At 72.5% G+C, this 54,255-nt stretch carries 37 protein-coding genes and 1 pseudogene; 17 read left to right on the plus strand and 21 right to left on the minus strand.

Features of this window, described 5'->3' with window-relative positions:
- A pseudogene (locus tag ABZZ38_RS25660) lies at positions 1 to 686 on the plus strand (hypothetical protein); the annotation flags it as partial.
- A gap of 350 nt (positions 687 to 1,036) precedes the next feature.
- On the opposite strand, the gene prfB reads toward ABZZ38_RS25660, so the two are convergent.
- The 3 genes from prfB to ABZZ38_RS25675 form a co-directional block, all read right to left on the minus strand.
- Positions 1,037 to 2,143, minus strand: a complete 1,107-nt coding sequence (gene prfB / locus ABZZ38_RS25665) for a peptide chain release factor 2 (protein ID WP_356744060.1) — start codon at positions 2,141 to 2,143, stop codon at positions 1,037 to 1,039.
- Between the two features lie 59 nt (positions 2,144 to 2,202).
- Positions 2,203 to 3,471: a serine/threonine-protein kinase gene (locus tag ABZZ38_RS25670; protein WP_356744062.1), complete on the minus strand. Its 1,269-nt coding sequence runs from the start codon at positions 3,469 to 3,471 to the stop codon at positions 2,203 to 2,205.
- A 107-nt stretch (positions 3,472 to 3,578) separates the two neighbouring features.
- Positions 3,579 to 5,306, minus strand: a complete 1,728-nt coding sequence (locus ABZZ38_RS25675; protein ID WP_356744130.1) for a serine/threonine-protein kinase — start codon at positions 5,304 to 5,306, stop codon at positions 3,579 to 3,581.
- Positions 5,307 to 5,681: 375 nt separating this feature from the next.
- Here ABZZ38_RS25675 and ABZZ38_RS25680 point away from each other — a divergent pair, with 375 nt between their 5' ends.
- The 5 genes from ABZZ38_RS25680 (at position 5,682) to ABZZ38_RS25700 (ending at position 14,983) form a co-directional block, all read left to right on the plus strand.
- Positions 5,682 to 8,840: an FHA domain-containing protein gene (locus ABZZ38_RS25680; RefSeq protein ID WP_356744064.1), complete on the plus strand. Its 3,159-nt coding sequence runs from the start codon at positions 5,682 to 5,684 to the stop codon at positions 8,838 to 8,840.
- A 135-nt stretch (positions 8,841 to 8,975) separates the two neighbouring features.
- A complete protein-coding gene (locus ABZZ38_RS25685; RefSeq protein WP_356744066.1) occupies positions 8,976 to 10,349 on the plus strand; it encodes an ABC transporter substrate-binding protein in 1,374 nt (457 codons plus the stop codon).
- A gap of 4 nt (positions 10,350 to 10,353) precedes the next feature.
- Positions 10,354 to 11,781 carry a sugar ABC transporter permease gene (locus tag ABZZ38_RS25690; RefSeq protein ID WP_356744068.1) on the plus strand — a complete coding sequence of 476 codons (1,428 nt, stop codon included), beginning with the start codon at positions 10,354 to 10,356 and terminating at the stop codon, positions 11,779 to 11,781.
- On the plus strand, positions 11,778 to 12,665 hold the full coding sequence (locus ABZZ38_RS25695) for a carbohydrate ABC transporter permease (RefSeq protein WP_356744070.1): 888 nt from the start codon (positions 11,778 to 11,780) through the stop codon (positions 12,663 to 12,665). Before ABZZ38_RS25690 ends, ABZZ38_RS25695 begins: the two co-directional genes overlap by 4 nt.
- An 86-nt stretch (positions 12,666 to 12,751) precedes the next feature.
- Positions 12,752 to 14,983 (plus strand): bifunctional glycosyltransferase family 2 protein/CDP-glycerol:glycerophosphate glycerophosphotransferase, encoded by a 2,232-nt coding sequence (locus ABZZ38_RS25700; RefSeq protein ID WP_356744072.1) that lies wholly within the window; start codon positions 12,752 to 12,754, stop codon positions 14,981 to 14,983.
- 36 nt (positions 14,984 to 15,019) lie between these two features.
- On the opposite strand, the gene ABZZ38_RS25705 is transcribed toward ABZZ38_RS25700, so the two are convergent.
- The 5 genes from ABZZ38_RS25705 to ABZZ38_RS25725 are packed head-to-tail and all read right to left on the minus strand — an operon-like array spanning position 15,020 to position 22,118.
- The gene (locus ABZZ38_RS25705; RefSeq protein WP_356744074.1) at positions 15,020 to 16,663 is read right to left on the minus strand and encodes a glycosyltransferase family 2 protein; all 1,644 of its coding nucleotides are present in this window, start codon (positions 16,661 to 16,663) and stop codon (positions 15,020 to 15,022) included.
- On the minus strand, positions 16,660 to 18,861 hold the full coding sequence (locus ABZZ38_RS25710; RefSeq protein WP_356744076.1) for a CDP-glycerol glycerophosphotransferase family protein: 2,202 nt from the start codon (positions 18,859 to 18,861) through the stop codon (positions 16,660 to 16,662). The genes ABZZ38_RS25705 and ABZZ38_RS25710 overlap by 4 nt, the downstream gene beginning before the upstream one ends.
- 21 nt (positions 18,862 to 18,882) lie before the next feature.
- A complete protein-coding gene (locus tag ABZZ38_RS25715) occupies positions 18,883 to 19,260 on the minus strand; it encodes a hypothetical protein (protein ID WP_356744078.1) in 378 nt (125 codons plus the stop codon).
- A gap of 10 nt (positions 19,261 to 19,270) precedes the next feature.
- A complete protein-coding gene (locus ABZZ38_RS25720; RefSeq protein WP_356744132.1) occupies positions 19,271 to 20,800 on the minus strand; it encodes a bifunctional glycosyltransferase/class I SAM-dependent methyltransferase in 1,530 nt (509 codons plus the stop codon).
- 46 nt (positions 20,801 to 20,846) lie between these two features.
- Positions 20,847 to 22,118, minus strand: coding sequence for a glycosyltransferase family 39 protein (locus ABZZ38_RS25725; protein ID WP_356744080.1), 1,272 nt, complete (start codon positions 22,116 to 22,118; stop codon positions 20,847 to 20,849).
- Positions 22,119 to 22,330: 212 nt separating this feature from the next.
- Between ABZZ38_RS25725 and ABZZ38_RS25730 the strand changes: the two genes are divergently transcribed.
- The 4 genes from ABZZ38_RS25730 to ABZZ38_RS25745 all read left to right on the plus strand — a co-directional run bounded on the left by ABZZ38_RS25730 (position 22,331) and on the right by ABZZ38_RS25745 (position 26,285).
- Complete coding sequence (locus ABZZ38_RS25730) at positions 22,331 to 23,398, plus strand: glucose-1-phosphate thymidylyltransferase (protein WP_356744082.1); 1,068 nt, start codon at positions 22,331 to 22,333, stop codon at positions 23,396 to 23,398.
- On the plus strand, positions 23,395 to 24,387 hold the full coding sequence (gene rfbB / locus ABZZ38_RS25735; RefSeq protein WP_356744084.1) for a dTDP-glucose 4,6-dehydratase: 993 nt from the start codon (positions 23,395 to 23,397) through the stop codon (positions 24,385 to 24,387). The genes ABZZ38_RS25730 and rfbB overlap by 4 nt, the downstream gene beginning before the upstream one ends.
- Positions 24,384 to 25,241 (plus strand): dTDP-4-dehydrorhamnose reductase, encoded by an 858-nt coding sequence (gene rfbD, locus ABZZ38_RS25740; protein ID WP_356744086.1) that lies wholly within the window; start codon positions 24,384 to 24,386, stop codon positions 25,239 to 25,241. Before rfbB ends, rfbD begins: the two co-directional genes overlap by 4 nt.
- 111 nt (positions 25,242 to 25,352) lie before the next feature.
- On the plus strand, positions 25,353 to 26,285 hold the full coding sequence (locus tag ABZZ38_RS25745; RefSeq protein ID WP_356744088.1) for a serine hydrolase: 933 nt from the start codon (positions 25,353 to 25,355) through the stop codon (positions 26,283 to 26,285).
- Positions 26,286 to 26,367: 82 nt separating this feature from the next.
- Here the strand turns inward: ABZZ38_RS25745 and rfbC are convergent, their stop codons facing one another.
- Complete coding sequence (rfbC, locus tag ABZZ38_RS25750; protein WP_356744090.1) at positions 26,368 to 26,997, minus strand: dTDP-4-dehydrorhamnose 3,5-epimerase; 630 nt, start codon at positions 26,995 to 26,997, stop codon at positions 26,368 to 26,370.
- 107 nt (positions 26,998 to 27,104) lie between these two features.
- The gene (locus tag ABZZ38_RS25755; protein ID WP_356744092.1) at positions 27,105 to 27,719 is read right to left on the minus strand and encodes a TetR/AcrR family transcriptional regulator; all 615 of its coding nucleotides are present in this window, start codon (positions 27,717 to 27,719) and stop codon (positions 27,105 to 27,107) included.
- Positions 27,720 to 27,882: 163 nt separating this feature from the next.
- Here ABZZ38_RS25755 and ABZZ38_RS25760 point away from each other — a divergent pair, with 163 nt between their 5' ends.
- From ABZZ38_RS25760 to ABZZ38_RS25770, 3 genes are read left to right on the plus strand one after another with little or no spacing between them, the layout of a single operon-like run.
- Positions 27,883 to 28,770, plus strand: a complete 888-nt coding sequence (locus tag ABZZ38_RS25760) for an ABC transporter permease (RefSeq protein ID WP_356744094.1) — start codon at positions 27,883 to 27,885, stop codon at positions 28,768 to 28,770.
- Between the two features lie 58 nt (positions 28,771 to 28,828).
- On the plus strand, positions 28,829 to 29,641 hold the full coding sequence (locus ABZZ38_RS25765; protein ID WP_356744096.1) for an ATP-binding cassette domain-containing protein: 813 nt from the start codon (positions 28,829 to 28,831) through the stop codon (positions 29,639 to 29,641).
- A gap of 37 nt (positions 29,642 to 29,678) precedes the next feature.
- Complete coding sequence (locus tag ABZZ38_RS25770) at positions 29,679 to 30,896, plus strand: glycosyltransferase 87 family protein (RefSeq protein ID WP_356744098.1); 1,218 nt, start codon at positions 29,679 to 29,681, stop codon at positions 30,894 to 30,896.
- A gap of 174 nt (positions 30,897 to 31,070) precedes the next feature.
- Here ABZZ38_RS25770 and ABZZ38_RS25775 read toward each other — a convergent pair whose 3' ends face one another.
- From ABZZ38_RS25775 to ABZZ38_RS25785, 3 genes are all read right to left on the minus strand, one after another.
- Positions 31,071 to 36,029, minus strand: coding sequence for an NAD-glutamate dehydrogenase (locus tag ABZZ38_RS25775; RefSeq protein WP_356744100.1), 4,959 nt, complete (start codon positions 36,027 to 36,029; stop codon positions 31,071 to 31,073).
- Positions 36,030 to 36,829: 800 nt separating this feature from the next.
- A complete protein-coding gene (locus tag ABZZ38_RS25780) occupies positions 36,830 to 37,501 on the minus strand; it encodes an HAD family hydrolase (protein WP_356744102.1) in 672 nt (223 codons plus the stop codon).
- Between the two features lie 87 nt (positions 37,502 to 37,588).
- A complete protein-coding gene (locus ABZZ38_RS25785; protein ID WP_356744104.1) occupies positions 37,589 to 38,095 on the minus strand; it encodes a hypothetical protein in 507 nt (168 codons plus the stop codon).
- A gap of 275 nt (positions 38,096 to 38,370) precedes the next feature.
- Here ABZZ38_RS25785 and ABZZ38_RS25790 point away from each other — a divergent pair, with 275 nt between their 5' ends.
- Positions 38,371 to 38,823, plus strand: a complete 453-nt coding sequence (locus ABZZ38_RS25790) for an Rv3235 family protein (protein ID WP_356744106.1) — start codon at positions 38,371 to 38,373, stop codon at positions 38,821 to 38,823.
- An 88-nt stretch (positions 38,824 to 38,911) separates the two neighbouring features.
- Here ABZZ38_RS25790 and secA read toward each other — a convergent pair whose 3' ends face one another.
- Positions 38,912 to 41,731 (minus strand): preprotein translocase subunit SecA, encoded by a 2,820-nt coding sequence (gene secA / locus ABZZ38_RS25795; protein ID WP_356744108.1) that lies wholly within the window; start codon positions 41,729 to 41,731, stop codon positions 38,912 to 38,914.
- A gap of 253 nt (positions 41,732 to 41,984) precedes the next feature.
- Between secA and ABZZ38_RS25800 the strand changes: the two genes are divergently transcribed.
- Positions 41,985 to 42,575: a GNAT family N-acetyltransferase gene (locus ABZZ38_RS25800; protein ID WP_356744110.1), complete on the plus strand. Its 591-nt coding sequence runs from the start codon at positions 41,985 to 41,987 to the stop codon at positions 42,573 to 42,575.
- 41 nt (positions 42,576 to 42,616) lie between these two features.
- Complete coding sequence (locus tag ABZZ38_RS25805; RefSeq protein WP_356744112.1) at positions 42,617 to 43,804, plus strand: crosslink repair DNA glycosylase YcaQ family protein; 1,188 nt, start codon at positions 42,617 to 42,619, stop codon at positions 43,802 to 43,804.
- Positions 43,805 to 44,232: 428 nt separating this feature from the next.
- Here ABZZ38_RS25805 and ABZZ38_RS25810 read toward each other — a convergent pair whose 3' ends face one another.
- From ABZZ38_RS25810 to mtnA, 7 genes are all read right to left on the minus strand, one after another.
- Positions 44,233 to 45,012 (minus strand): response regulator transcription factor, encoded by a 780-nt coding sequence (locus tag ABZZ38_RS25810; protein WP_356744114.1) that lies wholly within the window; start codon positions 45,010 to 45,012, stop codon positions 44,233 to 44,235.
- Between the two features lie 196 nt (positions 45,013 to 45,208).
- Positions 45,209 to 45,898, minus strand: a complete 690-nt coding sequence (raiA, locus tag ABZZ38_RS25815) for a ribosome-associated translation inhibitor RaiA (RefSeq protein WP_356744116.1) — start codon at positions 45,896 to 45,898, stop codon at positions 45,209 to 45,211.
- Between the two features lie 344 nt (positions 45,899 to 46,242).
- Positions 46,243 to 46,929: a ComF family protein gene (locus ABZZ38_RS25820; RefSeq protein WP_356744118.1), complete on the minus strand. Its 687-nt coding sequence runs from the start codon at positions 46,927 to 46,929 to the stop codon at positions 46,243 to 46,245.
- 99 nt (positions 46,930 to 47,028) lie between these two features.
- Positions 47,029 to 48,882 carry an LpqB family beta-propeller domain-containing protein gene (locus tag ABZZ38_RS25825; RefSeq protein WP_356744120.1) on the minus strand — a complete coding sequence of 618 codons (1,854 nt, stop codon included), beginning with the start codon at positions 48,880 to 48,882 and terminating at the stop codon, positions 47,029 to 47,031.
- Positions 48,872 to 50,869, minus strand: coding sequence for an MtrAB system histidine kinase MtrB (gene mtrB, locus ABZZ38_RS25830; RefSeq protein WP_356744122.1), 1,998 nt, complete (start codon positions 50,867 to 50,869; stop codon positions 48,872 to 48,874). Before mtrB ends, ABZZ38_RS25825 begins: the two co-directional genes overlap by 11 nt.
- 1 nt (position 50,870) lies before the next feature.
- A complete protein-coding gene (gene mtrA, locus ABZZ38_RS25835) occupies positions 50,871 to 51,560 on the minus strand; it encodes a two-component system response regulator MtrA (protein ID WP_356744124.1) in 690 nt (229 codons plus the stop codon).
- A 4-nt stretch (positions 51,561 to 51,564) separates the two neighbouring features.
- Positions 51,565 to 52,716 (minus strand): S-methyl-5-thioribose-1-phosphate isomerase, encoded by a 1,152-nt coding sequence (gene mtnA / locus ABZZ38_RS25840; RefSeq protein WP_356744126.1) that lies wholly within the window; start codon positions 52,714 to 52,716, stop codon positions 51,565 to 51,567.
- 182 nt (positions 52,717 to 52,898) lie between these two features.
- On the opposite strand from mtnA, the gene ABZZ38_RS25845 reads away from it, so the two are divergent.
- Positions 52,899 to 54,128: a glycerophosphoryl diester phosphodiesterase membrane domain-containing protein gene (locus tag ABZZ38_RS25845; protein ID WP_356744128.1), complete on the plus strand. Its 1,230-nt coding sequence runs from the start codon at positions 52,899 to 52,901 to the stop codon at positions 54,126 to 54,128.
- Positions 54,129 to 54,255 lie beyond the last annotated feature (127 nt).

Consider the following 54,255-nt stretch of genomic DNA (forward strand, 5'->3'; position numbering starts at 1 on the left):
TGGACGCCACCCTGGGCACCACCCTGGTCGCCGCCACCCTGGACACCGCCCTGGACGCCACCCTGGGCACCACCCTGGTCGCCGCCACCCTGGACACCGCCCTGGACGCCACCCTGGGCACCACCCTGGTCGCCGCCACCCTGGACGCCACCCTGAGCGCCACCCTGGGCACCACCCTGGGCACCGCCCTGGTCGCCGCCACCCTGGACACCACCCTGGTCGCCGCCACCCTGAGCGCCACCCTGGGCACCGCCCTGGACGCCACCCTGGTCGCCGCCACCCTGAGCGCCACCCTGGGCACCGCCCTGGACGCCACCCTGGACGCCACCACCCTGGTCGCCACCACCCTGGTCGCCACCACCCTGGGCACCGCCCTGGTCGCCACCACCCTGGGCACCGCCCTGGTCGCCACCACCCTGGTCGCCACCACCCTGCACACCGCCGGCGATCTGGCCGACGGAATCGCTGCCGCCGTCGTCCCCGCCGATACCGAGACCGGCTTCCACGCCGCTCTCGTTCACCCCGGCCTGGACGCCGATACCGGCGACGTTGACGTCTATGCCGACCGCCGAAGCGGCGCCCGCTGCGGTCAGGGACGCACCGGCGGCGATCACCGCACCGGCTGCGATTCGCGCAACGCGGACCCGCGTCTTCTTGGTCATCTGCGTGCTACCCCCAGTAGCTGATTCGTCAGTGGAGCAGCGCTCGGGGCAGCGGACACTGGGGGCCGTACTCGTGATTCCCCCGATACACGCGCCCCGGACATGCGCATGCCGCGCGTCAGCTTTCCCACTTTTCATATAAGCGTCAAGGCGGTTGCGCGTGCGATGCCCCAAATGATCACACTTGCCCGGCGTGCAACGATGCAACTGTGACGTAATCCCCGAACAACGGCCTCACTGCGGCCGGTTCCCTTGTCGACAAAGCGCTGAAACAGTCTACTCGCCGCTTGCGTCAGCGAATTGGCCCGGCATACGCAAGCGGCGCCGGCCCCCGAGGGGAATCCGGCGCCGAACGGTCCGCTGTCCGCGGGACGTTACTTCTCCTGCTGCTTCCGCCAGCGGATGCCCGCCTCCAGGAATCCGTCGATCTCGCCGTCCAGCACGGCCTGCGGGTTGCCGACCTCGTGCTCCGTACGGAGGTCCTTGACCATCTGGTACGGGTGCAGGACGTACGACCGCATCTGGTTGCCCCAGGAGTTGCCGCCGTCGCCCTTGAGGGCGTCCATCTTGGCCTGCTCCTCCTGACGGCGGCGCTCGAGGAGCTTCGCCTGGAGGACGTTCATCGCGCTCGCCTTGTTCTGGATCTGGGAGCGCTCGTTCTGGCAGGAGACGACGATGCCGGTCGGGATGTGGGTGATCCGGACCGCCGAGTCGGTGGTGTTGACGCCCTGGCCACCCGGGCCCGAGGCGCGGTACACGTCGATGCGCAGCTCGGACTCGTCGATCTCGACGTGGTCGGACGACTCGACGACCGGGAGCACCTCGACGCCCGCGAAGGACGTCTGGCGGCGGCCCTGGTTGTCGAACGGGGAGATGCGGACCAGACGGTGCGTGCCCTGCTCCACGGAGAGCGTGCCGTAGGCGTACGGCGCCTTGACGACGAAGGTGGTCGACTTGATGCCGGCCTCTTCCGCGTACGACGTCTCGTAGATCTCCGTCGAGTGACCGTGGCGCTCGGCCCAGCGCAGGTACATGCGCTGGAGTCGCTCGGCGAAGTCGGAGGCGTCGACGCCGCCGGCCTCGGCGCGGATGTTGACCAGCGCCTCGCGCTCGTCGTACTCGCCGGACAGGAGCGTACGGACCTCCATCTCGTCGAGGGCCTTGCGGACGGAGACGAGCTCCGCCTCGGCCTCGGCGAGGGTGTCGGCGTCGTCCATCTCCTCGGCCAGCTCGAAGAGGACGGCGAGGTCGTCGATGCGACCGCGCAGCGCCTCGGTCTTGCGCACCTCGGCCTGGAGGTGCGAGAGCTTGCTCGTGATCTTCTGCGCCGCGTCCGGGTCGTCCCACAGGGATGGGGCCGCGGCCTGCTCCTCGAGCACGGCGATGTCTGCCCTCAGCTTGTCGAGGTCCAGGACGGCCTCGATCGACCCCATGGTCGAGGAGAGGGACTTCAGCTCTTCGGATACATCGACGACTGCCACGACACCAGCGTAACGGCTGCCCGGGACAGCCCGGCCCGTCAGGCTGTCCCGGGGCTCGGCTAGGGCTGCGAGGGGGCCGATTGCCGGGAGTCCCGGGGCGGGGCGGTTTCCTCGTCGCCGCTGGTCACCACGTATCCGCCGACCCCGGCGGCCGCGAGCAGCGCGGCGGCGGCGATACCGAGCGCGATGCGGCGTTTGCGTACCGCTTCGGACTTGTGGCGCGCGGACCCGGGGCGGCGCCCGCCGGCCGGGCGGGGCGCGCGGGCGGTGCCCAGGGGGCCGCCGGAGAGCTCGTCGGGGGCCGGGACGCGCATGGAGGTGTGGGTGTCCCGGTTGGAGTCGGGGGCCGAGCCGTGGACCAGGGGGACGGCGGCGCGTCGCGGCGCGTTCGGGAGGGTCGGGTAGGGGTCGTCCTCGTACGGCTCCCGGGGCGCCTCGGCGTCCGGCTCGTCCACGTCCAGCGGCGGCATGCCCGCGACGAGCGGCTGCAGCTCGCGCAGCCGGGCTGCCAGCTCCGAGGCGCGCAGGCGGGACGCGGGGGCCTTGGCCAGGCACTGGACGATCAGCTGCCACAGCTCGTCCGGGATGCCGGGGAGCGGGACCACCGTCTCGGTGACGTGGCGGCGCAGTACGGCGCCGGGGTGTCCGCCGCCGAAGGGCGTGAAGCCCGCCAGGAGCTCGTACAGGACCGTGGCCAGGGCGTAGATGTCGACGGCCGCGCGGGGCGGCAGCCCTTCGACGATCTCCGGTGCCAGGTAGTCCGGCGTGCCGAGGATCCTCGGCGGGTTCGGGGAGTGCCCGCCCGCCGCCCGCAGCGCCTTGGTGCGGCCGGGGGTGTCGATGAGCTTGGCGACGCCGAAGTCGGTCAGCAGGGCGGGGTGGGCGCCACCGGGGCCGAGTGGGCCCTGCATGTCCAGCAGGATGTTCTCCGGCTTGACGTCGCGGTGGACGACCCCGACGGCGTGCGCGGCGGCCAGGCCCTCGGCGACGTCCGCGACGATCGCGACGGCGGCCTCGGGGGCGAGCCGGCGCTCGCGGTCCAGGCGGGTGCGCAGGTCGGTGCCGCGCACCAGGTCCATGACGAGCGCGAGGTCGTTGCCGTCGACGACGAGGTCGCGGACGGCCACCACGCGCGCGTGGTCCAGCCCGAGCAGGGCGGTGCGCTCCTGGACGAAGCGTCCGACCAGCTCCTGGTCGGACGCCAGGTCCTCGCGCAACAGCTTGATGGCGACGGGGCCCTCCGGGCCCTCGCCGAGCCATACCGTGCCGGCGCTGCCCCGCCCCAGGATCTGATGGGCCGTGTACCGGCTGCCGATTTTCCGTGCCAAGACTGCTCCCTCAGCGGCTGGCGTTCCCGACAAAGTTACGCGGCCACAGGCGCCGGCATTCACCTCCGAGGGGAAATCACCCCTCGGAAGTCGACAAATCGGCAGGGTTACCCGGCAGGGGTGCTGGGCGTGTCGCCGCTCCCGCCGAGTTCCGAGATCCAGTTGCTCACCGTCGACACGGCGTCGCCGATGGCCTGCCAGTAGCTCTTGCCCTGCGCGACCCAGTCCTGAAGGGGGGTCAGCTCCCAGATCAACCAGCCCGCCACGATGAACAGCACGATCGTGAACAGGCAGCCCTTGAGGCAGCCGAGGCCCGGGATCCGCATCGGGTTCGCGCTGCGCTGCCGGGGGGCGCGCGGTTCGCGCGGCGGACGCGGGGTCGGCTGCGCGGGCTGCCGCGGCTGCGGGTGAGGCGGCTGGTGGTGCCGGGGCTGCGGGTGCCGGGGCTGGTGCTGAGGGGCGTACTGCTGCGGCGGCGGGGGCGGCGGCGCGTACTGCGGCGGTCGCTGCTGCTGCGGCTGGGGCTGGGGCTGGGGCCGACGCTGCTGCGACTGCGGCGGCTGCGGCGGGTACTGCTGGGGCTGGGGCGGCTGGGGGCGGCGCTGCGGGCGGCGGCGCAGGGGGTCCTCGTTCGGGTCGAGGTACTGGACCTGCGTCTGCTCGTTGCGGTCGCGGACGGCCCGCAGCTGGGTCTGCCAGGGGTGCGGGTCCGCGGGCTGCGGCGGCCCGTCGGGACGCGGCGGCACGGGGGGCATGACCGCGGTCGGGTCGGCCGCGCCGGGGCCGCCGGGGCCGCTGGTGGGCATGACGCTGGTCGCGGCGTTGGGGTCGTACTGGCCCGCGTTGCCGGGCAGCACCTGGGTCGCGTCGCTCTCCGGGCTGGGGAGACCCCATGCGCCGGGGGTCTCCGGGACGGGCGCCGGGGCCGGGTCGGGGGCGAGCAGCGCGCCGACTCCCTCGGCCGCCTCGATCTGCGCGGGCGTGGCGTGCACGCCGATGCCGGCGGCGACGGTACGCAGGCCCCGGGCGAGGTTCTCGGCGCTGGGGCGGCGCTCCGGGTCCTTGCTCAGGCAGCGCTCGATGACGGTCCACAGCGGACCGGGGACGGTCGAGGGGCGGCGCGGCTCCTCGCTGAGGTGGCGGTGGAGGACTTCGAGCGCGCTGCCGCCGGCGAACGGGGGGCGGCCCGTGACGAGCTCGTAGAGCAGGATTCCGGCGCCGTAGACGTCCACGGCGGAGGTCTGCGGGCGGCCCTCGGCGGACTCGGGCGCGACGTACGCGGGCGTGCCGACGAATTCGTGCGTACGGGTGAGGCCCGGGGAGTCCGCGAGGCGCGCGATGCCGAAGTCGGTGAGCATCGGGTGCATCCGCCCGTCCCGCTCGGAGAGCAGCACGTTGGCGGGCTTCAGGTCGCGGTGGACGATGCCGTCGGCGTGGCTGGCGGCGAGCGCGTCGGCGATCTGGGCGGTGAGGAGGGCGGCGGCGACCGGGGTGAGCGGGCCGTTCTCGCGGATGTAGCGGTGCAGGTCCGGGCCGTCGACCAGGTCCATGACGAGGGCGAGCAGGTCGCCCTCGACGACCAGGTCGCGGGTGCGGACGATGTTGGGGTGGGTGAGGCGGAGGAGGACGGAGCGCTCCCGCAGGAAGCGCATCACCACGTCCGCGTCGTTCGCGAGCTCCTCCTTGAGGACCTTGATCGCGACTGTCTCGCCGGGCTGGCCCGGCACGGCCGCCTCGGCGCCCGCGGTTTCCCGCTGGCGGGCTCGCCAGACGGTGCCCGTGGCGCCGCGTCCGAGCGGCTCCTCGAGCAGGTACTTGCTGCCGACTGGCCGCACGGTCATGCGCTCCCTGCGATCGTGGTCCTTGCCTGGCCCGCGCCTGCCTCTCGGGCCCGCCCGGGTGTCCGACCACTGTAGTGCCGCGGCGCGGCACACCGGCCGGTCATCTTCCGGTCCCGTTCTGAGCCGAAGACGCACTCTTTCCGTACATGGTTGCCATGGGTGATCCCAACCTGGGCACATGCAGGCGTTTTGTTGATCGGGGCCGAGCATTCAAGATCATTCAATGGCGGGTGCCGGGCGTGTTGTCAGTCGCAGGTGCGAGGATGCCTCCAGCACTCAACCGGACGACGCGTCCGCGGTGGCGGGGGGATCGCCGGGCTGTTCCCCTCCCCTGTCGGGCGCGCCGCGCAGAAGGGACCGCTGACGGCGATGCAGATCCGGCTGACCGTCCTCGCGGCGCCGCTCGGCGGCCAGACCGCGGGGCGCGCGTGTGACGTGCTCGTCACCGCCCCCGCGGGCACCGCGCTGGCCGCCGTGGCCTCCGGGCTGGCCTCCGTCGTGGCGGGCCCCGACACCTCGGGCGCGGTCGTGCTGTACGCGGGCGGGGAGCGGCTCGACGCGCAGCGCAGCGTGCTGGGCGAGCCGCCGCTGGTGGACGGCGCGGTGCTCTCCCTCCAGGTCCCGGGCGAGGACCACGCACCCCTGGACGGCGTCTCGGCGCGCCTCCACGTGGTCGCGGGTCCCGACGCGGGCGGTGTCCACCTGCTGCACGGCGGGCAGATCCGGATCGGCCGCTCCGCCGACGCGGACGTCCCGCTGGACGACCCGGACGTATCGCGCCTGCACTGCGCGGTGACGGTGGCCGAGAGCGGCCGGGTCACCGTCGCCGACCTGGGCTCCACCAACGGCACGACGCTGGACGGCGCGGAGGTGGGACCGCGCTCGGTTCCCCTGCCGCCGGGTGCCCTCCTGCGCCTGGGCGAGTCCGTCCTGCGCCTGAGCACCGGCTCCCCGGCCCTGGACGGCGCCCCGCTGCCGACCACCCCGGACGGCGAGGGCCATCTGCGCGTCCCGCTCCCGAGCGGCGCGGCGGCCCCGGACTCCTCCTTCCCTGCCCCGGCGGGCCCCCACACCCCGGCGGGCGGCGCCCCCGGCCAGGCCCCGGCCGACGGCGCCCGGCGGGACGGCTCCGTCCCCGGCGCCGACGCCCGCGCGACCGGCGCCCACGCACGCGTGCCCGGTGCGCGCCCGGCCGGCGGCCCCGCGCCGACGACGGCGACCGCGGCCCCGCCGTACGGCACGGCGCCCCCCGGCGGCGCCGTGCCCGCGCCCGGCCGGTCCTCCGCGCCCTCCGCCGGTCCCGTACCCCCGCACGGCACGCCCGCCCGAGGCACTCCCGTACCCGGCCCCGTCCCCGCGGCGGAACCCGCGTCCGGGCAGGCGCCCCGGGGCGCGACGCGCAAGCGGGGCATAGGCGCCTGGGCGCGGCGGCTCGCGGGCGGGCGCGGCGAGGAGGGCGCGGGCACCGCGCCGCCGGAGGCGCCGGGCTCCGGCACGCGCCCTCCCGGAGGCGAGACCTGGCCCGACCCGGCCGCCGTGCTGCTCACCGCGCTCGGCCCCGGCCCCCGGCTCTGGGAGCGCGGCCCGGGCCACCCCGAGACGCTCGTCGTACGGCTGGGGACGACCGACCGGGCCGACCTGCCCGCCGTACCGGTCACCGTCGGGCTGCGCGAGGCCGGATCGCTCGGGCTCGCCGGGCCGCGCCCCCGGCTCCTTGGCCTGACCCGCTCCGTCGTGGCGCAGCTCGCCGCGCTGCACCCGCCGGCCGAGCTGGAGATCGTGCTGATCGGCGGCGCCGCCCGGAAGCGGGAGTGGGCGTGGCTCGGCTGGCTGCCGCACCTGCGGCCGGGCCACGGCCAGGACTGCCGGCTGCTCCTGGCGTACGACCGGGAGCAGGCCGCCGCGCGGGCGGCGGAGCTGACGCGGCGGCTGGACGACGGACCGCTCGGCCCCGGCTGGGCGAGCGCGGACCGCAAGGCCGTCACGGATGCGGCCGAGCGGTACGACGGGCCCCGCACGGTCGTGGTCGTCGACGGCGACCCGGGCTCGGCCGCGCTGCGCGAGACGACGGCCCGGCTCGCCGGGGCGGGCGCGGCGGCGGGCATCCACCTGATCTGTCTGGCCGAGACCCCGGCGGCCTCACCGCTCTCCCCGGTCGCGGCGACGTACGAGAGCGCGTGCGCGGTGTCGCTGCCGTTCCGCGAGTGCGGGGCGGTCGCGCTGCTGTCGGGTGACGTGGCGACGGCGCTGCGCCTGATGCGCACGGCCGGGGGGCAGCCCGTGGGCCACGGCACCGTCGGCACCGTGGACGCCGTCTCCCCCGCCTGGGCGGAGCGCTTCGCGCGCGCCCTGGCCCCGCTGCGTACCGAGGGCGCCGCCCCGCCGGGCCGGATGGCGGCCATGGCGCTGCCCCCGTCCGCGCGGCTCCTCGACGAGCTGGGGCTCGCCCGCGCCACGCCCGCGTCCCTGATGGCGCGCTGGGCCTCGGCCCCGGACGGCACGGCCGTGCTGGGCACCGGGCCGCGCGGCCCGCTCGCCGTCGACCTCACGACGGAGGGCCCCCACCTGCTGATCGAGGGGCCGGCGGGCAGCGGTCGCACGGAGTTGCTGCGGTCGGTGGCGGCGTCGCTGGCCGCCGCGTCCCGCCCGGACCGGCTGGGCCTGCTGCTCGTCGACGGCGCGGGTGGGGAGCGCGGCGAGGGTCTCGCGCCCTGTACGGAGCTGCCGCACGCGACCGAGCACCTGGTCGCCTCGGACCCGGTGCGGATGCGCGCGTTCGCGCAGGCGCTCGGGGCGGAGCTGAAGCGGCGCGCCGAGTTGCTGGGCCGCCAGGACTTCGCCGAGTGGCACACCCGGCGTGAGGTGGCGGACCGCATGGTGGGCCCGCGGCGGCCCGCCGACCCGTCGGACGTGGACTCCCCGTCCACCGGCACGCTGCGCCTGCGCCCCGCCGGCGGACAGGGCGCCGTCCGCGCCAAGGCGGAGGTGCCGCCCCCGCTGCCCCGCCTGGTGGTCCTGGTCGACGACTACGACGCGCTGGTGGCGCCCGCGCTCGGCAGCCCGGGCCGCCCCGCCGCCGGGTCGGTCGTCCGCGCGCTGGAGGCCGTGGCGCGGGACGGTCACCGTCTGGGCGTCCACCTCGTGGCGACGTCCGCCCGCCCGGACCGTACGGCCGACACGGACCTGGCCCACGGTGCGCGGCTGCGTGTCGTGCTGGACGCCCCGCCGGTGTCGCCCGGCCCCGAGGACCCCGCGCCGGGGCGCGGCAGGCTCGGGCACCCGGACGGCCGGGTGACGCCGTTCCAGGCCGGCCGGGTGACCGGCCGCATTCCTCGTACGGCGACACAGCGGCCCACCGTCGTGCCCCTGGAGTGGGAGCGGATGGGGGACCCGCCGACCCGCCGCCCGGTGCGTGAACTGGGCAACGGCCCCACCGACCTGGCGCTGCTCGCCAGCGCGCTGGACCGGGCGGCGCGCTCGGTCGACGCCTCCCCGATGCCGCCCCTCATCGCACCCAGCCATCACTGACGCGACGTCACGACCCCATTACGATCAGGCAGTTGACAGGGAAGGCGGTATTGCGACACCCGCACACCCGGCGTAGACCTGACCGCACGGGACGCGTACGCGCACGGAAGAGTGCACGCGAGAGACGGGGCAGTGATGCGCACAACTCTTCGCACGAGCACACGCAAGGCCGCCGTGGCGATGGTCGCCGCCGGCGCTCTCGCCCTCGCCGGCTGCGGTGGCGGAGGCGGCTCCACGGGCGGGGCCGGACCGACGAAGGGCGGCGGCGAGACGGCGGCCACGGTCCGGCTGCCGAAGCTGAACGGGCAGAAGCTCCAGGTGGTGGCCGTCTGGACCGGCCCCGAGCAACAGGCGTTCACCAAGGTGCTCGATGAGTTCGAGAAGCGCACCGGAGCCGAGGTGTCGTACGTCCCGACGCAGGACGCGATGCTCAACTACATCGGTACGAAGATCGCGGGTGGCTCCCCGCCGGACGTGGCGATGCTCCAGCAGGTCGGCGCGCTCCACCAGGCCGTGGAGCGCGGGTGGGCCGAACCGCTCGGGGCACCGGCCAAGGCCCAGCTGGCCAAGAACTACTCCCAGGGCTGGCAAAACCTCGGCGCGGTCGACGGCACCCCGTACGGCGTGTACTTCAAGGCCGCCAACAAGTCGCTGATCTGGTACAACACCGCGGTCTTCGACAACGCGGGCGCGTCCGAGCCAAAGACGTGGAAGGAGCTGCTGTCCACGGCGGAGACGATCTCCGCGTCCGGCGTCACCCCGGTCTCGATCGGCGGCGCGGACGGCTGGACCCTCACCGACTGGTTCGAGAACGTCTATCTCTCCCAGGCCGGCCCCGAGAAGTACGACCAACTCGCCAAGCACGAAATCAAGTGGACCGATCCGTCCGTGAAGCAGGCCCTCACCACGCTCGCCGAGCTGTTCGGCAAGCCGAACCTGATCGCGGGCGGCGCGGACGGGGCGCTCCAGACGGAGTTCCCGGCGTCCGTCACGCAGACGTTCACCGGCGGGGACCAGCCGAAGGCCGGCATGGTCTTCGAGGGCGACTTCGTCTCGATCAACATCAGTCAGACCGAGGCCAAGATCGGTACGGACGCGAAGGTGTTCCCGTTCCCGGCGGTGGGCTCGCAGGCCCCGGTGGTGACTGGGGGCGACGTGGCCGTCGGGCTGACCGACAAGCCGGCCACGCAGGCGCTGCTGACCTTCCTCGCCTCCCCGGACGCGGCGCGGGTCTGGGCCGGACAGGGCGGGTTCGTCTCCCCCAACAAGTCCCTGGACCCGGCGGCGTACCCGAACGACGTCCAGCGTGACATCGCCAAGGCGCTCATCGCCGCGGGTGACGACTTCCGCTTCGACATGTCGGACCAGATGCCGCAGTCGTTCGGCGGTACGCCGGGCCGGGGCGAGTGGAAGGCGCTCCAGGACTTCCTGAAGAACCCGAAGGACATCGCGGGGATTCAGGCACGCCTGGAGGCCGAGGCGGCCAAGGCGTTCAAGAACAGGGGCTGACGCGATGTCGGCCCTGCCCACGACGCCCGGCCCCGCGCCGGACCCCGCCACGCCCGGCCCCACGCCCGGCCCCGCGCCGGGCGCCGCGCCCAAGCCCGCGCCGGGCCCCCTGCCGGGGCGCGGCCCCGGGGCCAGGGGCGTGACCGGCACCCGCAGGCTCGTCGCGGCCTGCTTCCTGCTGCCCGCCCTGGTCCTGCTCGGGGCGCTCGTGGTCTACCCGATCGCGTACTCGGTCCACCGCTCCTTCTTCGACCAGTCCGGCAGCGGCTTCGTCGGATTCGGCAACTACACGGAGATCTTCACCGACGACACCATCCTCACCGCCGTCAGGAACAACGCCGTCTGGGTCGTCGTGGCCCCGACCGTCGCCACCGCCCTCGGCCTGATCTTCGCGGTGCTGACGGAACGGGTCCGCTGGGGTACGGCGTTCAAGCTGATCGTCTTCATGCCGATGGCGATCTCGATGCTCGCCGCGGGCATCATCTTCCGCCTGGTGTACGAGCAGGACCCGGACCGCGGCGTGGCCAACGCCGTCTGGGTGGGTGTGCACGACACCTTCGCCGAGTCGGCCGGCTATCCCCAGGCCCGCCCGCTGCCCGTCCACCCGCTCGAGGCGGCGGGCGGCGGGGCGTTCATCACCAAGGAGCCCGTGCGGGCGGGAACCCGGGTCGAGCTGCCGCTGGTCGGCGTGGCGCCCGGGAAGATGCCGGACGACGCGAAGCCCGCCGCCGCGCCTCCGGCGGACGGCGCGAGCGGCGGCGGGATCACCGGCACGGCCTGGCTGGACTTCACGCGGGGCGGCGGCGGCACGCCCAACACCATCGACCCCCGGGAGCTCGGCCTCAAGGGCCTCAAGGTGGAGGCCGTCAAGGACGGATCGGTGGTCGCCACGGCGACGGCGGGCGCGGACGGCACGTTCACCCTGCCCGCGGCGGCGGACGGCGCCCACCTGCGCCTGCCCGAGTCGAACTTCCGGGAACGCTACAACGGCGTCGACTGGCTCGGCCCGTCCCTCGTCACACCCGCCATCATCGGCAGCTACGTATGGATGTGGGCGGGCTTCGCGATGGTGCTGATCGCGGCGGGACTCGCGGGGCTGCCCCGCGAACTCCTCGAGGCGGCCCGCGTGGACGGCGCCAACGAGTGGCAGGTCTTCCGCCGCGTCACGATCCCGCTCCTCGCACCGGTCCTCGCGGTCGTCCTCGTCACCCTGATGATCAACGTCCTGAAGATCTTCGACCTGGTCTTCATCATCGCCCCGGGCTCGGTGCAGGACGACGCCAACGTCCTGGCGCTCCAGCTCTACCGCTCCTCCTTCGGCACGGACGCCCACCTCGGCGTCGGCAGCGCGATCTCCGTGCTGCTCCTCCTGCTGGTGATCCCGGTGATGTTCTTCAACGTGCGCCGCATCCGGAAGGAGACGCGACGATGAGCGCCCGGCACACCCCCGAAGCGCCCTCCGGCCGGGTGCCGCTCGGCGCGCGCGTCGCCGCCCGCACCGGTGGCGGGCTCATGCGCGTCTTCCTGGTCCTCGTGGCGCTCTTCTGGCTGATGCCGACCGTCGGTCTGCTGCTGTCCTCGCTGCGCGCGCCCACCGATATCAACGCCTCGGGCTGGTGGGAGGTCTTCACCGCTCCCGCCCAGCTCACCACCGCCAACTACGCCGCGCTGTTCGACAACGCGACCATCACCGGCTCCCTGCTGTCCACCGTCCTCATCACCGTCCCGGCGACCGTGCTCGTCGTCGTCATCGGCTCGCTCGCCGGGTACGCCTTCGCCTGGATGGACTTCCCCGGCCGCGACTGGTGGTTCCTGGGCGTCGTCGGGCTGCTCGTCGTGCCCGTGCAAGTGGCGCTGGTCCCCGTGTCGAAGCTCTTCGGCGAGATCGGCATCTTCGAGACGACGCTCGGGGTCGTCCTCTTCCACGTCTCCTTCGGCCTGCCCTTCGCGATCTTCCTGCTGCGCAACTTCTTCGCGGAGATCCCGCGTGAGCTGCTGGAGGCGGCCCGGCTCGACGGGGCGGGGGAGCTGCGGCTGTTCACGCGGGTCGTGATGCCGCTCGGCGGGCCGGCCATCGCGTCGCTCGGCATCTTCCAGTTCCTGTGGGTGTGGAACGACATGCTGGTCGCGCTGATCTTCGCGGACTCCGACTCGCCGCCCATCACGGTCGCGCTCCAGCAGCAGGTACGGCAGTTCGGGAACAACATCGACGTCCTGGCGCCCGGCGCGTTCGTCTCGATGGTGATACCGCTCGCCGTCTTCTTCGCCTTCCAGCGGCAGTTCGTCTCCGGCGTGATGGCGGGCGCGGTGAAATGACCCGCGGGGACGCCGCCTTGGCGTACGGCATCCCCCGTATGCCACGGGGCGCGTAACCCGGTCGGTTCATCCGACGTTCCAGGGCCATGCCCCGGTTCAGCGTCATCGTCCCCGCGTACAAGGTCCAGGCGTATCTGCACGAGTGCCTGGAGTCGGTGCTCTCGCAGTCCTGCGACGATCTGGAACTGATCGCCGTGGACGACTGCTCGCCCGACGGCTGCGGAGCGATCATCGACGAACACGCGGCCCGTGACCGCCGGGTCGTCGCCCTTCACCTCCCAGAGAACGCCGGCCTGGGCCCCGCCCGCAACGCGGGGCTCGCGCACGCCACCGGGGACTACCTCGTCTTCCTCGACGGCGACGACACCCTCGTACCGGGCGCCCTCACCGCCGTCGCCGACCGCCTCAAGGAGACCGGCGAGCCGGACGTCCTCGTCTACGACTACGCCCGCACCTACGTCACCGGCGAGACCGTGCGCAACGAGTTCCACGCCCACCTCACCGAGGCGGGCCCGGCGCCCTTCGCGCTCGCCGACCGCCCGGGGCTGCTCAAGGTCCTGATGGTGGTGTGGAACAAGGCGTACAAGCGGGAGTTCGTCGAACGTGAGGGCTTCACCTTCCCGCCCGGCTTCTACGAGGACACGCCGTGGACGTACCCGGCGCTGATGGCCGCCTCGACGATCGCGACGCTCGACCGGGTGTGCGTGCACTACCGCCAGCGCCGCGCCGGTTCCATCCTGCGCACCACCAGCCTGCGCCACTTCGACCTGTTCGACCAGTACGAGCGGCTCTTCGCGTTCCTCGACGCCCGCCCCGCGCTGGCGGTCTGGCGCCCGGTGCTGTGCCGGCGCATGGCGGACCACTTCACCTCCGTCTTCATGGCGCCCGGCCGGCTTCCGCGCGGCACCCGCGCCGCCTTCTTCCGCCGCGCCCGCGCGCACTACCGCCGCTACCGCACGCCCGGCGCGACCCCGAAGTTCACCACCCGCCTGCGTCACGCCCTGGTCCGGCTCGGCAGCCACCGCACATACCGCGCGATCATGGCCGCCCGCACGGCGCGTCGGCACGCCGGCAGGTACGGCCGGAAGGCCGCGTCCACCCTGCGCGGCGCGCTGCTCCAGCTCCACTACCGCCTCCAGCGGTGCCTGCCGGTACGCGAGGACCGCGCCGTGTTCGGCGCGTACTGGAGCCGCGGGTACGCGTGCAGCCCGGCCGCCATCGAGGAGCGGGTGCGCGAACTGGCACCGCACATCCGTACCGCGTGGATCTGCGCGCCCGCGTACGCCCACACCGTGCCGCCCGGCACGTGCGCGGTGCGCCCGGGTTCGGCGGCGTACTGGACGGCGCTGGCGCGCTCCAAGTACCTCGTCAACAACGTCAACTTCGACCGGCGGCTGGTCAAGCGGCGCGGGCAGGTGCTGGTGCAGACCCAGCACGGCACCCCGCTCAAGCACATGGGCCTGGACCTGCGCCACCGGCCGGCCGCCGCGCGGGCCATGGACTTCGCCGGGCTGCTGCGCGCCGTCGACACCTGGGACTACCTGGTCTCGGCGAACCGCCACTCCACCCTCGTCTGGGAGCGGGTCTACCCGGCCGCGTACCGCACGCTCGAATACGGCTGCCCGCGCAACGACGTCTTCCAGCGGGCCGGCGCCGCCGATGTCGCCCGGCTGCGCGAGTCCCTGCGCGTCCCCGAGGGCCACACGGCGATCCTGTACGCCCCCACCCACCGCGACTACGCCCACCCGCAGCCCCACCTGCTGGACCTGGACCGGGTGCTGCGCGCCCTCGGCCCCCGGTACGTGATCCTCGCCCGCCCCCACCCCACGCACGGCGACGGCCCGCCACCGGCCACCGGCCCGCGCGTCATCGACGTCTCCGGGCACCCGTCGATCGAGGAGCTGTGCCTGGCGTCGGACGTCCTCGTCACGGACTACTCGTCGCTGATGTTCGACTACGCGGGCCTGGACCGGCCGATCGTGGTGCACACCGAGGACTGGGTGACCTATGACGCGACCCGTGGCACCTACTTCGACCTGCGGGCCTTCCCGCCCGGTGCCGTGGCGCGCTCCGAGGACGAGCTGATCGACATCTTCGTCACCGGGCACTGGCGCGGCTCGCGCTCGGCGCAGCTGCGGTCCGCGTTCCGGGCGCGGTTCTGCCCGTACGACGACGGGCGGGCCGCCGAGCGGGTCGTGCGGCACGTGTTCCTGGGTGAGGATCCGGCCGCGCTGCCGCCCGTCGTCCCGATCGCGCAGCGCCGCCCCGCGCCGTCGATGGGCGAGGCGGTGTCGGTGCTGTTCCCGGCGCCGCGCTGACGCCCCTCGGGCCCGTAACCCTCGGGCCCGTAACCCTCAGGCCCGTACGAGCGCCCTGGCGAGCCGCCGCGCCGCGCCGCGCCGCACCACGGGCCCGAGGAGCCGCCCCACCGCCCCGCCCGGCCGCCACCGCACCTGGAGCCGTCCCGCGTCCCGGCCCTCCGGTTCCACGGTGACCCGGTGCCGGGCGGGTCCGGCGACCTCGAAGGGCTCGAAGTCCAGGGGCGCCAGCAGGACCCCGGTGGCGGCGCCGCGCCCGTCGGTGACCTCCAGCACCGGGTGGCGCGCGCCCCAGAAGCCCTGGACGGGCAGCGCGACGGCCGCCAGGTCGAGCCGGACGGTGCCCTCGAAGACGCCCCGCCCGGCCGGGTCCAGGCGCAGCCGTACGGTCGTGCGCCGGCCGCCCGGCGCGAGGTGGAGGCTCGCGGGCTGCGGGGCGAGCGGCAGCCGCAGCCCCGGGTCGTACGTGCGCACCGTCAGCTCGACGACGGTGCCCGCGTGGGTGACCCGCGTGATCTCGTGCCGGAACCGCGCCGCCCCGAACGGGCACCCCGCCAGGGCCTGCTCCGTCAGGTCCAGGTCACCGCGCCCGGCCTCCGTCCGGGGCAGCGCCTCGCCCCAGTAGGTGCGCCCCCGCCCGTCCGTGACCGTCGTGCGCGGCCCCACCCCGTGTCCCAGGCCCCGCGCCGCCAGCCGCGCCTCCTCGTACCGCCCCTCGCGCAGCAGCCCCACCACGACCCGCTCGTCGCGGCCGAGCCGCTCGAACGCGGCGGCGGACAGGCCGTCCAGATAGGGCACGGTCTCGGCGGCGAACTCCGCGACCCAGGAGAGGTCCCGGTAGGGCAGGTCACCCGCGTACAGGCGGAAGTCGTGCGAGAGGAACTTGAAGTCCTTCTCCTCGCGCACGCCGGACGAGACACCCCGCGCGGCCAGGAACTCGTCGATGAGGCGCGCGATCCGCAGCCGGTCCCGGACGTTGGACATCAGGTGCCGCCGGTTGGAGATGGTCGCCGCGTCGGCGCCGGCGTAGGGGGCGATGTACCAGCGGTAGACGGGCTCGGTGAGGACGGTGAAGGCGCGCGCGAGGGTGTACGCCTGGGCGGAGAACAGCTGGTCCTCGTAGTGCAGGCCCTCGGGGAAGCGCAGGCCGTGCCGGTCCAGGAACTCCTTGCGGTACATCTTGTTGGTCGACAGGGGTTCGAACAGGATGCGCGGCTCGTCCTCGACGCCCCGCACCGTCCGGCGGCGGGCGAAGAGCGGCGCCATCCAGGTGGAGGTGGCGCCGGTGTCGGCGCGGACCCGCTCGACCGCGCCCATCACGAAGTCGACGTCGGTCTCCCGGTGGGCGGCGAGCAGCAGTTCCACGGCGCGGGGCGGGAGTTCGTCGTCGCTGTCCAGGAACATCAGGTGGGGCGCGCGGGCGATCTCCATGGCCCGGTTGCGGGGGGCGCCGCACCCGCCGCTGTTGCGCTCCAGCCGCAGCACGCGGATGCGCCGGTCCTTGGCGGCGAGGGCCGCCGCGACGCGGGGCGTGTCGTCCGTCGAGTGGTCGTCGCTGATGACGATCTCGATGGCGCGGTGGGTCTGGGCGCGTACGGAGGCGATGGCGCGCGGCAGGCGGGCGGCGTCGTTGTGGACGATGACGGTGACGGTCACGTCCGGCGGGGCGGCGGTGGTCATCGGCGTGTGGCCTCTTCGGGGGTGGGCGCGGGGGTGCGCCGGTCGAGCGGCAGCACGGGCGGCAGGCTCTCCTCGCCCTCACCGAGGAAGACGCGGCGTACGACGCGCTCGGCGGCGCGCCCGTCGTCGTACTCGCAGAACCGCAGGCGGAAGTCGTGGCGCTGTTTGCGGGCGGCCTCGTCGCGCCAGGCGGGCGAGGTGAGGATGTCGGTCAGTTCGTGCTGGTCGCGGGCGACGGGGCCGGGGGCCTCGGCGGTCAGGTCGAAGTAGACGCCGCGCACCCGGGTGTACGTCTCCCAGTCGTCGGCGTGGATGACGATCGGGCGGTCGAGGTTGGCGTAGTCGAACATGATCGACGAGTAGTCGGTGACGAGCACGTCGGCGGCGAGGGCGAGGTCCTCGACGGGGTCCCAGCCGGTGACGTCCAGCACGCGCGGGTGCCGGGGTCCGGGGAGGCGGTCGTGGAAGTAGTGGCCGCGTACGAGCAGGACGGTGTCGTCGCCGAGCCGGTCGGCCAGCCGGGGCAGGTCGAGGCGGGGGGTCCAGCGGGCTTCGTGGTCGCGGTGGGTGGGGGCGTAGAGGATCGCGCGGCGGCCGGGTTCGATGCCCAGGCGGGCGCGGGCGGCGAGGACGTCGTCGCCGGTGGCGCGGTAGTACACGTCGTTGCGCGGATAGCCGTAGTCGAGGGAGCGGTAGCCGGACGGGTAGGCGCGGGCCCAGACCTCGGTGGAGTGGCTGTTGGCGGAGAGGCTGTAGTCCCAGCGGTCGATGCGTTCGAGGAGGGTGTCGAAGTTGAGGCCCTGGGCGGCGGCGGGGTGGTCGCGCTGGTCGACGCCCATGCGTTTGAGCGGGGTGCCGTGGTGGGTCTGGACGTGGACGGAGCCCGGCCGCTTGATCACGCCGTTGGGGAAGTTGACGTTGTTGACGAGGTACTTGGCGCGGGCGAGGACGTCCCAGTAGCGGGCGGTGCCGGGGACCACGTGGTCGGTGCCGGGCCGCAGCAGCGGCACGCGGCTCTCCTCCACGATCCACACCCGGTGGATGTCGGGGGCGAGTTCGGCGAGCTCGGCGGCGATGGCGGCGGGGTTGCAGTGGACGCCGCGGTCCCAGTACGCGGAGAAGACGGCGAGGTCCTGGTCGACGCGGCGGCGCAGCGCCCGGTGGTAGCGGCGGCGGGTGCGGACGGCCGCGGCCTGCTCCGCGCGGATGGCCGCGGCCGTGCGCAGGTCGCGGCGGCGGTCGTTGGCGGTGCGCAGCAGCCGGTAGCCGAGGTAGGCGTTCCGGCCGAGGAGGTGGTGGCGTACGCCGTCGAGGCCGCCGGGGAGGCGGTGGCCGTCGGGGCGGAAGCGGGCGGCGTGGCGGGCGGCGCGGCGGAAGAAGTCGGGGACGAGGTCGGGCGGCAGCTCGTCGCGGCGGGCGAGGGTGGCGAGGTAGTCGCCGACCATCCGGTCGTACAGCCGGGAGCGGGTGGCGGGGCGGGCGGCCGCGGCCAGCTCGTGCAGCCGCTCGTACTGGTCGAAGACGGCGAAGTGCGCGGCCGGGTCGGCGGCGCGCCGCTGGACGGGCCGGTCGCGGCGGTGGGTGACCGCCACGGTGTCGCAGCAGGCGACGCGCCGGGCGAGGAGGAGCGCGGCGTACGAGAGGTACACGTCGCCGGCCGTGGCGAGGAGCTCGGGGTGGTCGGCGACGAGCCGGGCGCTGATGAGCCGGTTGCCGGGGACGGGCGCGATGTCGAGGAGGGCGGGCCGTTCGTCCAGGCCGGTGCGGCCCGGCATGCGGGCGAGCAGCTCGGTGTCGCCGCTGGGCGCGGCGTCGTCCCACCAGTGGGCCAGGTGGTGGTCGCACAACAGCACGTCGGGCGGGTCGGGCAGGGCGTCGAGCCGGGCGGCGAGGGCGGCCGACGCGCCCTCGGGCAGCCGGTCGTCGGGGCGCAGGAACTGCAGGTACGCCCCGGTCGTGGCGTGGACGGCGGCGGCGCGGGCGGTCGCCCCGGTGGCGTGCGGCGAGACGGGCACCACGGTGACGCGCGGGTCGCGCACCTCGTGGACCTCGGCGAGCGCCCGCGCGGCGGTGTCGTCGAGGGGGACGGCCACGACGACGTCGAGGTCGGGGTGGGACTGCGCGGTGACGCTCTCCAGGCAGGCGCGCAGCCGGCTGAGCGGGGCGCGGCCGGACACGATGACGCTGAGCTTGGCCATGGAGCCTTCCGGGACGGGTGGTTACTGGTGACGTTGGCCGGCGAAGACCGTGATGAGGCCGATCACCACGAGCAGCGAGCCGGCCCAGGTCCACAGCGAGGTCCGCTCGTGCAGCAGGGTCGACCCGGCCAGCACGATCAGCAGGTAGCCGAGGGCGTTGAAGGGGTACGCGACGGACAGCGGCACCCGCGCCAGGGTGGACATCCAGGCGAGGGCGGACACCGCGAAGACGGTGAGCCCGAGCACGACCCAGGGTGTGGTCGCGGCGCGGACGGCCAGGGAGCCGCCGCTCCTCTCCGCGGCGGTGGCCGCGGTCTTCATACCGTGCTTGAGCATGATCTGGCCGGCCGCGGACGAGAGGACCGCGAAGAGCAGCAGCGACAGGCTGGGCAGGGTCACCGTCCGCCTCTCACACGCCGACGCGGTCGGCAGGGGCGTCCGTGGGGACGAACTGGCGGTTGAGGATGTCCTGGACATCGATGTGCTCCCCAGCGATGATCGTCCGCGCCGCGTGCGGGGTGAGCAGTGCGACGTACTGGTAGCCGAAGAGGGTCGGCCGGATGCGGGTCAGCAGTGTCGACAGCCCGCCGAGCGCCCGGGCCACCGGTCCGCCGCCGAGGACGGACCAGAACGGCGCACCGGTGGCGCGCAGGGACAGCAGGTCGTACCCGGCGGCGCGTACGGTGCGGCGCAGACTGGCGCGGCTGAAGAAGCGCAGGTGTGTCTCGTCGAGGATGCCGCGCCGGTCGTAGTCGAAGGCGCCGAGCGCGACGCGCAGCCGCGAGTACCAGTGCCCGAAGTTCGGTACGGAGACGAGGACGTGCCCGTCGGGCCGCAGGACGTCGCGCAGCCGGGAGAGCAGTTGCTCGGGCCGGGAGAGGTGCTCGATGACGTCGCCGGCGACGACGTAGTCGTACCCGTCGCCGATGCCGGCGGGCAGGCCCTCCTCCAGGTCGGCGAGGAAGAACCCGCCGGAGCAGCGGTCCCGTACGCCCTCGACCTCCACGCGGTCGATGCCGGTGACGTGGTGTCCGAGGGCTTCGAGGCGCTCGGCGAACAGGCCTCCGGAGCAGCCGACGTCGAGGACGCGGCCGGGTGGCATGTCGCGCAGCCGGTCCAGGATGACGGCGTGCGAGGAGCCGTCGCCCTCCTTGAAGGCGTACTCGACGGGCTTGGGGATCCAGCCGCAGGTGCCGAAGCCCTTCTTCGCCAGGCGGTACTCGATGACGTCCTTGACGACGTCCTTGGCGTAGCGCAGGCCGTTGACGTAGCAGATCTCGTCCCCGTAATAGGTGGGGATGGGGATCTCCTTGATGCGCATGCCCGCGTCGACGAGCTGGACGATGATCTGGGTGTCGAAGTCGAAGGCGTCGGTGTTGCGTTCGACGGGGAGCTTGCGCAGGGCGTCGACGCTGTAGGCGCGGTAGCCGGAGTGGAACTCGCTGAGGGAGGAGCCGAGGAGCTTGTTCTCCAGCCGGGTCAGGACGCGGTTGCCGAGCCACTTGTAGGCGGGCATGCCGCCGCGCAGGGCGTCCTTGGGGCGCATCATGCGGGAGCCGAAGACGGCTTCGCACTCGCCGCGTTCGAGCGGCTCGACCATCTCGGGCAGCAGTTCGGGGGCGTACTGGCCGTCGCCGTGGAGCAGGACGACGATGTCGAGCCCGCGCTCGGCGGCGAGCGCGTACCCGGCTTTCTGGTTTCCGCCGTAGCCGAGGTTCTTGGTGTGGCGCATGACGACGGTGGGGGGCATGCCGTCGAGCTGGGACCAGCGGCAGCCGGCGGTGAAGGTGGCATCGTGGCTGGCGTCGTCGAGGATCAGGATCTCGGCGATCTTCGAGCGGAAGTCGGCGGGGATGCGGTCGAGGGTCTTCTCCAGCGTCGACTCCGCGTTGTACGCGACGACGAGAATGCCGATTCTGGGGCTTGCGCCTTCCGTCAGGGGGCTCACGGACTTCTCCACTCTCGCGGGGCGGGGGACGGGCGGGTCAGTTGGCGGGGGCGGAGGGCGAGGACCGCGTGTGCGGGACGGACGCCTCCACGGCGGGCGCGGGCACCTGCGGGTCGCCGTGCGCGGAGGGCGCGGGTTGCCGCTGTTCCGGAGGCGGCGCGGTCAGCAGGCGGTGGATGCCCGTCGCCACGCACACCGCCAGCACCGCCCAGCCCAGCGCGCCGAAGGCCATCTCGGTGTCCGTCCAGTGGACGGGCCTCCGGCCGGAGTAGACGGACGCGGCCACCCCGCCGACGACGACGCCGTACGCGAGGCCCTGCCACAGCCCGATGAGGAAGAGGCCGGCCGCCGGCCACGCCAGGTACTGCACGCCCGAGGCGGTGCTCAGCAGGAGCAGCAGCCCGAGGGTGACGGCGACGGCGACGGGTGTGTCGGCCGGGCGCCGCCAGGCCAGCCACACCCCCACCGCCATGATCGCCGCGACGATCAGGAAGTGGCCGTCCCCGCGCACCAGGCTCACGTACGGTTCGGGCACCCCCGCCCAGCGGGCGAAGCGGATGATGCCCCAGAAGCTGAAGTTGCCGCCCGCGTACTCGAGGACGTTCGCCTTCAGCGCGCCCGGCACGGTGGCGACCACCGGCCCCCACACGACGAGGAACAGCGCCGCGCAGCCCGCCGTGAACCGCGGCAGCGCGGGTCGCCCGGCCCGCCAGGCGGCGGCGAACAGCAGCGGCACCGCCACCACCGGGATGATCTTCACGCTCACGCACAGTGCCGTCGCGAGCCCGGCCGCCACCGGCATTCTGCGGTCGACCAGCAGATGGGCGGCGGCGAACGCGAACATGACGGCGACCGAGTCGGTGTTCCCGTGGTAGCCGGAGGTCGCCACCAGCACCGGGCACAGCGCGGCGCCGAGCGCGCAGAGGACCGCCGTCCGCAGCCGCGCCCGCCGCCGTACGATCGCGAACACCAGCAGTACGGTGAGGAAGTCGGCGAGACAGGCCGGGAAGCGGATCAGGGGCCGCCACGGCACCCCGTGCTGCGCCAGCCACTCCATGCCGAGCAGCATCCAGCTCGCCAGCGGCGGGTGGTTGTAGACGGGCAGCCAGGGCAGCGGCTCGGCGTAGACATGGATCGGGTCCGTCCGGGCGATGGCCCGCGCGAAGCCCCAGAAGAAACGCACATCGGCGGGCCCACGGGTGGACGCGGCGAGCGCCACTTTCGAGACGAACGCGACCGCCGCGACAGCGAGGACGACGATCCGGGCTTTCCGCACGTCCCCGGAGAGGGACGACATTCGGACGTTCATGGTTGACGAACGTAGCAATACCAACGGTACGACGCGAAGCACCGATTAACACACTTAAAGCGCGCCAAGGGCAACAGAGTTCGCTGTGCGTGCGTTATCCCAAGGAAAGCGACTTCGCGAATCACACGTATGGCCCACGACCGTACGTAATTCGTGGCGGTCAACTCTCGTTCACAACCTGCACCTTGTCCCCGCCAGCTGAGGCAGGCCCAGTGAAAGCACTCGTACTCTCCGGAGGCGCCGGCACCCGGCTGCGTCCCATCACACACACCTCCGCCAAACAACTCGTCCCCGTCGCCAACAAGCCGGTGCTCTTCTACGGGCTGGAATCGATCGCCGCCGCCGGCATCCGGGACGTCGGCATCATCGTCGGTGACACGGCGGCGGAGATCCGGGCGGCCGTCGGCGACGGTTCGCGCTTCGGTCTGGACGTCACGTACATCCCGCAGTACGCGCCGCTGGGCCTCGCCCACGCCGTGCTGATCGCCCGGGAATTCCTCGGCGACGACGATTTCGTGATGTATCTCGGCGACAACTTCATCGTCGGCGGCATCACGGATCTGGTCGCTGAATTCCGCGCGACGCGCCCCGACGCGCAGATCCTGCTGACCAAGGTGCCCGACCCGCGCGCCTTCGGCGTCGCCGAGCTGGACGTCGACGGGCGGGTGGCGCGGCTGGAGGAGAAGCCGGCCGATCCGCGCAGCGACCTCGCCCTGGTCGGGGTGTACCTGTTCTCCCCCGCCGTGCACGAGGCGGTGCGCGCCATCGAGCCGTCCGCGCGCGGCGAGCTGGAGATCACGCACGCGCTGCAGTGGCTCATCGACGAACGGCGCACGGTGAAGTCGACGATCGTCTCCGGCTACTGGAAGGACACCGGAAACGTCGCCGACATGCTGGAGGTCAACCGCTCCGTCCTGGAGCTGCTCACCCCCGCCGACGAAGGCTCCGTCGACGCCGCCACCGAGATCATCGGCAGAGTCCGGATCGGCGAGGGCGCCACCGTGCGCGGCTCGCGCATCGTCGGGCCGGTCGTCATCGGCGCGGGCACCGTCGTGGAGAACTCCTACATCGGCCCGTCCACCTCCATCGCGGAGAACTGCCGGGTGACGGACAGCGAGATCGAGTACTCCATCGTGCTCAGCGGCTCCTCGCTGCACGGCGTGGGCCGCGTGGAGGCCTCGCTGATCGGCCGTAACGTCGAGATCACCCCGGCCCCGCCCATCCCGGCCGCCCACCGTCTGGTGCTCGGCGATCACAGCAAGGTGCAGATCTCCTCATGACGACCCCGCTCACGCGTGTCCTGGTGACCGGCGGTGCCGGTTTCATCGGCTCTCACTACGTCCGTACGCTGCTGGGCCCGTCCGGGCCGGGGCACGTCGAGGTGACCGTCCTCGACCGCCTCACCTACGCCGGCAACCCGGCGAACCTCGCCGCGGTGCGCGGGCATCCCCGCTTCGCCTTCGTGCGGGGCGACATCCGCGACGCCGACCTGGTCGACAAGCTGGTCTCCGAGCACGACCAGATCGTGCACTTCGCCGCCGAGTCGCACGTGGACCGCTCCATCCTGGGCGCCGTCGAGTTCGTACGGACCAACGTGCTCGGGACGCAGACGCTGCTGGACGCGGCGCTGCGGCACCGGATCGCCGGTTTCGTGCACATCTCGACGGACGAGGTGTACGGCTCGATCGACGCGGGCTCGTGGACGGAGGACGCACCCCTGCGCCCCAACTCCCCGTACGCCGCGTCCAAGGCGTCCAGCGACCTCATCGCCCTCTCCTACCACCGCACCCACGGCCTGGACGTGCGGGTGACGCGCTGTTCCAACAACTACGGCCCCCACCACTTCCCCGAGAAGGTCGTCCCGCTCTTCATCACCCGGCTCCTCGACGGCGGGCGGGTGCCGCTGTACGGGGACGGCTCGCACGTACGGGACTGGCTGCACGTCGACGACCATGTGCGCGCCGTCGAGCTCGTACGGACGCGGGGCAGGGCGGGCGAGATCTACCACGTGGGCGGTGGCACGGAGCTGACCAACCGGGAGCTGACGAGCCTGTTGCTCCGCGCGTGCGGCGCGGACTGGTCGCGCGTGGACCACGTGGCGGACCGCAAGGGCCACGACCGGCGGTACTCCGTCGACTGGACGAAGATCCGCGACGAGCTCGGCTACCGGCCGGCCACGGACTTCGCGACGGGGCTCGCGGAGACGGTCGCCTGGTACGCCGCGAACCGCTCGTGGTGGCAGCCGCTGCTGGCGAAGGCGGCCCTGTGAGCGGGCGGCCCTGGCTGGTCACGGGCGCGGGCGGGATGCTCGCCCGGGATGTGCTGGCCCGCCTGGGCGACGAGGGGGTGGGCCTGCCCCGCCGGGCGCTGGACCTGACGGACCCGGCCGCGCTCCGTGCGACGCTCACCGCCCTGCGCCCGCCGGTGGTCGTCAACTGCGCGGCGTGGACGGCGGTCGACGACGCCGAGACGCGGGAGTCCGAGGCGCTGGCGGTGAACGGCACGGGGGTGCGGTCACTGGCGGAGGCGTGCGCGGCGGTCGGGTGCGTCCTCCTGCACGTGTCGACGGACTACGTTTTCGACGGCCACGCGCGCGTGCCGTACGCCGAGGACACGGTGCCCGCGCCGCGCTCGGCGTACGGCCGCACCAAACTGGCGGGCGAGCGCGCCGTCCTGGAGGTGTTGCCGGAGCGCGGGTACGTGGTGCGGACGGCGTGGCTGTACGGGGCGGGCGGCGCCAACTTCGTCCGCACGATGGCCCGGCTGGAGGCGGAGCGGCCCTTCGTGGACGTGGTGGACGACCAGCGGGGCCAGCCGACGTGGAGCGCGGACGTGGCGCGCCTGCTGGTGCACCTGGGCCGCTCCGGGGCCCCGCCCGGCGTCTACCACGCCACCAACGCGGGTGACGGCACGTGGTACGACCTGGCCCGTGAGGTGTTCCGGCTGCTGGGCGCCGACCCCGGCCGGGTGAGGCCCACCACGAGCGCGGCGTTCCCCCGGCCGGCGCCCCGCCCGGCCTACAGCGTCCTCGGCCACGACCGCTGGCGGGACGCGGGGCTGATGCCCCTGAGGGACTGGCGGGAAGCGCTGCCCGTGGCGCTTCCCGCCCTGCTCGCCGGGTGATTCGATCCGGACGGCTTTTCCGTACATCCTTGTGGCAGTCTCGGCGGTCCTGTTCACGGGCCCGTTTTCCGGGGGCCCTTCACCGGAACCGTGAACAGGGAGCCGTCCCCTTTGATATCCACACTCATTCGCGGGCGCCGCGCCGCCACCGTCGTCCTCACGAGCGGCCTGCTGCTCACGGCCTCGCCCCTCGCCGCACCGGCGCAGGCCGCGCCGCTGCCGACGCTGACGGCCAAGGGCGCCTTCCTGCTGGACCACGCGGACACCAGGGCGCTGTACGGCAAGGGTGCCGACACGCGCCGCCAGATGGCCAGCACGACGAAGATCATGACGGCCGCGGTGGTGCTCAGCACCCCCGGCGTCGACCTCAACCGCAAGGTGACCGTCAAGCAGACGTACCGGGACTACGTGGCCCGCAACGGCGCGAGCACGGCCGACCTGCGCACCGGCGACAAGGTCACCGTCCGGCAGCTGCTGTACGGGACGATGCTGCCGTCCGGCTGTGACGCGGCGTACGCGCTCGCGGACACCTTCGGCACCGGGACGACGACCGCGGCCCGCACGAAGTCGTTCATCACGAAGATGAACCAGAAGGCCGCCTCGCTGGGGCTGAAGAACACGAAGTTCGACTCGTTCGACGGCATCTCGTCGGCCGGGTACAACTACACGACCCCGCGCGACCTGGCGAAGATCGCGCGGTACGCCTTCAACTTCTCCAACTTCCGGGCCGTCGTGAAGGCCACGTCGTACAAGAGCACGGCGACCACCAGCACGGGCGGCACGCGCACGTACACCTGGTACAACACCAACAAGCTGCTGGGCTCCTACAGCGGCGCCGTCGGCATCAAGACGGGTACGGGCACGTCGGCCGGGCCGTGCCTGGTCTTCGCCGCGACGCGCGGCACCAAGACCTACATCGGTGTCGTCCTCAACGCCACGGACCGCTACCGGGACGCGGCGAAGCTGCTGGACTACGGCTTCGGCTCCTCCACGGCGAGCACGATGCAGCTGCGCACCCTGCCGGCCGGCGCCCAGCAGGACTGACGCCGCCCGCATCCGACATGACAGCCCGTCCGCGCGGTCGCGCGGGCGGGCTGCTGTGTACGGGTGCCTTCGTCGCGGGCGGTCAGCGGCTCGCCGGGACGCGGGGCCGGTCCGCCGACTGCGCGCGCAGGGTGGCGTACCACTCGGTGCACGCCGCGTGGGACGGCAGCAGGCCCGCGCGTTCCGCTTCGGCGAGGGTGGGGGCTTGCGCGTCCTTGTCGGACAGGAGCGGGGCCAGGCCGTCCGGCCAGGTGATGGCGAGGTCCGGGTCGAGGGGGTGGACACCGTGCTCGCGGGCGGGGGTGTAGCCGCGGGAGCAGAGGTAGACGACGGTGGCGTCGTCGGTGAGCGCCATGAAGGCGTGGCCCAGTCCCTCGGCGAGGTGGACGGCGCGGTGGTCGCGGTCGTCGAGCGGGACCGCCTCCCAGGCACGGAAGGTGGGCGAGCCGGTGCGGAGGTCGACCACCACGTCCAGGACGGCGCCGCGCACACAGGTGACGTACTTGGCCTGGCCGGGCGGTACGTCGGCGAAGTGGATGCCGCGCAGGGTGCCGCGGCGGGATACGGAGCAGTTCGCCTGCGCGAGCCCGAGCCCGTACCCGGCGGCCCCGGTCAGGTCCGGCGCCCGGAACCACTCGTGGAAGCTGCCGCGGCTGTCGTGGAAGACGCGGGGTTCCATGACCCACGCGCCGTCGATGCTGAGCGCACGCACTGTCGGCCCACCGTCCTTTCGTGTCGGCAGGCCCAACCGCCGAGCGCCCACGGCGTCACCGATCCGGCCGCCAACCGGGTGACCGGCGACCCGGGTGGCGGGCGGCCTCAGGACGTGAGCGCCGCGACCGCCGCCGTGGCGAGGTCGTCCAGGTAGCCCTTCGGGAGCGGGGAGCGGACCACCACGAGGCGCCAGTACAGGGGACCGATGATCAGGTCCAGCGCGCGGTCCGGGTCCGTACCCTCCGGCAGTTCGCCGCGCGCCACCGCGTCCCGTACCACCGCCGTCGCCACGCCCTGCTGGCTGTCCAGCAGGGCGGCCCTGACCGCCTCGGCGATCTCGGGGTGGCGTGCGGCCTCGACCAGCAGGTCGGGGATGACCTGTGAGGCGACCGGGTGGCGCAGGGCGTGGGCCGCGACTTCGAGGAGGGCGCGGACGTCGCCGTACAGCGAGCCCGTCGAGGGCGCCGGGAGCCCCTGCGTCGCGAAGGCGGTCAGCAGGTCGAGGACGAGGGACAGCTTGGACTTCCAGCGCCGGTAGACCGCCGTCTTGCCGACGCCCGCCCGCCGCGCGATGCCCTCGATGGACATCCGGGCGAAGCCGACGGCCGCGAGTTCCTCGAAGACGGCGGCCCGGATCGCGTCGGTCACGTCCTCCCGGAGCACCGCGGCTCCCGCGGGGGCACGGCGTGGCGGCGGTGTTGCAGTCATGCCCCGGATCATAGCGCCACGCCTCCGTCACGACGGGACGGTTGCGTTCCGACGTACACCCGTCCTACCCTCTCCCCGTAGCGACGATACGGTTCCGTTCCGTCCGGGCACCGTGCTCGACCCTCCCCCGTGATCGGCCATCCGATCCCCCGTCGACGACCCCCGAGAGGCTGCCGTGAGTACGTACACAGCCGAGGAGGACCTCCGGAGCCTCGCCCTGCGCCACGGGCTGACCGTCAGCGGCGCACGGCCGACGCTCCCCGAGTACACCCGGAGCCTGTGGTCGCGGCGCCACTTCATCACCGCCTTCGCGACGGCGCGGCTCACCGCCCAGTACAGCCAGGCCCGGCTCGGCCAGGTCTGGCAGCTGATGAACCCGCTCCTCAACGCGGCCGTCTACTTCTTCATCTTCGGCGTGCTGATGAACACCCGGCACGACGTCCCGGACTACGTCCCCTTCCTCGTCACCGGCGTCTTCATCTGGACCTTCACGTCCTCCTCGATCACCGCCGGCACCCGCGCCATCAGCGGCAACATGGGCCTGGTCCGGGCGCTGCACTTCCCGCGGGCCGGCCTGCCCATCTCGCTCGCCCTCCAGCAGCTCCAGCAGCTGGTGTTCTCGCTCGGCGCGCTCGTCGTCATCCTCTTCTGCTTCGGCGTCCGGCCCGGCTGGTCCTGGCTGCTGGCCGTCCCGGCCCTGCTCCTGCAGTCGCTGTTCAACACGGGCGTCTCCATGACGATGGCGCGCCTCGCGGCCCGCACCCCCGACATCGCGCAGCTGATGCCGTTCGTCCTGCGGACCTGGATGTACGTGTCGGGCGTGATGTGGAGCATCGACAAGGTCCTCGCCGACAACCGCGTCCCGCACGTCGTCGGCCTGGCCCTGGAGTACAACCCGGCGGCCGTCTACATCGACCTGGTCCGCTTCGCGCTCATCGACAGTTTCACCGCCGACCGGCTGCCGTCCCACGTGTGGGCCGTCGCGGCCGGCTGGGCGCTGCTCGCCTTCGTGGGCGGCTTCATCTACTTCTGGAAGGCAGAGGAGACGTACGGCCGTGGCTGAATCCGCATCCGCACTCGCACCGGCGCCCGCACCCGCGCCCCTATCCGCCACTTCGCCCGTGTCGGCGTCCGCACCCGCACCCGCACCCGCGTCGGCGCCCGCGCCCACCGGCGCGAGGATTCCGACCGTCGTCGTCGACGGCGCCCATGTGACGTACACCGTCCAGGGCACCGGCGGCGCGGCGAGGGGCAACCCCCTCCAGCGCATCCTGAGCCGGAGGCGGAGGACCGGGGGCGCCCGCACCGTCCACGCCGTCAAGGGCGTCAGCTTCGTCGCCTACAAGGGCGAGGCCATCGGTCTCATCGGGTCGAACGGCTCCGGCAAGTCGACCCTGCTGAAGGCCATCGCGGGGCTGCTGCCCACCAGCGAGGGCCGGATCTACACCCAGGGCCAGCCGTCCCTCCTCGGCGTGAACGCCGCGCTGATGAGCGACCTGTCCGGCGAGCGCAACGTCATCCTCGGCGGTCTCGCGATGGGCATGACGCGGGAGGAGATCCACGCCCGTTACCAGGAGATCGTCGACTTCTCCGGCATCAACGAGAAGGGCGACTTCATCTCGCTGCCCATGCGCACGTACTCCTCCGGCATGGGCGCCCGCCTCCGCTTCGCCATCGCCGCCGCCAAGAGCCATGACGTCCTGCTCATCGACGAGGCGCTGGCCACGGGCGACGCCAAGTTCCGCGCCCGCAGCCAGGAGCGCATCAACCAGCTGCGCGCCGAGGCGGGCACGGTCTTCCTGGTGAGCCACAGCAACTCCACGATCAAGCAGACCTGCGACCGGGCGATCTGGCTGGAGGCCGGGACTCTGATCATGGACGGGCCGTCGGCGGAGGTCGTCGACGCGTACGAGGCGCACACGAAGAAGAAATAACAAGAATCACAACAAACTGGGCATAAAGTGCGCTGCGATGACGATGACGTACCGGATCAGCGCACGCCATACCGCCCCCGCCCTCTCCGCCGCGCTCGCCCTGACCGCCGTGTGGACCCTCACCCGCGCCGGCATGCTCCTGCTGCTGTGGCGCGACACGCTCGGCATCGGCGGCGTCGGGCGCGAGGTGTACGTCCTGTACCGCCACTGGTACGAGCTGCTGGCGCTCGGCACGTTCCCGCCGGGCGACGTCACGTGGCAGTACCCGCCCGCCGCCGGGCTGGTGATGCTCGCGCCGGGCGCCGTGCCGTGGCTCACGTACTACCAGGGTTTCGTCGCGCTGACCCTGCTCGCCGACGCCGTGGTCACCGTGGCCCTCGCCCGGGCCGGCGGGACCGGCGCCTGGCTGTGGGTGGGCGGGCTGCCGCTGCTGCTGCACCTGCCGCTCGCCCGGTACGACGTCCAGGTCACCGCCCTCGCCGTCCTCGCCCTGCTGGCGGTACGGGCGGGGCGGCCCCGCCTCGGCGGCGCGCTCGCCGGGGTCGGCGCCCTGGTGAAGGTGTGGCCGGTGCTCACCCTGGTGGGCACCCCGCGCGGCCCGGCCACCCGCCGGGCGTGGACGTCCGCCGCCGTCGCCGCGGCCACGCTGCTCGCCGCCCTCGTGCTCGTGTTCACCCACACGCTGGGGTTCCTGCGCCAGCAGGGCGGCCGCGGTGTACAGATCGAGTCGCTCGGCGGCACCGCGCTCTCCGTGGCCCGGCTCGTGGGATGGCCGGGGACGGTCGAGTACCGGTACGGCGCCTTCGAGCTGACCGGACCCTACGTGTCGAGCGTCGCCCACCTCGCGCTGCTGCTGACCGCCGCCGCCTTCTGCTGGCTGCTCGGGTGGCGGCTGAGGTCGCGGCGCTGGACGGCGGCCACGCCGCTGGACGCCGCGCTGAGCGCCGTCCTCCTCTTCACCGTCACCAGCAGGGTCATCAGCCCCCAGTACATGGTGTGGCTGCTGGGCCTGGCCGCGGTCTGTCTCACCTCCCGGCACACCACCCAGCGCCCGGTCGCGCTCCTGCTGCTGCCCGCGGCGGCGCTCAGCTCCCTCGCCTACCCCGTGCTGTACGACGACGTCATCGCCGTGACGCCGCTGGGCTGCGGGGTGGTGGCCGCCCGCAACGTGCTGCTGATCGCCGCGACCGCGGTCTCCTGCCGCCGGCTGTGGGCCGCGACCGTCTCCAAGGTCCCCTCGTATTCCGTCCGGTGACCCTCCCAGGACCCGCAGGACCCGCAGGGCCGCGCGAGACCCGGCCGGATACCGGCTGATCGCGCGTCTCGGTGAGGGCGGCATGGGCACGCGGTGACGCGACGGGGGCGCCCGCCGGTCGAACCGGCGGGCGCCCCGTCCTTCACATACCGCCGGATCGTGTCCGGTGGCGGCTCAGCTGTGCGTGCGCAGCAGCGTGCGCATCGTCCGCATGGCCACCGACAGGTTCGCCAGGTCGAACGCGTCCGAGCCCTGGATCTCCTCCAGCGTCGTGCGCGCCCGCCCCAGGATCGCGGCGTTGCGCTGCTCCCAGGCCTGGAACCGCTCCTCGGGCGTCGAGGTGCCGTTCCCGGCGGACAGCACGTCCGCGGTGAGCGCGGCGTGCGCGGCGTACAGGTCCTCACGGATGGAGGCGCGGGCCATGGACTGCCAGCGGTCGCCGCGCGGCAGCTCGATGATGCGGTCCATCAGCTGAGTGATGGACAGCCGGTCGGCCAGGTCGTAGTACACCTCGGCGACCGCCATCGGGTCCTTGCCCGTCCGGTCCGCGATCGCGACGATGTCGAGCGTCGGGAAGGCCGAGGAGAACCCGGCCACCCGCAGCGCCAGCTCCTCCGGCACACCCGCCGCCGTGAGCTCGTCGACGATCAGCTCGTACCACTCCAGGTCGGCGCCGCGCAGCATCTTCGGCAGCTGCGCCCACACCATCTCCACGCGCTCGGCGAAGAACTCGATGGTCTCGGCGAGCTGGAGCGGCTGCGGCCGGTTGTTGAGCAGCCAGCGCGAACCGCGCTCGACCAGGCGGCGCGAGTGCAGCCGGATGCGGGTCTGGACGTCGGCCGGGACCTCGGTGTCGAGGGCCTCGACGACGTCCCACACCTCGCTCAGCCCGAAGATCGCGCGGGCGGCGGTCTGCGCGCGGACGATCTCCTCGGTCGACGCGCCCGTCTCCTCGCGCAGACGGTGCAGGAAGGTCGAGCCACCGGTGTTGACGACGTCGTTGACCAGCACCGTCGTGATGATCTCGCGGCGCAGCGCGTGCGCGTCGATCTGCGCCGGGAACTCCTCGCGCAGCTTGGACGGGAAGTACGCGTGGAGCAGCTCGCGCAGGTGCGGGTCGTCGGGCAGATCCGTGTGGATCAGCTCCTCCGCGACCGTGATCTTGGTGTAGGCGAGCAGGACGGCCAGTTCGGGCTGGCTCAGGCCCTGCTTGTTGTTGAGCAGCTCGCGGATCTGGCGGTCGTTGGGCAGGAACTCCAGCGCCCGGTCCAGGTGTCCCTCGCGGCTGAGGCGGCGCATGAAGCGCTGGTGGGCGTGGAGCAGGGACGGGGACTGCTCGACCGCGTTGGCCAGGGCCACGTTCTGCGCGTAGTTGTTGCGCAGCACCAGCGCGCCGACCTCGTCGGTCATCTCGGCGAGGATCTTGTTGCGCTGCTTGACGGTCATGTCGCCGTCCACGACGAGCGCGTTGAGCAGGATCTTGATGTTCACCTCGTGGTCGGAGGTGTCCACGCCGGCGCTGTTGTCGATCGCGTCGGTGTTGATCTTGCCGCCGGTTCCCTCGGGGCCGCCCTTGCGGGCGAACTCGATGCGGCCCAGCTGGGTCAGGCCCAGGTTGCCGCCCTCACCGACGACCTGGACGCGCAGGTCCTCACCGTTGACGCGGATGGCGTCGTTGGCCTTGTCGCCGACGTCACCGTGCGACTCGCCGGCGGCCTTGACGTACGTGCCGATGCCGCCGTTCCACAGCAGGTCGACCGGTGCCTGGAGGATCGCCTTCATCAGCTCGGCGGGCGTCAGCTTGGTGACGGTCCCGTCGATGCCGAGGGCGGCGCGCATGTGCGCGTTGACGGTGATCGACTTGGCCGTACGGGGGTGGATGCCGCCGCCCGGGGACAGCAGCTCCTTGTCGTAGTCGGCCCAGGAGCTGCGCGGCAGCTCGAACAGGCGGCGCCGCTCGGCGTACGAGACGGCCGCGTCCGGGTTCGGGTCGATGAAGATGTGCCGGTGGTCGAAGGCCGCGACGAGCCGGATGTGCTCGCTGAGCAGCATGCCGTTGCCGAACACGTCACCCGACATGTCCCCGACGCCGACGACCGTGAAGTCCTCGCTCTGGGTGTCGTGGCCCAGCTCGCGGAAGTGCCGCTTGACGGACTCCCAGGCGCCGCGGGCCGTGATGCCCATGCCCTTGTGGTCGTAACCGGCGGAGCCGCCCGACGCGAACGCGTCGCCGAGCCAGAAGCCGTACGCGACGGCGACCTCGTTGGCGATGTCGGAGAAGGTCGCCGTGCCCTTGTCGGCGGCGACGACGAGGTACGTGTCGTCCTCGTCGTGCCGGACGACATCGGCCGGCGGCACGACCTCGCCGCCGACGAGGTTGTCGGTGATGTCGAGCAGCGCGGAGATGAAGGTGCGGTAGCAGGCGATGCCCTCGGCCATCCAGGCGTCCCGGTCCACGGACGGGTCCGGCAGCTGCTTGGCGACGAACCCGCCCTTGGCGCCGACCGGCACGATCACGGTGTTCTTCACCATCTGCGCCTTGACCAGGCCGAGGATCTCCGTACGGAAGTCCTCTCGCCGGTCGGACCAGCGCAGACCACCGCGCGCGACCTTGCCGAAGCGCAGGTGCACGCCCTCGACGCGCGGCGAGTACACCCAGATCTCGAACGCCGGGCGGGGCGCCGGCAGGTCGGGGATGGCCTGCGGGTCGAACTTCATCGACACGTACGCGTGCGGCTCGCCGTTCTCCGCCCTCTGGAAGAAGTTGGTGCGCAGCGTGGCCTTGATGACGGTGAGGAAGGAGCGCAGGATGCGGTCCTCGTCCAGGCTCGCGACCTGGTCGAGCGCGCCGTCCAGCTCCTCCATCAGGCCGTCGATCAGCTCGGTGCCGGCGCGCTGCCGCTCCGGCGCCATGCGGGCCTCGAAGAGGGAGATCAGCAGCCGGGTCGTGTGGACGTTGTTGCGGAGGGTGTCCTCCATGTAGTCCTGGCTGAAGGTCGAACCGGCCTGACGGAGGTACTTCGCGTAGGCGCGCAGCACCATCGCCTCGCGCCAGTTCAGCCCGGCGCTGAGCACGAGGGCGTTGAAGCCGTCGTTCTCGGCGCGGCCGGTCCAGGTCGCGGCGAACGCCTCCTGGAACCGCTCGCGGGCGTCGTCGGCGAGGTAGTCGCCGCCGTTGGCGGTGGTCTGCGGCATGCGCAGCCCGAAGTCGTACACCCAGGCGTTCGCACGGTCCGCGCAGCGCAGCTCGTACGGGCGCTCGTCGACGACCTCGACGCCGAGCCGGTTGAGGACCGGCAGGACGGCGGAGAGGGAGACCTGCGCACCCGTCTTGTAGATCTTGAAGCGGCGCTCGCCGGGGCCGGCGCCGACCGGCTCGTACAGGGAGAGCGCGAAGTCCTGGCCGCCCTCGACCAGCTGGTCCAGGTGGACCAGGTCGGCGACGGCGGCGCGCGGCGAGTGGTCGGCCTTGTACCCCTCGGGGAAGGCGTTGCCGTAGCGGCGCAGCAGCTCGGCGGCGCGCTCCTCGCCCATCTCGGCGTTGAGCGCCTCGGCGAAACCGTCGGCCCAGGAGCGGGCGGCCTCGACGAGCCGGGCCTCGATGCGCTCGGTGTCGGCGTCGGTGAGGGTGGTGAGCTCGGTGCCCTGCGGGACGCGGACGACGAAGTGGAGGCGGGAGAGGATCGACTCGGTGTTCCACGCGGTGAAGTCGACGCTGGTGCCGCCGAGCTCCTCCTTGAGGATGTCGATGATCCGCAGCCGCACGCCGGTGGTGTAGCGGTCGCGCGGCAGGTAGACGAGGGCGGAGTAGTAGCGCCCGTACTCGTCCTGGCGCAGGTACAGCCGGAGCCTGCGGCGCTCCTGGAGGTACAGCACGCTCGTGGCGATCGACTCGAGCTGGTCGACGGGCGTCTGGAAGAGCTCGTCGCGCGGGTACGTCTCCAGGATCTGGAGCAGGTCGCGGCCGTCGTGGCTGTTGGGCGAGAAGCCCGCCTTGTCGAGGACCTCGGCGACCTTGCGGCGGATGACCGGCACGCGCCGGACGGACTCGGTGTACGCGGCGGACGAGAAGAGGCCGAGGAAGCGGCGCTCCCCGATGACGTTCCCGTCCTGGTCGAACTTCTTCACGCCGACGTAGTCGAGGTACGAGGGCCGGTGCACGGTGGCGCGGCTGTTCGCCTTCGTCAGGATCAGCAGCTTGTGCTCGCGGGCCTTGGCGCGCGCGTCGCGCGGGAGGCGGTTGAAGGACGGCGAGACGGGGTGCGCGTCGTCACCGCTGTGGTGCGGGTCGGAGCGCAGGATGCCGAGGCCGGTGCCGGGGACCGCGGCGAGCGCGTCCTCCTCGGTGAGCTGGTACTCGCGATAGCCGAGGAAGGTGAAGTGGTCGTCGGCGAGCCAGCGCAGCAGCTCGCGGGCCTCGTCCACCTCGGTGTTGCGCAGGTCGTCGGCGATCGGCTCCTTGGGGAGGTCGTCCGCGATGCGCAGGGCGGCGTCGCGCATCTTCTCCCAGTCCTCGACGGCCTCACGGACGTCGGACAGGACGCGCATCAGGTCGGCGGTGATCTGCTTGAGATCGGCGCGGTCGGTCTCGCGGTCGATCTCGACGTGGATCCAGGACTCGGTCAGCGCGTCGTGCGGCAGGCCGCCTCGCGCGCGCGACTCGGAGGGAAGGATTTCCAGGAGCCGACCGGTCACATCGCGGCGGACCACGACCTGCGGGTGGATGACGACGTGGATGCCACGCCCCTGCCGCGACAGCTCGTTCGTGACGGAGTCCACGAGGAACGGCATGTCGTCCGTGACCACCTCGACGACGGAGTGGCTGCACGTCCAGCCGTTCTCCTCGACGGTGGGCGTGTGCACGCGGACGTTCGCGGTCCCCTGGGGGCGGTTCTCCGCCAGCCGGTAGTGGGAGAGCGCCGCGCCGAAGACGTCGACCGGGTCCCGGTCCGCGAGGTCCTCGGGAGCGGTGTGCAGGTAGTAGCGCTGGAGGTAGTCGAGAACGGCGCCCTGGTCCGGGCGTTCCCCGTGCTCGGTCCCGGTCGCGAGTTGCCCCCCGACCGGGCTGTTCTCAGCTACCCGGGCAGCCCTTTCGAGCAGCTCGGCCTTTGCTTCGTCCAGCTTGGTCTGCATGTCCTCTGGCTCCTGTCGCGCGCCGTTGCGTGACGTAGGTGAAAGAAAAAGTGACACAACGCCACGACGCGGGGTGTCCGGTCTGAGGCGACGTTATGCCGCGTTGGGAGATCTCCGGGCCGTTATCGGCCAATTTTGGCGACCGGGCCGGATGGCAAAAAACAGCGCCCGCCCGGGCACCCTGGCACACCGGGCGCATGCCGGGGGCTCCGCTGCCCCCTCGGCGTATAGCGCTGATCACGGGTCCAGGCTATCGCCCCTCACCCGGGGCCCGTCATGAGCCGTATGTGTACAAAACCCGGTGGGGAAGTTTGACACTCTGGACAGCGACACGCGCCCTCGGGACGCACCCACGCCCACGCCCGCCGACCGCGTGTCCTCCCACGGGCAGACCGGACTGCCCCACGCCCGCCGACCGCGTGCCCTCCTCCGCGGGAGGAACCGCAACCGCACCCGAGGGCGGCGCGTCCGCCCACAAGGGCCCGCCACGCTGCCCACGACCGCACTGTGCCCCGACCGCGAACGCCGACCGCGTGCCCTCCTCCGCGGGAGGAACCGCAACCGCACCCGAGGGCGGCGCGTCCGCCCACAAGGGCCCGCCACGCTGCCCACGACCGCACTGTGCCCCGACCGCGAACGCCGACCGCGTGCCCTCCTCTGCGGGAGGAACCGCAACCGCACCCGAGGGCGGCGCGTCCGCCCACAAGGGCCCGCCACACTGCCCACGACCGCACTCTGCCCCGACCGCCGACCGCGTGCCCTCCTTCCGCGGGAAGACCCCGCACCCCCGGGCGCTGTCGCTAGGCCGCCGCCGCCAGGTCCTCCGCGACCGCGACCGCCTCCGCGAGGGTGTCGACGACCGGCACCCCGACCGCCTCCAGGCTGGCCCGGCTGTGCGAGCCACCCGTGTAGAGGACCGCCTTCGCCCCCACGTGCGCCGCCGCGATCGCGTCGTCCGCGGCGTCACCGATCACCACGACGCGCTCCGCCCGGGCGACCCCGTCGAGCGCCTTCAGGTGGCGCACCATGTGCGCGGCCTTGCCCGCCGTCGAGGTGTCGGTCCGCCCGTCCACGCGGACGAACCGCGGCTCGATGCCGTGTCGCCGCACGATCGGCAGAAGATGCTCGTGCGGCGCCAGCGACAGCAGCGACTGCGTGTGCCCGGCGTCCTGCCGCGCCGCCAGCAGCTCCGCCGCCCCGGCCGTCAGCCCGCACGCCTCCGCCCGCACCCAGTAGTGCCGGTGGAAGGCGCCGTCCATCATGGCCCACTCGGCGTCCGTGGGGAGCCGGCCCATCAGGCGCTCGTAGAACACCGGCACCGGCACGCAGTACAGCTCGCGGTACCGCGCGAGGGTGATCGGCTCCAGGCCTATCTCCTCGAAGGCGGCGTTCGTCGCGCCGATGACCGCGTCGATGTCATCGAGCAGCGTGCCGTTCCAGTCCCACACCAGGTGCGTGCCGTGCTTCCCCATGCGAAAACGGTACCGGCACCCACTGACAACCGGTCCACCCCGGCGGGAAACCGGGCCGGGCCTGCGGCCGGGTCTGCGCCTGGGCACTCAGCCGATGAGGCCGGGAATCTCCTGAACCCCGAACCACAGCAGCTCGTGGTCCTCGGCCCCGTCCACCGTGAACTGCGCGTCGTCGTCGCCCTGGTCGGCGGCGCCCAGCGCGTCCGCCGCCGCCGACACGTCCGCCTCCGCGTCCTCGGAGTCGGCGTGCACCGCCGCGGCCTTGGTCAGCGGCACGGGCCCGGCGATCCGCACCTCGCCCACCGACGCGGCGTCCAGCCCGGCGTCCGGGTCGGCGCTCGCGGCCTTGTCCGGTACGTCGAGGGCGACGACGACGCGGCGGCGCGCGGCGCCCGGGTCGCCGGCGATCAGCCGGAGCGACGCGGCGGCGGCCCGGCTGAGCGCGGCGTACTCGAGCTCCTCGATGTCGTCGGAGACGTACCACTCGCGCAGCCCGGGCGTCACGGCGTAGGCGGTGAGGGGGCCGGGCCCGAGCTCGCCCGCCTTGTGCGCCTGTGCGAGACCGGGAAGCGTCAGGGGGACGTACACGCGCATGGGGAGGCCGCTTTCGTAGTCGGGAGACGCCCTCAGGATACGTGCGGCGTCCTCTTTCGGGGTGGGCGCCCGCCCCGCCGCCACGTCCACTCGCTACCTCGTCCGCCCCGCCCCGAGCCCGGACGGCACCGGGCTCCATCACCCGGATAGGTGATCAGCTCCTCACTTCGCCGGGCGGCCCGACCGCCGTTGCGGCGCCCCGGGCCGTACCCGTACAAGATCCCCAACCGAAGTTACCGCCCGGTAGAACCGGGCCCGACGGAGACGGGGTCGCCATGAACGCCGCCACGAACGCCGCAGCCACGACGAACAGCGGGTCGACCCGCCCGGCCGGCCGCCGCGACCAGCGCCGCCCCGGCGCGGTCCGTCCCGGCACGGTCCGCCCGCGCCGGCCGCTGCCGCCCCACGCCGTGTTCGCCGAGCGCCTGCTCGCCGTACTCAGCGGCGAACGCCCCGTCCACTGGATGCTCGGCCAGACCATCGGGGAGGCGTACGAGCAGCTGGTCCACCTCGCCCCGACCGCTCCCCTGCGGCCCCATGGCGCCCACGCCGCGCGCCCCGTCATCCGCCGGTGCGGCGGCTTCCCCCTGCGCCCGGGCGTGGTCGAGGCCTTCGCGAGCATCGCGACGGGCGAACGGGTCCGGGCGATGGCGTTCCGCCTGGAACAGGGCCCGGACCGCAAATGGCGCTGCGCCGCCGTGGAACTGGGGGGCGACCGCATCACCTAACAGGGGCTCCCCCGGCGCGCGCACGCGAACGGGGCCGGACGCGCGACGTACGCGCGCACCCGGCCCCGCTCCACGAACGAGCCGCAGGCTACTTCTTGCGGCGACGCCCGCCCTTCTGGGCCTTGCGCCGCTCGGCCCGGGTCATCCCGTCACCGTCCGCGCGGGCCGCGTCGCCGTTCTCGAAGTCGCCCTCGATGATGCCGCCCTCACCGTCGACCTTCGGCGCGGTGAAGTGGAGCCGGTCCGGCCGCTTCGGCGCCTCCAGGCCCTTGGCCCGGATCTCCGGGCGCCCGGCACCCGCCTGCGCCGGCACGGCGTCCTCCTTGGTGAGCGAGGTCCTCTCGGCCGCGTCCTGCACCGGGACCTCCTCGACCTGCTGCTCGACCTGGACCTCCAGGTTGAACAGGTAGCCGACGGACTCCTCCTTGATGCCCTCCATCATCGCGGTGAACATGTCGAAGCCCTCGCGCTGGTACTCGACCAGGGGGTCCTTCTGCGCCATCGCGCGCAGGCCGATGCCCTCCTGGAGGTAGTCCATCTCGTAGAGGTGCTCGCGCCACTTGCGGTCCAGCACGGACAGCACCACGCGCCGCTCCAGCTCGCGCATGATGTCCGAGCCGAGCTGCTTCTCACGGGCGTCGTACTGCTCGTGGATGTCGTCCTTGACGGCCTCGGCGATGAACTCGGCGGTGATCCCGGCACGGTCGCCGACCGCCTCCTCCAGCTCCTCGACGGTGACCTTGCACGGGTAGAGCTGCTTGAACGCGCCCCACAGACGGTCCAGGTCCCACTCCTCCGCGAAGCCCTCGACGGTCTCCGCCTGGATGTACGCGTCGATCGTGTCGTCCATGAAGTGGCGGATCTGCTCGTGCAGGTCCTCGCCCTCCAGGACACGGCGGCGCTCGCCGTAGATGACCTCACGCTGGCGGTTGAGCACCTCGTCGTACTTCAGGACGTTCTTGCGCGTCTCGAAGTTCTGCTGCTCGACCTGCGACTGCGCGGACGCGATCGCCCGCGTGACCATCTTGTTCTCGATCGGCACGTCGTCGGGGACGTTGGCCATCGCCATCACGCGCTCGACCATCTGCGCCTTGAACAGCCGCATCAGGTCGTCACCGAGCGACAGGTAGAAGCGGGACTCGCCCGGGTCGCCCTGACGGCCGGAACGGCCGCGCAGCTGGTTGTCGATACGCCGCGACTCGTGCCGCTCGGTGCCCAGCACGTACAGCCCGCCGAGCGCCTTGACCTCTTCGTTCTCGGCCTTGACCGCGAGCTCGGCCTTCTCCAGGGCGGCGGGCAGGGCCGCGGCCCACTCCTCCACGTGCTCGACCGGGTCGAGACCGCGCTGGCGCAGCTCCGCCTCGGCGAGGTCGTCGGGGTTGCCGCCGAGCTTGATGTCCGTACCGCGGCCGGCCATGTTGGTGGCGACGGTGACGGCGCCCTTGCGGCCCGCCTGCGCGACGATCGTCGCCTCCCGGTCGTGCTGCTTGGCGTTGAGCACCTCGTGCGGGATGCCGCGCTTGCTGAGCTGCTGCGACAGGTACTCGGACTTCTCGACCGACGTCGTACCGACGAGGATCGGCTGGCCCTTCTCGTGCTTCTCCGCGATGTCGTCGACGACGGCGGCGAACTTGGCGACCTCGGTCCGGTAGATCAGGTCCGACTGGTCCTTGCGGACCATCGGCCTGTTCGTCGGGATCGGGACGACGCCGAGCTTGTAGATCTGGTGGAACTCGGCGGCCTCGGTCATGGCCGTACCGGTCATGCCGGAGAGCTTGTCGTACAGGCGGAAGAAGTTCTGCAGGGTGATCGTGGCGAGCGTCTGGTTCTCGTCCTTGATGTCCACCCCTTCCTTCGCCTCGATCGCCTGGTGCATGCCCTCGTTGTAGCGGCGGCCGGCGAGGATACGGCCGGTGTGCTCGTCGACGATCATGACTTCGCCGTCGATGACGACGTAGTCCTTGTCCTTCTTGAACAGTTCCTTGGCCTTGATGGCGTTGTTCAGGTAACCGACGAGGGGGGTGTTGACCGACTCGTAGAGGTTGTCGATGCCCAGCCAGTCCTCGACCTTGGCCACGCCGGACTCGTGGATGGCGACGGTGCGCTTCTTCTCGTCGACCTCGTAGTCGCCGGTCTCCTCGATGCCCTTGAGCGGGTTTCCGGGCTCGCCCCTCTTGAGGCGGGTGACCAGCTTGGCGAAGTCGCCGTACCACTTGGTGGCCTGGTCCGCCGGGCCGGAGATGATCAGCGGCGTACGGGCCTCGTCGACCAGGATCGAGTCGACCTCGTCGACGATGGCGTAGTTGTGGCCGCGCTGGACGAGCTCGTCCTTCGACCACGCCATGTTGTCGCGCAGGTAGTCGAAGCCGAACTCGTTGTTCGTGCCGTACGTGATGTCGCAGTTGTACTGCTCACGGCGCTGCGCCGGCGACATGTTGGCCAGGATGCAGCCGACCTCCAGGCCGAGGAACTTGTGCACCCGGCCCATCAGCTCGGAGTCGCGCTGTGCCAGGTAGTCGTTGACCGTGATCAGGTGCACGCCCTTGCCGGACAGTGCGTTGAGGTACGCCGGGAGCGTGCCGACGAGGGTCTTGCCCTCACCGGTCTTCATCTCGGCGACATAGCCGAGGTGCAGCGCGGCGCCACCCATCAGCTGGACGTCGTAGTGGCGCTGGCCCAGCACGCGCTTGGCCGCCTCGCGGACGGTCGCGAACGCCTCCGGGAGCAGGTCGTCGAGGCTCTCGCCGTCGGCGTACCGCTGCTTGTACTCATCGGTGAGCGCCCTCAACTCGGCGTCGGAGAGGTCGACGAAGTCCTCTTCGATGGAGTTGACCTGGTCCGCGATGCGGTGCAGTTTGCGCAGGATCTTGCCTTCGCCTGCACGCATGAGCTTGTTGAAGACGGACACTGAGGTTGGTCTCCTTGCCGGTCGGGCCTGGCACTAGGTCTTGTCATGGACACTGGCACGGGCACGGCAGGTGGGCCCCACCGCAACGGCCATCGTAAGCGAGGACGCCGCCGCGCCGGGAGGTCTGGCGTCATGGGACACCGACGGCCGCGCCGACCGCCGCCCGCAAGAAGAACGCACGGGACGCGCCGAAGGTGCCGCTCAACCCGAAAAGTGTTCGCCCGGACCAGGTACGCCTCCCCAGAATCCCGGCATGAAGCCCGTCACCCTCACCACCGAGCGCCTGCTGCTGCGCGCCTTCCGCCCGGAGGACGCCGAAGCCGTCCACGCGGCTTGTCAGGACCCCGACATCCAGCGCTGGACGACCATGCCCTCCCCGTACGCGTGGGAACACGCCCGGGACTTCCTCGAACGGCTGGTGCCGGCGGGCCGGCGCAGCGGCCACGCCCTCGACTTCGCCGTGCTCCCCCGTCCGGGCGGCCCGCTCCTGGGCGCCATCGGGGTGCGGGAGGTGTCGGCGGGGCCGGCCCGGTCGGCGGTGTGGGAGATCGGTTTCTGGACGGCCAAGGAGCACCGCGGGAACGGCTACACGGCCGAAGCCGTCACCGCCCTGGCGCGCTGGACCTTCGCCGAGCAGGGCTGTCGCCGCCTGGAGTGGCGGGCCGAGGTGGGCAACACCGGCTCGCGCGCGGTCGCGGAGAGGACCGGGTTCCGTATCGAGGGGGTGCAGCGGGCGGGCCTCCTCAACCAGGGCACGCTGCGCGACTGCTGGGTCGGGGCCCTGCTGCCCTCGGACCTGGGGCTGCCCGGCCCGTACCCCTACCTCCCGGCCAGGACCGACTGAATCCAGCCTCGGTGTCAGTGCCGCCGTCTATCGTGCCGACCATGACCACCGTGCGGACCACGATGCCCCTGCCGTCTCCGTCTCCCACCGCCGAGCTCTCCGCCGACGAGGCCCGTCGTATCGCGCTGCGCGCACAGGGTTTCCTGGGGGCGCCGGACCGCCGCGCCGGTGTGCGCGGTGTCCTGCGCCACCTCGGCGCCGTGCAGCTGGACACGATCTCGGTGCTGGCCCGCTCCCACGAACTGATCCCGTACGCGCGCCTGGGTGCCGTCGGCCGCAGGACGGTCGAGGAGGCGTACTGGACCGGTGGTCACGCCTTCGAGTACTGGTCGCACGCGGCCTGCGTCCTGCCCGTCGAGGAGTGGCCGCACTTCGCCTTCCGCCGCCGCGCCTACCGCGCCCGCCCGCAGTGGTACCACGACCTGCCCGACGGCGCGTACGACGCCGTGATCAAGCAGCTGCGCGCCGAGGGGCCGCTGACCGCCACGGAGCTCGGCGGCGCGAAGAACGGCGGCGAGTGGTGGGACTGGTCCGAGTCCAAGGTCGCCGTCGAGCGGGCGCTGATGTACGGAGAGGTGGTGTGCGTGGAGCGGCGCGGCTGGAAGCGGGTGTACGACCTGGCCGAGCGCGCCATCCCGGGCGAGCTGCTCCACGACGAGCTGGACGACACCGAGTGTCTGCGCCGTCTGGTCCGGCTGGCGGGGGAGGCGCTGGGCGTGGGCACGCGTGCGGACATCGCCGACTACCACCGTCTCAAGGGCGAGCAGTTCGACGCGGTGGTCGCCGACTCGGGGCTGGTGCCGGTGCGGGTGCAGGGCTGGGACAAGCCGGCCTGGGCGGACCCGGCGGCGCTGGCGAGCGAGCCGCGTGGCCGCCACCGGACGACGCTGCTGTCACCGTTCGACTCCCTGATCTGGGAGCGGGCCCGTACGGAACGGATCTTCGGCTTCACCCACCGGTTGGAGGCGTACGTCCCCAAGCAGAAGCGGATACACGGCTATTTCGCGATGCCGCTGCTGGCGGGCGGCAGGCTGCTGGGGCGGGTCGACCCGGCGCGCGAAGGGACGACGCTGGTGGCCAAGCAGGTCTCGCTGGACTCGCCGAAGGCGGTGCGGCCGATGGCGCAGGCGCTGCGTGAGGCCGCCGAGTGGGTGGGGTGCGACGCGGTACGGGTGGAGAGGGTGCACCGCCCCGAGCTCGCCGCCGAGCTGGTCGCCGCCCTGGCCTGACCCGCCCACCCCGGCAAACCGGCCCCGCCCGGGTTGGATGCGGGGTCCGGCGCCCGCGCGCCCTTGTCCGGGGCCCGAGTCCGGCACCCATGCCGGGGCGGCGCCCGTGCGCCCTTGTCCGGGGTCCCATGAGTCCGGCGCCCGTGCCGGGGCGGCGCCGTGACCCCTGGTCCCGGCCCGCGCCCCCCTACCCGGGTCCAGGTCACCGGGGGTGCCACCGGTCGTACCGGGCTCACCCGTGGTCGCACCCGTCTTACCCGGGCCGGCGCCCATACCCGGGCCGGCGCCCATACCGGGGCCGCGCCCTGTACCCGGGCCCGGCGCCCTTACCCGGGCCGGCGCCGCCTACCCGGGTCCGGTGTCCTTGCCCAGGGCCCGATCCGTGGCCCGTGGCCCGTGGCCCGTGGCCCGCGGCCCGCGGCCCGTGGCTAGCGGATCTCGAGGATCTTCTCCCGCATCGCGTACACCACCGCTTCCATCCTGGAGTGCAGCTGCAGCTTCTCCAGGATGTTGCGGACGTGGTTCTTGACGGTGTTCTCCGAGATGAACAACTCCTTGGCGATGTCCCGGTTGTTCATACCGGTGGCGACCAGTTTCAGGACTTCGAGCTCGCGGTCGGTCAGCCGGGGCGCGGGCACGAGCCGACGCTCGTCGGTGCGCTGGATCATCGACTTGAACTCGGTCAGCAGCTTGGAGGCCATCGACGGACTGATCTGCGACTGGCCGTCGGCGACCGCGCGGATGGCGGTCGCGACCTCGTCGGTGGAGATCTCCTTGAGGAGGTACCCCGTCGCCCCCGCCTTGATCGCGTCGTAGAGGTCCGCCTCCTCGTCGCTGATCGTCAGCATGATGATCTTCGCGCTGGGCGCGACCTCCTTGATGGAGGTGCAGGCCTCGATACCGCCCCGCTTGGGCATCCGGACGTCCATCAGGACGATGTCGGGCAGCAGGTCGGCGGCCTTGTCGACGGCTTCCGCGCCGTCGCCCGCCTCGCCCACCACCTGGATGTCCTCCTCCTGGGCGAGGACGATCTCCAGCCCCCGCCGGAAGAGCGCGTGGTCATCCACCACCAGGACCCTGATGGGCTCCTTGCGATACGCCGACGCGCCGCCGTCCATGTCGGCGCCCGGGTCGCGCCCGAGATCCGCCCCGCCCACCGGGGCGTCGGAGCCGCCCCGATGATGCACCGGGCCGAAGCTGTCCGCCATCGTTCCTCCCCCTGAAGGCCTGGCCTGAGGTCCTGTTCGGTGCGCCAACCGCAGGTCGTCGAGCACGGGTTGACGCAGGACGCCATGATTTCATGCCCGGGCGGCGCTTCGGTGCTCCTCGGTCGCACGGTGGTGCCCCTGGGGGGCGCGGGGGGCGCTCTCCAGGGGCACCATCGGGGACGGGGCTCAGCTGCCGTCAGCCGCCGAGCGCTCCACCGGCTCCGCCTGCCTCGGAGCCGGCCAACGGGTCGGTCTCCAGATGAATGACGCCGTAGTCGTAGGCGTGCCGACGGTAGACCACGCTGGGCTGCTTGGTTTCGGAGTCGACGAACAGATAGAAGTCATGCCCGACCAGCTCCATTTCATAGAGCGCCTGGTCGAGCGTCATCGGGGCCGCCGTGTGCACCTTCTCGCGCACCACCAGAGGCCCTTCGCCGCGCACTTCGAGGGAGCCCATCCTCGTAGTCGGAATATCGTCGGACGACTCGTCGGTCGCGAGGGCGCCGTTTCCGTTCAGCCGGGCGACGCCCGGAACGGCGTCGGCCACCTCCGCCGCGGACAACCGTCCCTGACCCCGCCGGGTGTACCGCTTGTCGTGCTGCTTGCGCAGCCGCGCCTCCAGCTTGCTCGTCGCGAGGTCGAGCGCTGCGTACGGGTCGCCGGCCGCTGCTTCCGCCCGGATCACCGGGCCTCGGGAGTGGAGGGTGATCTCCACGCGGTCGGACCGGTCGGCCTGCCGCGGGTTGTGCTCCTTGGACACCTCGACGTCGAGGCTGATCACCTTGCTGTCGAGCTTCTGGATCTTCTCCAGCTTCAGCTTCTCGGCCACGTGCTTGCGGAACCGCTCGGGCACCTCGGTCTTGCGGCCCTTGACGACGATGTCCACGCAGAACTCCGTTCCCGGATCGCTCCGCCGGCTCACTGACCGGCGAGCTTCTCCCTTTTGCACCAGACCCCGGTGAGCACCGGAGTCTCGGACTTGGCGACTTTCACCTCCTCCTCCCCAGTGGACAAGATCCCCACCCCACCAACTTCTCTGTCCTGACCGGGCTCCGGAAAACGTCCGGATCCATGGCCGTGCATTCGGTGTGGCGCGGCTTTCGCCATTCCTCACAACCCGAACATAGCTCGCTCGGAGGGATGTCGGCACCCGCTACCAGCACGTACGTCCGATCAGGTGGTTTTCTCCGTCACCGATGGCAACGAAGCGTGTTGCCCGTCAGTTCCACTTCATGCGAACGACAGCGGGGGCGCGGCGACGACCGCGGCGGCCACGTGGGCGGGGACGGCCCGCGCGGCCTCGACGAGCGAAGCGCCGGTCGTCATCACATCGTCGACGAGTACGACCCGGCCGCCCGCCATGGCCCGGTCGGCGCCCGTCCTCACCTCCAGTGCTCCGGTCATGTTGTCCAGTCGCTGCCGGGCGTCCAGGCCCGCCTGGTCGGACACGGGCCGCCGCTGGCGCAGCACCGGCAGGGCCCGCGCCGCCGTCCCCGTACGCCGTAGCTCCACGGCCGCCGCCGCCGCGACGCGCCGTGTCGCGTCGTGGCCACGCGCCCGCACCGCGCGCCGCGACGACGGCACCGGTACGAGGAGCAGCGGCCCGGCTCCGGTGCCCGCAGACGGCGCCGCAGCGGCCCTGACGGCGCCTGCCAGCGCGACGCCCAGGGGCCCGGCCAGCCCCAGCACCCCGCGCTCCTTGTGCCCCAGCAGCACCGCCCGTACGGCGTCCGCGTACGGGGCGGCGGCGTGCACCACCGGCAGCCCGGCCGGCTCCGGGAGCGGCCTGACCCGCCGGGGGCGCTCCCCGTACAGGGCCCGCCCGCACGCGTCGCACAGCGGTGTACGGGGACGGCCGCAGCCACCGCAGGCGACGGGCAGGACGAGCCCGGCGATCTCCCGCCACCATCCCCGCATGGGCACTACTGTGGCGCCCCTCCCAGAACCTCGCCAGTCCTGTGGAAAACTCCGGCGGCACGGCGTCCGAAGAGGAACCCGACGCCCGGCGGGGCGCCGCTAGCCGGGGTAGACCGGGGACGTGCCCTTCTCGGCCATCGGCTGCCAGTTACCGCCCGGCTGCAGCCGCACGATGCCGTCGTCGGCGGAGGCCGCCACCAGCGGAACCCGCTCGTCGTTGGCCGCCGCGACCGCCTTCACCTGGTTGAGTCCGGGGATCCCGCCCGCCGAGGTGGAGCCGTCCGTCTGGATGTAGCGCACCTGCTGCACGCCACCGGCCAGTTTGCCGAGCACCACCAGCCGGCTCGGCCCGGCCCACGACACCGAGGTCATCGACTCCATGCGCGGCGCGACGGACTGCAGGTCCACCACGGCGACGGTCTGCTGGGCGCCCGAGCCCTGCCTCTGCACCCGTCCGATGTGCAGGGTCGTCCGGTCGCCCTTCTTCAGGAGCAGGGCGATGCGTACGCCGTCCTCGGAGATCCGCAGCTCCTGGATCACCACTCCACCGCTGAGCCACGGCGCCGTCACGGGCAGCGGCGCCCCGGAGCCACCCGGCACCAGCAGCAGCTGGGGGCTCGCCGGGTTGCGGTCGGCCACCCAGAGGTCACCGCGCCCGTCCCAGCTCGGCGCGGACAGCCGCTGCTGGGGCCCCGGGCCGCGACTGCTCACGACCGGCTCGGGCAGCTCGGCGTCCGAGATGATCGACGCCACCCGCAGGTCCTTGCCGTCCTGCGACACTCCGGCCGCATACCGCTCGTCCCGCGCGACCGCGACGGAACCGAGCTTCACCGCGCCGTTCCCGAACGGCCCGGGGACCTGGCGCGGCCCTTCCACGTCCTTCGCCGCGACTTCCAGCTCCGCCAATTGCCCGCTCGCGTCGATGAAGTACGGATTTTCCGTGCCGACGGTCGGATCGGGCATGAAATTGCCCTTCTGGCTCTCGCCCAGGGCACACAGCCGTGAACCGTCCGACCGCTGCAACTCCACCTGCTCGACCCTGGTGGACGCCAAATCCCCGACCGTGAAAAGCAATTGGGCCGCCATCTTCCGGCACTGCTCCTGACCGACGTTGTCGGCCTTTTTGCTCAGCGGCACCTTCAGCGTGTTCTGGTCGTCGGGCGTCAGCGACTTCACGTCCTCCTTCAGCGTCGTACCGCTCGGAAAACGTGAATCCACCACCGGCTTCAGCCAGTTCGTCGGCCCTTCGAGCAGCGCCTTGACGGTCTGTGCGACCGGATCCATCCGCGTCACCGGATCCTGCCGCTGCCGGATGTACACCGGGTCGGCCACGACCCGGTTCCGCCCCGACGCGAAGTAGTACGTGTTGACCGAACGGTAGTTGCGCTGGAAGTCCGACTCGCTGAGCACCAGCCCCGGCGGCAGACTGTCGATACGCCACTCCTTGCCCTTGCCGTCCGCGTCGTTGACCTGCACCAGATGGATCGTGCCGGCGTACTCGGTCGGAGCCACGGGCTGATAGGCCTGGCGGCTGTCCACCGTCGCGATCTGCTGCCCGTACAGCGGGTAGACCAGGCCGGCCGTATCCCCGTTCGCGGTGCGCTCGTCGGGCTGCCTGCGATAGGGCGCGGCGGTGAGCACGGTGGTGCGCTCCTCCGGCTTCCAGCTGCGCGCCGCCTGCTTGGTCAGGTACTTCCGGGCCGTGGCGAAGCCCGGGTCGTCACCGGTCATGGCCTCCAGGAAGCCGTCGACGATCTCCCCGGGCGCGGCGTTCTCCCTGGGCGTCACCGGATACACCCGTACCTGCGAGTCGCCCGGCTTGGACGCCTTCACCGCGGACACATCACCGCTGTCCGGCATCGACGCGCACCCGGCCACCAGCGCGGCGCACCCCAGCAGCGCGGACCCCCGCGCCGTACGTCCCCGCTCGTACCGACGACGCTCAGCGCCCACGAGTCATGCCCTCCCGCTCCGTATCCCTGTCCGGACCCCGCCCCCGGGCCCCCTCCGCATCCCGTGCCACCACGCGGGAACCGCTGCCCGGCAGGGCCGTGGGGTCCGCGGACGGCTGCGCCTGGCGGGGTGGCATCGCCGCCCCCGGCAGCGCCGGGCGGTCCGTGCCCGTCCGCCCGGGCGCGGGTATCGGATGCGTACCGCTCTGTCCCTCGGCGGCCTGCTCCCGGTTGCGCCGGGAGTCCTCGGGCTCCAGGGGGATCGGGGAACCGCGCAGCGGCTCGTCCGCCGTACGCGGCAGCGTCAGCCGGAACTGCGAGCCGCCGCTCGGCTCGCCCCATGCCTGGAGCCAGCCGCCGTGCAGCCGGGCGTCCTCGACGGCGATCGACAGGCCGAGCCCCGTACCGCCGGTCGTCCTGGCCCGGGCCGGGTCGGCCCGCCAGAACCGGTTGAACACCCGCGTCGCCTCCCCCGGCTTGAGCCCCACGCCGTAGTCGCGCACCGCGATCGCCACCGCGCCACCGGCGGCGGCCATCCGCACGATCACGTCGCGGCCCTCGCCGTGCTCGACGGCGTTGACGACCAGGTTCCGCAGAACGCGCTCCACGCGCCGCGGGTCCGCCTCGGCGACCACCGGCTGCTCGTCGCCGACGACACGAATCCGGCTGCCCTTGCGCTCGGCGAGCGGCTCCGCACCGTCGATCACCCGGCGCACGACCTGCCGCAGGTCTATCGGCTCCGCCTCCAGGGCCGCCGCCCCGGCGTCGAACCGGCTGATCTCCAGCAAGTCGGACAGCAGCGACTCGAACCGGTCCAGCTGGTCCCCCAGCAGCTCCGCCGAACGCGCCGTCACCGGGTCGAAGTCCTGGCGCGCCTCATGAATGACGTCGGCGGCCATCCGGACGGTCGTCAGCGGCGTCCGCAGCTCGTGCGAGACGTCCGAGACGAAGCGCCGCTGCATCCGCGACAGGTCCTCCAGCTGCTGGATCTTGTGCTGGAGGTTCTGCGCCATCTTGTTGAAGGCCTCCCCGAGCCGTGCGATGTCGTCCTCGCCGGTGACCTTCATCCGCTCCTGCAGCCGGCCCGCCGACAACCGCTCGGCGATGCCCGCCGCCATCCGTACCGGCGTCACGACCTGCCGCACCACCAGCCACGCGATGGCGCCCAGCAGCACCACCACGAACAGCCCGGCCGTCGCCAGTGTCGTCTTGACCAGGGCGAGCGAGTCCTCCTCCTGCGTCAGCGGGAAGAGGTAGTACAGCTCGTACGGATTGCCCTCGACGTCATTGAGCCGCTTGCCGATGACGAGCCCCGCCTCGGATCCCTGCCCGTCGGTGTAATGGATCCGGGTGTACGTCTGGAACGTCCCCGTCCCCTGGGCGACCGATTCGCGCAACGCGGCCGGAATGCTCGTCGCCGGCTCGACGCCCCCGGACGCACGGGCGCCACGGCTGGGCGCCATGCCTTCCGAGTCGGAGCTCAGCGCCACCACGTTGAAGGCGCTCTGCCCGCCACTGGCGAGCTGTACGACCAGGTCGGAGCGCCAGTTCAGCGACGAACCGCTTCCACCGCCCGCCCCGCTGCCGACCTGCCCGCCCGGCGGCGCGCTGGCCTGGTCCTGCGCCGCCGAAAAGCCACCGGAGGCCTGGCTCTGCGCCGCTTTCTCCTTGGCGTCCAGCAGGCCGTTGCGCATCTGCCCGATGACGACGATGCCGAGCACCAGGACCACACCGAGTGACATCAGCAGCGTGCCGGCGACCACCCGCAGCTGGAGGTTGCGCCGCCACAGGCGTACGGCGGGCAGCAGCGGACGGCGCACCCAACGCACCAGGAGCCGGAGCACCGGACCGCCCGGCGCCCCGTCCTGGAGCAGCCGGCCGCCCTGGAACAGCCGGCCGACGCGCGAGGGCCCACGCCCCTGGCCGGCAGCCCGCCCCGCACGGACTCCCGGGTTCCCGGGCTTCGGAGCAGCGCCGCCGCGGGACATGTCAGCTCGGTCCGGCCTTGTAACCGACACCACGGACGGTCACCACGATCTCCGGCCGCTCCGGGTCCTTCTCGACCTTGGAGCGCAGCCGCTGCACATGCACATTCACCAGCCGCGTGTCCGCGGCGTGGCGGTAGCCCCAGACCTGCTCCAGCAGCACCTCACGGGTGAACACCTGCCACGGCTTGCGCGCCAGGGCGACCAGCAGGTCGAACTCGAGCGGCGTGAGCGCGATGGACTGCCCGTCCCGCTTCACCGAGTGGCCCGCCACGTCGATGACGAGGTCACCGATGGTGAGCTGCTCCGGCGCGGGCTCCTCCGACCTCCGCAGCCGCGCCCGGATACGGGCCACCAGCTCCTTGGGCTTGAACGGCTTGACGATGTAGTCATCGGCACCGGACTCCAGCCCGACCACCACATCGACGGTGTCGCTCTTGGCGGTGAGCATCACGATCGGCACACCGGACTCGGCCCTGATCAGTCGGCACACCTCGATACCGTCCCGGCCGGGCAGCATGAGGTCGAGCAGGACAAGATCCGGCTTGACCTCACGAAATACGGCAAGGGCCTTGTCGCCGTCCGCTACGAACGACGGCTCGAAACCTTCACCACGCAGCACAATCCCGAGCATCTCGGCCAGTGCGGTGTCGTCGTCGACGACAAGGACGCGTCCCTTCATAATCGACATCATCCCATTAGCTAATCGTTACCTGGCGTGACCTGGCACACAGCTCGGCAATTCCTCCTCCGGTGACCGGTGACACGGCCCCCGCTTCGGTGACGATCGCCGTCACCAGCTCCGGCGGCGTGACATCGAACGCCGGGTTGTACGCCTGCGTTCCGAGCGGCGCGACCGGTAGTCCGCCGCCCTGACCCAGGCCCGCGACCGCCACCTGAGGCGGCGCGGTGAGCTCCGTCACCTCCTGTCCCGACCGCTGCTCCACCTCGATCGACGCCCCGTCCGGGGTATCGAGGTCGATGGTCGTGACCGGCGCTACCACGATGAACGGCACGTGGTGGTACTTCGCCAGAACCGCGAGGGGATAGCTTCCCACCTTGTTGGCCACCGAGCCGTCGGCGGCGATCCGGTCCGCCCCGATGAGTACGGCATCCACCTCTCCCGCCGCGAACAGCGACCCCGCCGCGTTGTCGGTGAGCAGCGTGTACGCCAGCCCGTGCCGCGCCGCCTCGTACGCGGTGAGGCGCGAGCCCTGCAACAGCGGCCGCGTCTCGTCCACCCACAGCCGCCGCAGCCGCCCCGCCCGGTGCGCCTCCAGCGCCACGGCGAACGCGGTGCCCTCGCCCCCCGACACGAGCGCCCCGGTGTTGCAGTGCGTCAGGATCCGGTGGCCACCGCCCGGCAGCAGCTCGTCGAGCAGCGCCAGCCCCTGCCTGGCCATCCGCGCGCTGGCCTCGGCGTCCTCCCGGTGCAGTGCCCGGGCCTCCGCCAGCGCCGCCTCCGCCGCCGCCTCACGGTCGGCGCCCTTGGCCTCCGCCGCCCGGTACGCGCCGGCCACCCGCCGGACCCCGTACCCCAGGTTCACCGCGGTGGGCCGCGCCCCCGCCAGGTTCTCGGCCGCCTCCTCCACGTCGTAGCCGCGTGCCGCGGCCAGCGCCACTCCGTAGGCACCGGCGATGCCCAGCAGCGGCGCACCCCGTACGGCGAGTGTCTGTATCGCCCGGACCAGCGCCGGCACATCCGTACAGACGAGTTCGACCTCCTCGGCGGGCAGCCGCGTCTGATCGAGGAGCACCACCACCGGCCCCTCGGGGGGCTCTGCCCACCGCAGTGAGGGCAGCGCGGACGGCTCGGGCCGGGAGGGCATTTGTGCGTACTGATCAGCCATCCGCCCAGTCTGCACGGTGAAGCACGGACAATGAAGGTGGCGATGAGGTACGGGCCCCGGTCCGTTGGCGGGCGGCGCGTGGCACGATGGCTGCCAACCTGCCGCCCCGCCGAGCGGCCCGGCACCGTGCCCGAGCCGGCTCGACGAGCCGGTCCCGCGACGAATGCACGAGGTGGACGACCGTGAACGACACTCCGGGCTGGGCCTCGCCCGGATCCGCCCCCTCCGAGGGCCAGGGCGCCGGCGTCCCGCGGCCCGCCGAGCCCGCCGACGGGTCCGGTGCCGCGTCCAAGTGGTCCAAGGAGCAGCCGCCCGCCGCCCAGTGGTCCCCGCCGACCCCGCCCGGGCCGACCGGTCCGACGGGCCCGGTCCCGCCCCCCGCGCCGGGATGGGGCGGAGGGCAGCACCAGGGCGGCTGGGGCCGGCCTCCGGCCGCCAAGCCCGGCGTGATCCCGCTGCGTCCCCTCGGTGTCGGCGAGATCCTCGACGGCGCGGTCTCCACCTTGCGCGCGCACTGGCGCACGGTGCTGAGCATCACCATCACGGTCTCCGTCCTCACCCAGATCGGTGACGTGCTCGTCCAGCGCTATCTCGTGCCCGCCCCGCCCGAGGTCGACGCAAACGCGAGCCCGTCGGAAGCCCTGAGGCAGTCCGTCGAGTCCCTCCAGGCGAGCCTCATCGGCCTGGCCCCCACGATGCTCATCACGCTCATCGGCACGGTCATCACCGCCGCGCTGCTCACCGTCGTGATCAGTCGCTCGGTCCTGGGCCGTCCCGTGACCCTCGGCGACGCGTGGCGCGAAGCCAAGCCCCGGCTGCCCCAACTCCTCGGGCTGACGCTGCTGCTGCCGCTGATGAGCTCCGCCATCATGTTCGTGGGCCTCCTTCCCGGTCTGCTCATCGGCTCGGAAATCGGCGTCCTCCTGGCCGTTCTCGGCGGCCTCGCGGCCCTGCTGGTCATCGTCTGGCTGATGATCCGCTTCGCCCTCTCGTCCCCCGCGCTGATGCTGGAGCGGCAGGGCGTCATCCCCTCCCTGCGCCGCTCCGCCAAACTGGTCCGGGGCGCCTGGTGGCGGATCTTCGGCATCACGGCGCTGACGCTGCTGCTCACCATGCTGGTCACGATGATCATCGCGATTCCGTTCGGCATCATCGCGCTGGCGGTCGACGGCGAGGGCTTCAGCGGCCTGCTCACCGGCACGCCCCCGGAGTTCGGCTGGCCCTTCCTCATCATCACGGGCATCGGCGCGGTGGTCGCCTCCTCGATCACGTACCCGATCTCCTCCGGCGTCGCCGTCCTCCTCTACGTGGACCAGCGCATCCGCCGCGAGGCGCTCGACCTCGAACTGGCCCGCGCGGCAGGAGTGCCGGGTTACGGCTCCGCGCCCGGCGACGCCGGTCCCAGGAGCTGATGCGGTGCTCGCCACGGGGGGATCGTCGGCGCGGGTTCGGGGCCCCGCCCACGCCCGCGAAACGGGGGACACACCCCAAAACGGAAGTCCCGAGAGGGGGGGAAAAGGGTAGGATTAGGGGTGTAAA

This window comes from Streptomyces sp. NPDC006368 (assembly GCF_040612535.1).
Taxonomy (GTDB): Bacteria; Actinomycetota; Actinomycetes; order Streptomycetales; family Streptomycetaceae; genus Streptomyces.

Coding starts and splice junctions, on each gene's coding strand:
- ABZZ38_RS25680 (WP_356744064.1), top strand. CDS start 5,682: ATGCAGATCCGGCTGACCGTCCTCGCGGCGCCGCTCGGCGGCCAGACC.
- ABZZ38_RS25685 (WP_356744066.1), top strand. CDS start 8,976: ATGCGCACAACTCTTCGCACGAGCACACGCAAGGCCGCCGTGGCGATG.
- ABZZ38_RS25690 (WP_356744068.1), top strand. CDS start 10,354: ATGTCGGCCCTGCCCACGACGCCCGGCCCCGCGCCGGACCCCGCCACG.
- ABZZ38_RS25695 (WP_356744070.1), top strand. CDS start 11,778: ATGAGCGCCCGGCACACCCCCGAAGCGCCCTCCGGCCGGGTGCCGCTC.
- ABZZ38_RS25700 (WP_356744072.1), top strand. CDS start 12,752: ATGCCCCGGTTCAGCGTCATCGTCCCCGCGTACAAGGTCCAGGCGTAT.
- ABZZ38_RS25705 (WP_356744074.1), bottom strand. CDS start 16,663: ATGACCACCGCCGCCCCGCCGGACGTGACCGTCACCGTCATCGTCCAC.
- ABZZ38_RS25710 (WP_356744076.1), bottom strand. CDS start 18,861: ATGGCCAAGCTCAGCGTCATCGTGTCCGGCCGCGCCCCGCTCAGCCGG.
- ABZZ38_RS25725 (WP_356744080.1), bottom strand. CDS start 22,118: ATGAACGTCCGAATGTCGTCCCTCTCCGGGGACGTGCGGAAAGCCCGG.
- rfbB (WP_356744084.1), top strand. CDS start 23,395: ATGACGACCCCGCTCACGCGTGTCCTGGTGACCGGCGGTGCCGGTTTC.
- ABZZ38_RS25755 (WP_356744092.1), bottom strand. CDS start 27,719: ATGATCCGGGGCATGACTGCAACACCGCCGCCACGCCGTGCCCCCGCG.
- ABZZ38_RS25770 (WP_356744098.1), top strand. CDS start 29,679: ATGACGATGACGTACCGGATCAGCGCACGCCATACCGCCCCCGCCCTC.
- ABZZ38_RS25775 (WP_356744100.1), bottom strand. CDS start 36,029: ATGCAGACCAAGCTGGACGAAGCAAAGGCCGAGCTGCTCGAAAGGGCT.
- ABZZ38_RS25780 (WP_356744102.1), bottom strand. CDS start 37,501: ATGGGGAAGCACGGCACGCACCTGGTGTGGGACTGGAACGGCACGCTG.
- ABZZ38_RS25785 (WP_356744104.1), bottom strand. CDS start 38,095: ATGCGCGTGTACGTCCCCCTGACGCTTCCCGGTCTCGCACAGGCGCAC.
- ABZZ38_RS25790 (WP_356744106.1), top strand. CDS start 38,371: ATGAACGCCGCCACGAACGCCGCAGCCACGACGAACAGCGGGTCGACC.
- ABZZ38_RS25800 (WP_356744110.1), top strand. CDS start 41,985: ATGAAGCCCGTCACCCTCACCACCGAGCGCCTGCTGCTGCGCGCCTTC.
- ABZZ38_RS25805 (WP_356744112.1), top strand. CDS start 42,617: ATGACCACCGTGCGGACCACGATGCCCCTGCCGTCTCCGTCTCCCACC.
- ABZZ38_RS25810 (WP_356744114.1), bottom strand. CDS start 45,012: ATGGCGGACAGCTTCGGCCCGGTGCATCATCGGGGCGGCTCCGACGCC.
- ABZZ38_RS25820 (WP_356744118.1), bottom strand. CDS start 46,929: ATGCGGGGATGGTGGCGGGAGATCGCCGGGCTCGTCCTGCCCGTCGCC.
- mtrB (WP_356744122.1), bottom strand. CDS start 50,869: ATGTCCCGCGGCGGCGCTGCTCCGAAGCCCGGGAACCCGGGAGTCCGT.
- mtrA (WP_356744124.1), bottom strand. CDS start 51,560: ATGATGTCGATTATGAAGGGACGCGTCCTTGTCGTCGACGACGACACC.
- mtnA (WP_356744126.1), bottom strand. CDS start 52,716: ATGGCTGATCAGTACGCACAAATGCCCTCCCGGCCCGAGCCGTCCGCG.